This window comes from Enterobacter sp. MEB024 (assembly GCF_030209635.1).
Classification (GTDB): Bacteria; Pseudomonadota; Gammaproteobacteria; order Enterobacterales; family Enterobacteriaceae; genus Enterobacter; species Enterobacter ludwigii.
This window is the reverse complement of record NZ_JARVRQ010000005.1, coordinates 1-56673: the sequence shown is the minus strand read 5'-3', so window position 1 is coordinate 56673 and position 56673 is coordinate 1. Positions and strand designations below refer to the sequence as shown.

Annotated in this window: 58 protein-coding genes (1 of these 58 only partly in view); 25 read left to right on the top strand and 33 right to left on the bottom strand. The window is 55.8% G+C overall.

The features are described from left to right. From QRN24_RS09855 to QRN24_RS09805, 11 genes are all read right to left on the bottom strand, one after another. Window positions 1–258, bottom strand: the 5' portion of a protein-coding gene (locus QRN24_RS09855) for a phage tail protein (protein WP_252068601.1). It extends 210 nt beyond the left edge of the window; 258 of the gene's 468 nt are visible here — the first part of the coding sequence; it begins with the start codon at window positions 256–258; its stop codon lies beyond the left edge, outside the window. Further along, on the bottom strand, window positions 221–466 hold the full coding sequence (gene lysC / locus QRN24_RS09850; protein WP_072126476.1) for an Rz1-like lysis system protein LysC: 246 nt from the start codon (window positions 464–466) through the stop codon (window positions 221–223). The genes QRN24_RS09855 and lysC overlap by 38 nt, the downstream gene beginning before the upstream one ends. After that, complete coding sequence (gene lysB / locus QRN24_RS09845; RefSeq protein ID WP_032670153.1) at window positions 366–779, bottom strand: Rz-like lysis system protein LysB; 414 nt, start codon at window positions 777–779, stop codon at window positions 366–368. Before lysB ends, lysC begins: the two co-directional genes overlap by 101 nt. Further along, complete coding sequence (locus tag QRN24_RS09840) at window positions 776–1285, bottom strand: lysozyme (RefSeq protein WP_020883601.1); 510 nt, start codon at window positions 1283–1285, stop codon at window positions 776–778. Before QRN24_RS09840 ends, lysB begins: the two co-directional genes overlap by 4 nt. Next, entirely contained in the window at window positions 1269–1490 is a 222-nt protein-coding gene (locus tag QRN24_RS09835; protein WP_014171693.1) for a phage holin family protein, read from the bottom strand. Before QRN24_RS09835 ends, QRN24_RS09840 begins: the two co-directional genes overlap by 17 nt. Further along, window positions 1481–1684, bottom strand: coding sequence for a tail protein X (locus QRN24_RS09830; RefSeq protein ID WP_020883600.1), 204 nt, complete (start codon window positions 1682–1684; stop codon window positions 1481–1483). The genes QRN24_RS09835 and QRN24_RS09830 overlap by 10 nt, the downstream gene beginning before the upstream one ends. 123 nt (window positions 1685–1807) lie before the next feature. After that, window positions 1808–2248, bottom strand: coding sequence for a DinI-like family protein (locus QRN24_RS09825; protein ID WP_020883599.1), 441 nt, complete (start codon window positions 2246–2248; stop codon window positions 1808–1810). A gap of 109 nt (window positions 2249–2357) precedes the next feature. Further along, a complete protein-coding gene (locus QRN24_RS09820; protein WP_284942732.1) occupies window positions 2358–4553 on the bottom strand; it encodes a replication endonuclease in 2196 nt (731 codons plus the stop codon). Between the two features lie 7 nt (window positions 4554–4560). Further along, entirely contained in the window at window positions 4561–4782 is a 222-nt protein-coding gene (locus tag QRN24_RS09815; protein ID WP_284942669.1) for a TraR/DksA family transcriptional regulator, read from the bottom strand. Then, window positions 4782–5009 (bottom strand): DUF2732 family protein, encoded by a 228-nt coding sequence (locus QRN24_RS09810; protein ID WP_196087502.1) that lies wholly within the window; start codon window positions 5007–5009, stop codon window positions 4782–4784. The genes QRN24_RS09815 and QRN24_RS09810 overlap by 1 nt, the downstream gene beginning before the upstream one ends. A gap of 66 nt (window positions 5010–5075) precedes the next feature. Then, window positions 5076–5414, bottom strand: coding sequence for a DUF5347 domain-containing protein (locus tag QRN24_RS09805; RefSeq protein ID WP_040018793.1), 339 nt, complete (start codon window positions 5412–5414; stop codon window positions 5076–5078). Between the two features lie 287 nt (window positions 5415–5701). On the opposite strand from QRN24_RS09805, the gene QRN24_RS09800 reads away from it, so the two are divergent. Together QRN24_RS09800 and QRN24_RS09795 are read left to right on the top strand one after the other, a co-directional pair. Beyond that, window positions 5702–6277 carry a phage repressor protein CI gene (locus QRN24_RS09800; protein WP_196087503.1) on the top strand — a complete coding sequence of 192 codons (576 nt, stop codon included), beginning with the start codon at window positions 5702–5704 and terminating at the stop codon, window positions 6275–6277. 271 nt (window positions 6278–6548) lie between these two features. Beyond that, entirely contained in the window at window positions 6549–7718 is a 1170-nt protein-coding gene (locus QRN24_RS09795) for a coiled-coil domain-containing protein (RefSeq protein ID WP_284942668.1), read from the top strand. On the opposite strand, the gene QRN24_RS09790 is transcribed toward QRN24_RS09795, so the two are convergent. Next, entirely contained in the window at window positions 7719–8483 is a 765-nt protein-coding gene (locus QRN24_RS09790; protein WP_284942667.1) for a siderophore-interacting protein, read from the bottom strand. Window positions 8484–8629: 146 nt separating this feature from the next. On the opposite strand from QRN24_RS09790, the gene QRN24_RS09785 reads away from it, so the two are divergent. After that, window positions 8630–9124, top strand: a complete 495-nt coding sequence (locus QRN24_RS09785; RefSeq protein ID WP_047956132.1) for a PadR family transcriptional regulator — start codon at window positions 8630–8632, stop codon at window positions 9122–9124. Here the strand turns inward: QRN24_RS09785 and QRN24_RS09780 are convergent. Together QRN24_RS09780 and QRN24_RS09775 are read right to left on the bottom strand one after the other, a co-directional pair. Beyond that, window positions 9121–10680, bottom strand: coding sequence for a methyl-accepting chemotaxis protein (locus tag QRN24_RS09780; RefSeq protein WP_063934251.1), 1560 nt, complete (start codon window positions 10678–10680; stop codon window positions 9121–9123). The two genes, QRN24_RS09785 and QRN24_RS09780, sit on opposite strands and share 4 nt — an antisense overlap. Before the next feature lie 335 nt (window positions 10681–11015). After that, entirely contained in the window at window positions 11016–12536 is a 1521-nt protein-coding gene (locus tag QRN24_RS09775; RefSeq protein ID WP_025202964.1) for a methyl-accepting chemotaxis protein, read from the bottom strand. Window positions 12537–12972: 436 nt separating this feature from the next. Between QRN24_RS09775 and ygjG the strand changes: the two genes are divergently transcribed. Further along, window positions 12973–14352 (top strand): putrescine aminotransferase, encoded by a 1380-nt coding sequence (gene ygjG, locus QRN24_RS09770; RefSeq protein ID WP_020883590.1) that lies wholly within the window; start codon window positions 12973–12975, stop codon window positions 14350–14352. Between the two features lie 33 nt (window positions 14353–14385). Here ygjG and QRN24_RS09765 read toward each other — a convergent pair whose 3' ends face one another. Next, entirely contained in the window at window positions 14386–14988 is a 603-nt protein-coding gene (locus QRN24_RS09765) for a helix-turn-helix domain-containing protein (protein WP_032679008.1), read from the bottom strand. Window positions 14989–15030: 42 nt separating this feature from the next. Between QRN24_RS09765 and QRN24_RS09760 the strand changes: the two genes are divergently transcribed. Beyond that, the gene (locus QRN24_RS09760) at window positions 15031–15717 is read left to right on the top strand and encodes a B3/B4 domain-containing protein (protein WP_284942666.1); all 687 of its coding nucleotides are present in this window, start codon (window positions 15031–15033) and stop codon (window positions 15715–15717) included. 12 nt (window positions 15718–15729) lie between these two features. Then, window positions 15730–16578, top strand: a complete 849-nt coding sequence (locus tag QRN24_RS09755; RefSeq protein ID WP_252069776.1) for a dihydrodipicolinate synthase family protein — start codon at window positions 15730–15732, stop codon at window positions 16576–16578. Between the two features lie 38 nt (window positions 16579–16616). Here QRN24_RS09755 and lsrG read toward each other — a convergent pair whose 3' ends face one another. Genes lsrG through lsrA form a run of 6 tightly spaced genes read right to left on the bottom strand, consistent with a single transcriptional unit; the run spans window position 16617 to window position 22303 of the window. Beyond that, the gene (lsrG, locus tag QRN24_RS09750) at window positions 16617–16910 is read right to left on the bottom strand and encodes a (4S)-4-hydroxy-5-phosphonooxypentane-2,3-dione isomerase (RefSeq protein WP_020883586.1); all 294 of its coding nucleotides are present in this window, start codon (window positions 16908–16910) and stop codon (window positions 16617–16619) included. Beyond that, the gene (gene lsrF / locus QRN24_RS09745) at window positions 16907–17794 is read right to left on the bottom strand and encodes a 3-hydroxy-5-phosphonooxypentane-2,4-dione thiolase (protein ID WP_014171710.1); all 888 of its coding nucleotides are present in this window, start codon (window positions 17792–17794) and stop codon (window positions 16907–16909) included. Before lsrF ends, lsrG begins: the two co-directional genes overlap by 4 nt. 11 nt (window positions 17795–17805) lie before the next feature. Continuing rightward, window positions 17806–18807 (bottom strand): autoinducer 2 ABC transporter substrate-binding protein LsrB, encoded by a 1002-nt coding sequence (gene lsrB / locus QRN24_RS09740; protein WP_025202959.1) that lies wholly within the window; start codon window positions 18805–18807, stop codon window positions 17806–17808. After that, window positions 18804–19787: an autoinducer 2 ABC transporter permease LsrD gene (gene lsrD / locus QRN24_RS09735; RefSeq protein ID WP_014171712.1), complete on the bottom strand. Its 984-nt coding sequence runs from the start codon at window positions 19785–19787 to the stop codon at window positions 18804–18806. Before lsrD ends, lsrB begins: the two co-directional genes overlap by 4 nt. Next, window positions 19788–20819, bottom strand: coding sequence for an autoinducer 2 ABC transporter permease LsrC (gene lsrC, locus QRN24_RS09730; protein ID WP_284942665.1), 1032 nt, complete (start codon window positions 20817–20819; stop codon window positions 19788–19790). Continuing rightward, window positions 20816–22303 (bottom strand): autoinducer 2 ABC transporter ATP-binding protein LsrA, encoded by a 1488-nt coding sequence (lsrA, locus tag QRN24_RS09725; RefSeq protein ID WP_020883582.1) that lies wholly within the window; start codon window positions 22301–22303, stop codon window positions 20816–20818. Before lsrA ends, lsrC begins: the two co-directional genes overlap by 4 nt. Before the next feature lie 215 nt (window positions 22304–22518). On the opposite strand from lsrA, the gene lsrR reads away from it, so the two are divergent. The 3 genes from lsrR (at window position 22519) to QRN24_RS09710 (ending at window position 27286) form a co-directional block, all read left to right on the top strand. After that, window positions 22519–23490: a transcriptional regulator LsrR gene (lsrR, locus tag QRN24_RS09720; protein ID WP_020883581.1), complete on the top strand. Its 972-nt coding sequence runs from the start codon at window positions 22519–22521 to the stop codon at window positions 23488–23490. Between the two features lie 33 nt (window positions 23491–23523). Further along, entirely contained in the window at window positions 23524–25104 is a 1581-nt protein-coding gene (gene lsrK / locus QRN24_RS09715; RefSeq protein ID WP_284942664.1) for an autoinducer-2 kinase, read from the top strand. A gap of 160 nt (window positions 25105–25264) precedes the next feature. Then, window positions 25265–27286 (top strand): NADPH-dependent 2,4-dienoyl-CoA reductase, encoded by a 2022-nt coding sequence (locus QRN24_RS09710; RefSeq protein WP_284942663.1) that lies wholly within the window; start codon window positions 25265–25267, stop codon window positions 27284–27286. A 61-nt stretch (window positions 27287–27347) separates the two neighbouring features. On the opposite strand, the gene rlmG is transcribed toward QRN24_RS09710, so the two are convergent. After that, window positions 27348–28484: a 23S rRNA (guanine(1835)-N(2))-methyltransferase RlmG gene (gene rlmG / locus QRN24_RS09705; RefSeq protein ID WP_014171718.1), complete on the bottom strand. Its 1137-nt coding sequence runs from the start codon at window positions 28482–28484 to the stop codon at window positions 27348–27350. An 85-nt stretch (window positions 28485–28569) separates the two neighbouring features. On the opposite strand from rlmG, the gene QRN24_RS09700 reads away from it, so the two are divergent. The 4 genes from QRN24_RS09700 (at window position 28570) to sstT (ending at window position 32852) form a co-directional block, all read left to right on the top strand. After that, on the top strand, window positions 28570–29073 hold the full coding sequence (locus QRN24_RS09700) for a YgjP-like metallopeptidase domain-containing protein (protein WP_025202954.1): 504 nt from the start codon (window positions 28570–28572) through the stop codon (window positions 29071–29073). A gap of 70 nt (window positions 29074–29143) precedes the next feature. Beyond that, window positions 29144–30142: a Gfo/Idh/MocA family protein gene (locus tag QRN24_RS09695; RefSeq protein ID WP_014171720.1), complete on the top strand. Its 999-nt coding sequence runs from the start codon at window positions 29144–29146 to the stop codon at window positions 30140–30142. A gap of 264 nt (window positions 30143–30406) precedes the next feature. Next, window positions 30407–31375 (top strand): TerC family protein, encoded by a 969-nt coding sequence (locus QRN24_RS09690; protein WP_025202952.1) that lies wholly within the window; start codon window positions 30407–30409, stop codon window positions 31373–31375. A gap of 235 nt (window positions 31376–31610) precedes the next feature. Then, entirely contained in the window at window positions 31611–32852 is a 1242-nt protein-coding gene (gene sstT, locus QRN24_RS09685; RefSeq protein ID WP_014171722.1) for a serine/threonine transporter SstT, read from the top strand. Window positions 32853–32954: 102 nt separating this feature from the next. On the opposite strand, the gene QRN24_RS09680 is transcribed toward sstT, so the two are convergent. Beyond that, window positions 32955–34442 carry a UxaA family hydrolase gene (locus tag QRN24_RS09680; RefSeq protein WP_014171723.1) on the bottom strand — a complete coding sequence of 496 codons (1488 nt, stop codon included), beginning with the start codon at window positions 34440–34442 and terminating at the stop codon, window positions 32955–32957. Window positions 34443–34459: 17 nt separating this feature from the next. Continuing rightward, window positions 34460–35872 (bottom strand): glucuronate isomerase, encoded by a 1413-nt coding sequence (gene uxaC / locus QRN24_RS09675; RefSeq protein ID WP_244047484.1) that lies wholly within the window; start codon window positions 35870–35872, stop codon window positions 34460–34462. Window positions 35873–36345: 473 nt separating this feature from the next. Between uxaC and QRN24_RS09670 the strand changes: the two genes are divergently transcribed. The 11 genes from QRN24_RS09670 (at window position 36346) to QRN24_RS09620 (ending at window position 43604) form a co-directional block, all read left to right on the top strand. Next, window positions 36346–37644: an MFS transporter gene (locus QRN24_RS09670; RefSeq protein ID WP_014171725.1), complete on the top strand. Its 1299-nt coding sequence runs from the start codon at window positions 36346–36348 to the stop codon at window positions 37642–37644. A 117-nt stretch (window positions 37645–37761) separates the two neighbouring features. Continuing rightward, window positions 37762–38538, top strand: a complete 777-nt coding sequence (gene exuR, locus QRN24_RS09665) for a transcriptional regulator ExuR (protein ID WP_014171726.1) — start codon at window positions 37762–37764, stop codon at window positions 38536–38538. Window positions 38539–38882: 344 nt separating this feature from the next. After that, a complete protein-coding gene (gene yqjA, locus QRN24_RS09660; protein WP_014171727.1) occupies window positions 38883–39545 on the top strand; it encodes a DedA family general envelope maintenance protein YqjA in 663 nt (220 codons plus the stop codon). Window positions 39546–39547: 2 nt separating this feature from the next. Further along, window positions 39548–39931, top strand: coding sequence for an EnvZ/OmpR regulon moderator MzrA (gene mzrA / locus QRN24_RS09655; protein WP_020883575.1), 384 nt, complete (start codon window positions 39548–39550; stop codon window positions 39929–39931). A 143-nt stretch (window positions 39932–40074) separates the two neighbouring features. Next, the gene (locus QRN24_RS09650) at window positions 40075–40443 is read left to right on the top strand and encodes a DUF1090 domain-containing protein (RefSeq protein WP_014171729.1); all 369 of its coding nucleotides are present in this window, start codon (window positions 40075–40077) and stop codon (window positions 40441–40443) included. Between the two features lie 29 nt (window positions 40444–40472). Then, entirely contained in the window at window positions 40473–40778 is a 306-nt protein-coding gene (locus QRN24_RS09645) for an ElaB/YgaM/YqjD family protein (protein ID WP_003862645.1), read from the top strand. Between the two features lies 1 nt (window position 40779). Next, on the top strand, window positions 40780–41178 hold the full coding sequence (locus tag QRN24_RS09640) for a phage holin family protein (RefSeq protein WP_013098867.1): 399 nt from the start codon (window positions 40780–40782) through the stop codon (window positions 41176–41178). Next, window positions 41175–41471: a YqjK-like family protein gene (locus tag QRN24_RS09635; RefSeq protein ID WP_020883574.1), complete on the top strand. Its 297-nt coding sequence runs from the start codon at window positions 41175–41177 to the stop codon at window positions 41469–41471. The genes QRN24_RS09640 and QRN24_RS09635 overlap by 4 nt, the downstream gene beginning before the upstream one ends. Before the next feature lie 209 nt (window positions 41472–41680). Beyond that, on the top strand, window positions 41681–42073 hold the full coding sequence (locus QRN24_RS09630) for a DoxX family protein (protein ID WP_006178691.1): 393 nt from the start codon (window positions 41681–41683) through the stop codon (window positions 42071–42073). 72 nt (window positions 42074–42145) lie between these two features. Further along, the gene (locus tag QRN24_RS09625; RefSeq protein WP_020883573.1) at window positions 42146–43132 is read left to right on the top strand and encodes a glutathione S-transferase family protein; all 987 of its coding nucleotides are present in this window, start codon (window positions 42146–42148) and stop codon (window positions 43130–43132) included. Between the two features lie 106 nt (window positions 43133–43238). After that, window positions 43239–43604 (top strand): DUF805 domain-containing protein, encoded by a 366-nt coding sequence (locus QRN24_RS09620; RefSeq protein WP_014171733.1) that lies wholly within the window; start codon window positions 43239–43241, stop codon window positions 43602–43604. Window positions 43605–43644: 40 nt separating this feature from the next. On the opposite strand, the gene QRN24_RS09615 is transcribed toward QRN24_RS09620, so the two are convergent. Continuing rightward, window positions 43645–44547: a LysR family transcriptional regulator gene (locus QRN24_RS09615; protein ID WP_014171734.1), complete on the bottom strand. Its 903-nt coding sequence runs from the start codon at window positions 44545–44547 to the stop codon at window positions 43645–43647. Window positions 44548–44650: 103 nt separating this feature from the next. Here QRN24_RS09615 and QRN24_RS09610 point away from each other — a divergent pair, with 103 nt between their 5' ends. Beyond that, complete coding sequence (locus QRN24_RS09610) at window positions 44651–45352, top strand: pirin family protein (RefSeq protein ID WP_014171735.1); 702 nt, start codon at window positions 44651–44653, stop codon at window positions 45350–45352. Window positions 45353–45394: 42 nt separating this feature from the next. Here the strand turns inward: QRN24_RS09610 and QRN24_RS09605 are convergent, their stop codons facing one another. The 8 genes from QRN24_RS09605 to tdcA form a co-directional block, all read right to left on the bottom strand. Next, window positions 45395–46696 carry an L-cysteine desulfidase family protein gene (locus tag QRN24_RS09605; protein ID WP_182268768.1) on the bottom strand — a complete coding sequence of 434 codons (1302 nt, stop codon included), beginning with the start codon at window positions 46694–46696 and terminating at the stop codon, window positions 45395–45397. A 20-nt stretch (window positions 46697–46716) separates the two neighbouring features. Continuing rightward, window positions 46717–48048 (bottom strand): SLC5/6 family protein, encoded by a 1332-nt coding sequence (locus QRN24_RS09600; protein WP_025202948.1) that lies wholly within the window; start codon window positions 48046–48048, stop codon window positions 46717–46719. A gap of 262 nt (window positions 48049–48310) precedes the next feature. Beyond that, the gene (locus QRN24_RS09595; protein WP_014171738.1) at window positions 48311–48721 is read right to left on the bottom strand and encodes a Spy/CpxP family protein refolding chaperone; all 411 of its coding nucleotides are present in this window, start codon (window positions 48719–48721) and stop codon (window positions 48311–48313) included. Between the two features lie 151 nt (window positions 48722–48872). Beyond that, entirely contained in the window at window positions 48873–51167 is a 2295-nt protein-coding gene (pflB, locus tag QRN24_RS09590; RefSeq protein ID WP_284942662.1) for a formate C-acetyltransferase, read from the bottom strand. Window positions 51168–51182: 15 nt separating this feature from the next. Continuing rightward, window positions 51183–52391, bottom strand: coding sequence for a propionate kinase (gene tdcD / locus QRN24_RS09585; RefSeq protein WP_284942661.1), 1209 nt, complete (start codon window positions 52389–52391; stop codon window positions 51183–51185). Window positions 52392–52421: 30 nt separating this feature from the next. Next, complete coding sequence (gene tdcC / locus QRN24_RS09580) at window positions 52422–53753, bottom strand: threonine/serine transporter TdcC (protein WP_014171741.1); 1332 nt, start codon at window positions 53751–53753, stop codon at window positions 52422–52424. Between the two features lie 10 nt (window positions 53754–53763). Further along, window positions 53764–54753: a bifunctional threonine ammonia-lyase/L-serine ammonia-lyase TdcB gene (gene tdcB, locus QRN24_RS09575; protein ID WP_020883567.1), complete on the bottom strand. Its 990-nt coding sequence runs from the start codon at window positions 54751–54753 to the stop codon at window positions 53764–53766. A gap of 116 nt (window positions 54754–54869) precedes the next feature. Then, window positions 54870–55790 carry a transcriptional regulator TdcA gene (gene tdcA / locus QRN24_RS09570; protein ID WP_014171743.1) on the bottom strand — a complete coding sequence of 307 codons (921 nt, stop codon included), beginning with the start codon at window positions 55788–55790 and terminating at the stop codon, window positions 54870–54872. Between the last annotated feature and the right edge of the window lie 883 nt (window positions 55791–56673).

Below are 56673 nucleotides of genomic sequence, written 5' to 3'. Positions count from 1 at the left end.
TCGCCCGTCATCGAGGGTAAAAATATCTGGCTGGTTATCACGCAGCCAGGCCAGTACCGGGACGAAGACCCCCTCGCTGTCGCCGGCGAAGCTACTGATATTCGCTTTCAGTTCATACTTTTTTTCAAAGGAGAGCGAGGACGCGAGGCGGGCGTCAATATTTCCGCTCCCCACCGAAATCTGCAGATGATCAGGGTGAGCGTTCAGTTGAGGAACGGCGTCAATTAATGCCTGACGCAGGCTGTTGAGTTTGTGCATCGAGTTTATCCTGACAGTCTTTTATGGTTTCGACCTGCAGCGCGCAGGCGATAAGGGCATGCTCAAGCCGACGAATATCAGCACTGAGATCGCCGTTGGTGATGGGCTCACTTCCCGGCATCGGACAGGCGCTCACCTTCGGGCAGGCGTTGTAAACAATGTGCTGCGGAGGCGCAGGCGGCGCGGGTGTGCAACCTGCGCACAGCATCAGGCAGCTGAGCGTTATACCAGCGGCGTAACTCTTCATTTTCATTTACCCATTTCCCGATAGCCGCTTCGCGTCGTGCCATCTCCTCGCCGACGGCAGCAAGATCCTCGCGGAGCCTGACCTGCGCATCTTCGTTCGACCTGGCAATCCGCTGTGCTTCGGATAACTGCTGAAGCAGCGTGTTGATAGTGTTTTTTTGATCGCGGGCGATCTGGTTGGCTTTAGCAAGAGAGCGGGACAGGTTCACGTTGTCATGACGAAACCACAGCGTGATGGCCAGCAGAACGGCCAGTACCAGCAGGAGAGGTTTCATGGCATCCCCTTCAGGCACCAGGCCTTCTCACGAGCTCGACGGTTTTCCAGTCCGGCATTTTTGACCCCATTGACGTACACCCAGCGGGTAAGCTGATTGCACGCCTGCGGCCACTGTTTACGCTTAATGAATGACACCAGCGTGGAACGGCAGGCAGCCCCTGTTCCAACGTTAAAGGCAAAACTCACCAGCGCATCATAGACACGGGGCGGCATCTCCACCGGTGCGCATACCGCCAGCCGTCTTTCAACGTTCATCACGTCGGCAACAAGGTTCGCTGCCGCCTCACGCTCTGTAATTTCCCGTCCCGGCACGACGCCTGACGTATGGCCAATGCCTGATGTCCATACGCCCGCACTGCAACGATAAGGCGACAGGCGACACCCTTCGAGATCAGCAATGAGCGCCAACCCCTCCGGTGAGGTGTTCAGTAACCGGAAGTCAGGCATCAGCACCGCCAGGGCCAGTACGCCCGCGGCGCTGCAACGCTTAATGATTGAGTTCACGAATACTCTTCTTATCGAGTCCAAGAGAGGTCAGATAGCGATAGGTTTTCCGCTTAAACCAGTAATTCGTCAGCGCGGTAAAAATGGCGCAGAGGCTTCCCACGTATAGCGCGACTTTTTCAGGAGACATCGCCCCGAACCAGGCCAGCGCTACGGCCAGCCAGTAGGCGATAAACGTGGTGATTTTCTCAAGACTCAGTCCCATAGGTTCACTGATTCTTTAGTCGGTGCGCTATCAACCTCTGGCATGTCTATCGGCGTGCCATGAGGTAAGATGACCCCCAACTCCGCGAGGCCAGAATTGGCGTTCAGAACGGTTTCGACCACCCCTGCCGTGCGCCCATAATAACGGGCACAGATGGCATCAAGCGTGTCCCCCTGCATTGCATAGATTTTCATCAGACGCTCCCAACATCCGGATTTCCAGGTACCGTTGAGTTTCCAGCGCTGGCGCCCTTTTTGCTATCGCTGCAGGATGGACAATCGCGGACACAACAGACTGCCCGCGAGATGGCAGAGGGCCTAGCGCCAGCTCTCGTCTTCCCAGACTTCCCGGAGGATATTGTCCAGCGCTTCGCGATCGGCCTCTCTTTCAATCCCCTGCAACTCCACGCCGGTCATGGATCCTTTTTTGACGGTAACCAGCGTTGACGGAAACACGGATCTTATCCTGCGGGTTAATTCATCCTGAAACGCCTCCACGACGGACGGACCAATAAGCTGATCCTTATCCAGGGTAATGTTCACCCGCACGCTGGCCTCTTTTTTGATTCTGTCCGGAACGGGTGATGCCGAGAAAACCACGGTAAACGCGTTGTTCCTGATTAAATTTCCTCTCGCAATCTCAGCGATCAAATTCAGGGCAATTTCACGATCTCTTTCCTGACACGTTCCTTCTGTCGTCAGCCGCGCAATCATCTCGACGCGTTCAATCATGACTTGCTCGTTCAACTCTCTGTCCACACAACCTCCACCACGAGATACTGTATAAACATACAGTAGCATGTATTCATAAAAAGAGTGAAGCAAAAAATCAGAACCATGCGAGGTATGTACATGATATCGATGAAGATTAGCGAATCCCTTTGCTTATCAGATGCGTTAAATACCTTATACGTTCAAGGATTTTCCGGGCCTTTTGCTGATAAGACGGTGCCGCAGGAAATAGCGATCCGTCTGCAGATCCCCGGCACCATTTGTCGTTAAAACGGCTAATGCCCCCCGCCATAAGATGCAGGGCTTCCCCCCGGCTGATCGTTATTCCGGTGGCGAGCCGTATCTCATCAATCACTCTCTCTGCCACTCCGTTCTGCGGATCCTTTTCATAGACAAAGGGAGTCTTTGCAACCGGTCTGGGGAGGGTTATGCGTGCGGCTAACGCGCGTCTCGCACGCCGGCTGAGGGGTTGAGAGACGTCGCTCACCGTACAGTTATTGACAGAACTCCAAGAACGCGCAGCGGTGCCGTTAAGGTCAACGGCCAAATCAACGGCACGCTTCGGCACAATTTTCCACTGCGTGAGGCGGGTCAAAATCGGCGAGCCCGGGCCGAGTGCGGCGTCGTAGACGCCGCGAATACAGACACGTTCTTCGCCGTACTGATTGTATTCGGCACGGGGCTCATACAGCGTGCGCACCTGCAACGCGTCCCGACGGACAAACGGTCCTCCCTGTGCATTGACGTATCCTGCCCAGTCTCCGGCGTCCGCGGCGTCATGCGCTGCCGCAAATTCTACGCTCAGACCGTGCGCGGCCTGCGTATCAGTCAAACGGCGCAGCTCACGGTAGACGGTCACCGGTGCACCACCGATAAACTGAAACTGACGGATATGCCAGCGCGCCGCCCAGGCCGAAACAGCAGATGCGGTCACTTTAAGCAACTCGCCGCTTTCGTGATCAGTCTCGCCATCAAGGGCATAGCCGTCGATATTCTTGGAGATGTATTTAGCGATATAACCGGTGGCGCTGCCCTTTTGCGGATCTATAGCTTCAGCGTGAAAGCGAGCTTTTCTGGCGTTATCGCTTTGCAGTTCAAAAGCGTCTTCCTCCTGTGTGTATTCCTCCATAATGCGGCGAACGCGCTCAACGTTTTCGGGCAGCATGAACATCAGCATGTGCCAGTGAGGCGTACCGTCATGGTGGGGTTCAGCAACGCGGATGCCAAACAGACGAATCGCCAGCCGGTGCAGTTTTGCCCGGATCCGCGCCCACAGTTTTGTCAGGTAGCTTTGTGTATCCGCAGGGCTCGCCCCGTTCCATTTGCCGTTACGATAGCCGGTGTTCAGAGTGGCGTGATATTTCGACGGCGCGGTTAAGGTATAGAACTCGCCCACGTAGCCAAGCTCATGGCAGATATTTTCAAACCCGCGGATGCGGGTCATCAGTTCGCAGCGACGTATCGCGGGATTGGCCACCGAGCCATCGTGCCTGGCAATCAGACTTATTCGGTTGCCCTCTTCATCCTCCAGTTCCAGACCTTTAAGAAATTCACGCGTGCGCCGCTTCTGTTCACGCCAGTCAGTGATGCAGCGTTTACTCGCATAGGCAGACTTCTTTTTGCTGACGTTTCCAAGTGCAATCTGCACATGCTCACGCCAGGCGGCCGCCATGCGACGCAGTCGTCCACGCCACCAGTCTTCGGAAAACATGCGGATCACCGCTGGCGCAATGTCCTCTTTGTTAAAGAGTATCTTCGACACGCGCTCCCAGTGAGGAGGCAGTACATTGAACTGGCGGGTGATTAATCCAGCGCGCTGATACCAGACATGAAGGGTTTGAAATTCGCCGAGGCCAGCGTCATTGATATTCGCCAGCTCGGAACGAATAAAGCCCGCGATGTCAGCGGCCAGCAAATCAATATCGGCGCGGGACATATCCGGGAGACGGTTGAAGCGGGCAATCAGCGTAACCATCCGCGATGCAAGATATTGCGAAAGCGGCGTGTCGAAGTGTCCACCAAAAACGGCGGTGGAGACGTTACGGTCAACACCTGAACAGGCATACCGTGCAGAGACCTGCTGCAGACGTGGTAATACCCTGTTGCAGAACCGAATCAAAAAGGCATTGGCTCGCAGGCTGCCCTGATGGAGTTCAAGAGCATCAACCGTGCGCCAGACGTCAAAACGCACGCAGTCAGGCTGCAGAGCGAGCGCTTTTCTGGCTTGCTGCAGCGCCGCGAACAGACGGTCGCGACGCTGTAATTGGGGGTGAGTCAGGTAGGGGCTGGCAATAGCCGATCGGGGTTCATTCCACGGATAAGCAAATGACATCACCAACTTATCCTCCCCGGAAATGTTTGTTTTTCAGCTCCGTTATCTCCTGGCAAGTGACGCATAAGGCCACTCCAGGTAACGCCTTTCGCCGCGCCTCGGGGATGGGGATGTCGCACTCCTCGCAGGTAAAACGCGAGGGCGATGTGCATCGCTGGCGGGCGCTATTAATATGACGTTCGCGATCTTCAAGCTCACGCTCCTGCGCCAGATCGATAAAATCGGCCATCAGTGCAGCTCCTGGGATTCGCGTTCGTAACGGGCAGCCTCGTGACACAGCAGTTCCGCTGCGTCTTCGCCACACATTCCGGTTTTATAGATGTGACTGGCTAATGCCTCCAGACGCAGGGAGACGGCGAGTGCGCGCACCCTGCGCTCCTCCATCTTCGCCTGCACCAGCAGGCGCTGGAGTTCCTCGCGCCCGTTCAGAAAAGTGCGGTTTTCGCTATTTCGCATCACTCATTCTCCTTAATTCAGGCAATAAAATGCCCGGCGGGTTTACGCCATTACTTTTGGGGTGGATTAAAGCGGCATGGTCAGCCGTTCAGGAAATAAACTCACGACTGCACGGAAATGATTCATGGCTCCGATAAGCGCTCTTTTCTCCTCAGTCGTCAGCTCATTGATACCGCATTCGTGACGGGCGGCGGGTAATTTAGCCAGGAAAAAGATGGCCGCCAGCGCCCTGTTATTCTCCTCAAAACTGGGATCGCGCTTATCACGCATCTCGGCCAAAAACCGCGCCAGCGCTTTCTCGTTATCGCCCCAGTACCTGGCACGCAGTTCGGCCACGTGATTAAGCCCGGAAAGACGTGCCCCCACCTTGAGTGGGACCGTTGCACGTGTCGCTTCTATTGCCATAACGTCCCTCGCGTTGATTCACACTGTGTGAATTACTCACCCGTAACGGGCTGAAAACGGGATTGGCCTACGCGTTACGCCACTTTCCAGCGCAGCGAACTGCGCCAGCCTAACGACAGGGCTGGCACTTTGATGATTGCGATTTCAGAAGCCATGTTGCATGATTCCCATTTTGATAATGTCTGCAATCATTAGCCTCTGTTTGCCAACGTCTGCCGCTGATTGCCCGAATTCGCATTGATACTAATACCCAATTGAGTATTAGTAAATACCCAAAGGAATATATTTTGATTTTAGATTCTCAAGTGAATAATGAAGAGTTACTCGATAGAATCTGTCAGGTATATGGTTTTACCCAAAAAATCCAGCTGGCCCGGCACTTCAATATTGCCGCCAGTTCCCTTCAGAACCGCTACGCGCGCGGCACCATCTCCTACGACTTCGCGGTACAGTGTGCACTGGACACAGGGGCCAGCCTGCGCTGGTTGATGACCGGAGAGGGTGCCCAGTTTGTAGGTAACCCTGCGCCTGGCGATCCCGTTGCTGTTGTCACATTCACTCTCAGTGATGGTCAGCTGGAAGAAAATTCCACTTTGAGTATCGATTCACATCTCTTTAGCAAACCGCTCACTCGCGGTATCGCAGTCCGGTCTGAGGCAAAGCTCCACTTTGTTGAAAAAGGGGCGTCATTAACCGACGGGCTATGGCTGGTTGAGATTGAAGGCACTATCAGTCTTCGTGATTTAACCCTGCTGCCGGGGAAAAAACTCCACGTCGCGGGCGGCAAAGTTCCCTTTGAATGCGGTATCGATGAGATAAAAACACTGGGCCGTGTGGTGGGCATCTACAGCGAGGTGAACTGATGACGGTACATATGGTTCGTATGGCATCTTTCGATTTCGCTATGCAGGGCATTCAGCCTTAGGTATTCCTTCAGGAATGGCAGAACAAGAACCGGGGCCAACGCTCCCCCGCCAGCCTTTCGGCTTCCTGTTCGTGCCACTCTTCTTCACAAACCCTAAAAACTAAAGAAATCCCCCATCGCGCCGATCATCATCCGTGTGTATTATTTCCTGTAGCGTTTACAACAATTAACCTTAACTCAAATACTTAAGCGCCAAAGCGAAAGGCATCATGAGCACACCGATCAAACGGCTAGAAATCATAAAAAATGCGATTGAACTGGAAGACGACGACATCATCCAGAGCCAGCTGACACGGCTGAAAAATGAAGCGTTTGACGATGAGCTACAGGCAATCGTCGCGGCGCTTGAGCAGAAAAACTATACCGTTGCCATGGCGGCGATCGCTGCCTGGCTACAGGGCCAGCGCGCCATGACGCAATGGCGTGACCCGCAGGTGGCGGCCAGCAAGATGGAGCTAAAAGCGCTGGAAGAGCGCCTCAGGGATTTGATTGACCGTCGCAATGCCCGCGTGCAACAGCTCGATGAATTCAACGATCTCTATTTCTCCCGCCTCGGACCGCTGATGCAGCAGATCCTCGCCCTGCGTAAAACGCTGGCGGAGCTGAACCTGCGACGTCAGCAGGCGGAGGCGCGTCGACGTGAGGAAGATTACCGTCGCTGCCAGCGCTATATGGCGCAGGCGGTGGAGGTGCTGGCGATGCTGACCCAGCGCTGGCGCGATCTGCCTGCGGATTCCGTACAGGCCGCCGAGGCGCGTAAGCAACTGCAGCAGCAAAGCAATCTGATTGCTAACCTGCTGGCCGAAGCGCTGGAGCTGGAGAGTGGCTTAACGCGCGAAGAAGAGCCTGCACGTCAGGCGCGCAACGAAGCCAATGAAGAGTACGAGAAATACCGCGAGCAGCATCACGATGCCGAAATGCGTCTGCGTAAAGGCAAGAATCTCTCCGAGGAAGATCAGAACGAACTGAAGCGTCTCTGGCGTCAGGCGAGCAAGCTCTGCCATCCGGACCTGGTCGCTGACGATCTGAAAGAAGAAGCCAACGCGATGATGGTGCAACTCAACCAGGCCAAACAGCGTGGTGACGTTAAAGCCATTCGTTCGCTGGTGGCACGTCTGCAGCAGGGCTTTGAGCCGCTGATGGCCAGCGACAGGCTGAACGATCTGGAACGTATCCGCAAAAAAATGGCGCAGGTTCGCGAGCAGATTGACACGTTAGTGAACGAGCTGGCGGAGCTGGAGAAAGAGGAGTCCTGGCTGCTGGTCTCGTCGCTGAGCAATATGGAAGCCTACTTTGCCCAGCAGGAGAAGGCGCTGCATGACGTTCGCGCCTCGCTCGAACATCAGGTGAGCGAAGCGCAGCTGGAGTCCGCAGCCTGATTATTTAGCGTGCCAGTATGCACTGGCACGCACCAGCTGCTGGTCGATTGCGTCGGTTTCAAACTGACGGCTCAGGTTTTTCACTACCTTCCCTTCCCCGGTCAGCCAGATAAAATAATCTTCCGCAGGCACCGTCAACGCCGCCAGACGCTCGGCCACCGCCTGTTCGCTGTGACCGACAACCCAGGTGATGTTGAACGCGCTCAGATGGGCCAGATAGTCCTGATACGACGCATCACCGACCGTCACCACCGCATGAATGTCCGGGCGAACCGGCAGTGTTGCGATGCTTTCCAGGCGACGACGCAGCGCGGGCATGCCGGATTCATCACACACGTACAGTTGCCAGGCATAATCTTCCGGCACAACCAGCGAACCGCGCGGGCCGCCAATCGTGAGCGTGTCACCCACTTTTGCCTCTGTCGCCCAGTGGCTGGCAACGCCGCCATCGTGTATGAAGAAATCGAGCACCAGCTCATGCCGTTCGGCATCGTACAGAGGTGTATAGTCTCGCGCCTGCGGACGCACACCGTCGCCCCAGTCGATACCTTCATCGGTAACAACCGGTGGTACAAAGGTCGCCCCCGGGGCCGGGAAAAACACTTTTGTGTGGTCGTCGAAACCGCGAGAGCAAAAGCCCTCCAGCGCCTCGCCGCCTAAAACAATGCGCTGGAAACCTGCGCTGACACGCTCAACGCGAAGCACGTCCAGCTTGCGAAAACGGAGATCATTACGAACACGTTGTGGGTAACGGGTGGATGTCATGGTGAGACCCTTCTCAGGTGAATACGATATATCTAAATCAATTTTAAATGATAATGATTGCTAATCAGCAAGAATGCAAGATCTTTTAGATTGCATCTGAATATATCTAAGATATAGTTTAGATATATCAATTTGAAGGGATGAGTATGCGAAACGAACACGACGGCGGCGGACGCCGACCACGCTTTTTTGGTCACGGCGATCTGCGTCTGGTGATACTGGATATCCTGACCCACAACGCGAGCCATGGCTACGAGTTGATCAAGGCGATCGAGAACATGACGCAGGGGAATTACACCCCAAGCCCTGGCGTTATCTACCCGACCCTCGATTACCTTCAGGATCAGACCTATATCACCATCACCGAAGAAGAGAATGGCCGCAAGAGAATTGCGATTACCGCGGCAGGTCAGCAGTGGCTGGATGAAAATCAGGAGCAGCTGGCGCAAATTCAGGCGCGTATCAAAGCGCGCTCTGTCGGCTTCCAGCTGAGAAAAAACCCGCAAATGAAGCGGGCTCTGGATAACTTCAAAGCGGTGCTAGACCTGAAGGTGAACCAGGGCGAACTCAGCGATGCGCAGCTTAAGCAGATCATCGGCGTGATCGACCGCGCAGCGCTGGAGATCTCCCAGCTGGATTAAGCCAGTACGCGATCGCTCACGCGGAAGACGCGGACAAGATCTTTCAGGTGCATCGCCTGTTCGTTCAGGGACGCTGCTGCCGCGACAGACTCCTCCACCAGGGCGGAGTTCTGCTGCGTGGTGGCATCAATCAGGCCGATCGCGCTGTTAATCTGCGAGATCCCTTCCGTCTGCTCATGGCTGGCCTGGCGGATCTCACGCAGAATGACATCCATCTCTTCCACGTTGCCGACCATACCGTTAATCAACTCGCTCGCTTTCTCGACCAGGTTCATCCCGTCCTGCGTCTGGCTGGTAGAACTTTCGATCAGCTGACGAATTTCACTGGCGGATGACGCACTCTTCTGCGCAAGCTGACGCACTTCGCCCGCCACCACCGCAAAACCACGACCGTGCTCGCCCGCACGTGCCGCTTCCACCGCCGCGTTCAGCGCCAGAATGTTGGTCTGGAAAGCGATGGCATCGATCAGGTCGATGATGTCGGACATCCGGTTAGAGGTCTCGTTAATCAGGCGCATTTTGCTGGTGACCTGCTTCATCATCTCGCCGTTGTTTTTGACCACCATGGCGGCGTCCGCCGAGAGGTGAGTTGCTTCTCCGGTGTGTGAGGCGGTGTTTTTTACCGTCGCCGTGATCTGCTCCATCGAGGCGGCGGTCTGTTCAACAGAGCTGGCCTGCTCTTCGGTGCGCGCGGCAAGATCCTGGTTCCCCGCGACAATCTGCGCGGCGGCACTCGAGATATTCTCCGAACCGGTCTGGACCTGCTGCACAATGCCCAGCAGACGCGTTTTCATCTCCATCAGCGCATGCAGCAGCAGGCCGGTTTCGTCTTTACCGTGCGGCGTGATGCTGCCGGTCAGATCGCCTTCAGCAATGGCTTTTGCAAAATCCACCGCCTGGCCCAGCGGACGCGTGATTGAGCGCACGATAAACCAGCCAATCAGGCTGCCGGTCGCGACGCTAAAGAGCGTGATCAGGATCAGCAGCAGGCGATTCGATTTGAAATCGCCCTCGACCTGCACTCCTGCGCTTTGCATTTCCTGGTTCTGAATCGCGATCAACGCCTGCACGTTGGCTTTATAGGCCTGCTGTAGCTTCAGGGTGTTGGTCATCATCTCCTGAATAGCGCCCGCCCTATCGTTATTCTGCACCGCCTGCAAAATGCGATAACGCGAGTCCAGATACTGCTGACGCACGCCGCGTATCTCAGCAAGAACCCGCTGTGATTCAGGATCCTGCAGCGCAGTATTCAGCTCGCCGAGGATCACCGTAATCTGTTCGCTGATCGCTTTAAGACGCTGCTGTGACTGCGCTGTATACGTTCCCTGTTCATCCAGTAACATCAGCTGCTGAGTGCCAATAAATTCCTGGAAGTTGTCGATTAACTGGTTCGCTTTTACCGTGGTCGGATAATCACGGGTAATGATGGATTGCATTCCGTTGTTCGCCCGGTTCAGGCTTAGCAAGGATAAACTCGCACTGACCACCATCAGGACAATAAAGAATCCAAACGCCAGAAATAATTTCGTGCCGATCTTTACGTCATGTAAGAACATATTTTCTCCATCGATGTGATTATTTCTCAGACGATCACCGTTATCGGTAACGAGACCGCTAACTTTATGACTTTGATCGTTTTTTTATTTCATAACCACGACAATGGATAGGTGTAGGCTATTAATATCCGAAAATCGATCGTTACGTCACCCTCTGATGAGGCATTTTCAAAATAGCATCGGGGAAAACGGACTTAGGCTGGGGTAAATATCTGATGTGCTTTCTTTAGTTACTTAATATAAAGTTAACAATAAAAGACATTAATAATTACATTCAGAAAAAATAAAGCCGCTTATTCCTGATGAAATAAACGGCTTTCTGGAACCTTACTGGCTCAATGGAGCACGGTTACCGCATCCTTAAGACGCCCGGCGCGATGCTTCACCATTGCGGATATGTGGGCACTTTCCTCAACCAGATCGGCATTTTTCTGCGTGATGCTGTCCAGCTCGGCCACCGCACGGGTGAGCTCTGACAAGCCGGTAGCCTGTTCAGAGGTGGAGTGGCTGATCTGCGCGATAAGCTGCGTCACGTTTTTCACCTGCTCGACGATATCATCCATTGTACGACCGGCGGCATGAACCTGATCAGAGCCGGACTGCACCTTGCTGGCGCTGGCATCAATCAGCTTGCGAATATCGTTGGCTGCACTGGCGCTACGGCTGGCGAGATGGCGCACTTCGCCGGCGACAACCGCGAAGCCTTTCCCCTGCTCACCGGCTCTTGCCGCCTCCACCGCCGCATTCAGCGCCAGAATATTGGTCTGAAACGCGATGTCGTTAATAAGGGAGGTAATCGAGCCAATCCGCTGCGTGCTATCCGCGATGTCATCCATGGTTTTCACCACCGTCTGCATCGCGTTTCCGCCTTTGGTCGCCGCGCTGCTGGCGGCCACTGACAGCTTGTCCACTTCGGCGGCGGTTTCTGAATTACTCTGCACGGAGGCGGCCATCTGGTTCATTGTCGCCACGGTCTGCTGCACATTGGCCACGGTCTGACGCGTCCGATCGTTCAGATCTTCATTCCCCTTTGCCAGCCTGTCGCTGCCATCACGCACGCTCACCACCTGGCTTGAAACATCGTTAATCAACCAGCGGCACATCAGCCCCAGTTGCCCTACCGCACGCAGGGTCAACCCCAGCTCGTCGCTGCGGTTCAGGTGCTGCACGCTGTTGCGCTCGCCGGTGGCGACTTTCAGCGCCTGACGCGCCACGTTTTCGATCGGACGAACAATCTGCTGCTCGAACAGCAGCGTGCCCAGCAACATGACTACCGCGGCGGCAGCCAGCGGGTACGCACCCGCTGAGGTGGCCACCAGCGTGGCAGCCAGCACCGCAAACAGCCCCGCCATCACGCTGCGCACGCGCCAGCGCAGCGGCATTGCCGGAAGTTTCCCCAGCCAGCCTTTCCTTACCACCAGTCCTTTATGAATACGTTTCTTGCAGCGCCCGTCATTCAGAGCCCGATAGAGCGGCTCCACGCCAGCAATCTCTTCTGCCGTGGCTTTGGTGCGAATCGACATATAGCCCGTCACCTGCCCGTGACGCACCATCGGCACCGCATTGGCGCGCACCCAGTAGTGGTCGCCATTTTTACGTCGGTTTTTGACAATGCCGCTCCACGGCTCGCCCTTTTGCAGGGTGTACCACATATCGGCAAACGCCGCTTTTGGCATATCGGGGTGGCGCACCAGATTGTGCGGCTGGCCCATCAGCTCATCAAGCTGATAGCCACTCACCTGCACAAAGGTGTCGTTGGCGTGGGTCAGGTAACTGTGAATATCGGTGGTCGACATTAAGGTGGTGTCATCGTCCAGAGGATATTCATTCTGGGTGACAAAGGTTGGAGCGGACATCGTGAGCATCCCTTGCAGGTTATTTGAATGTTAATTTTGTGGATTAATGTTTTTTCGGCGGTAAAGAATTTATCTTTAGTTGTTAAAGTTGATAGAGATCGCAGATTTCACTTAAACCGCACTTTTTGTGAGATTTTATAATTCATTGATTTCAAATACTTTCGTAGAGAAATTACCTGCAGAGTATGACGCGTTAACGCCCACTTAAGTCGCAGCGTCTGCACTCTATAAGTGCAATGGCCTCTTGTTCGCACCTCCCCAGGCCTTTTCCGCCGTACCGCTAAATCCCGTATCGGTTATATCGGCATGATTAAATTTTGCGCAACATAATGTTAACCTGGTGTTTATCCTGATTTTCGTTAAGGCATCTGAAGTGGCGTAATCCCTGCAATACTTAATCCAGTATCATGTGATACGCGATCCCCGGGAGCACATTTTGAACAGGTTACCTTCCAGCGCCTCGGCTCTTGCCTGTACCGCGCACGCACTGAATCTCATTGAGAAGCGAACGCTTGATCATGAGGAGATGAAACAACTTAACCGAGAGGTCATCGATTACTTTAAAGAGCATGTCAATCCAGGGTTTTTGGAGTATCGCAAATCTGTTACCGCCGGCGGGGATTACGGAGCCGTAGAGTGGCAAGCGGGAAGTCTTAATACGCTTGTCGACACCCAGGGACAGGAGTTTATAGATTGCCTGGGTGGTTTTGGAATTTTCAACGTGGGGCACCGTAATCCAGTTGTGGTTTCCGCCGTACAGAATCAACTTGCGAAACAACCTCTCCATAGCCAGGAACTGCTCGATCCACTTCGCGCTATGCTCGCGAAAACGCTCGCGGCCTTAACGCCCGGCAAACTGAAGTACAGCTTCTTTAGCAACAGCGGCACGGAATCGGTCGAAGCGGCGATTAAACTCGCCAAAGCGTACCAGTCGCCGCGCGGCAAATTCACGTTTATCGCCACCAGCGGCGCGTTCCACGGAAAATCCCTGGGCGCACTGTCAGCTACCGCCAAATCCACTTTCCGCAAACCGTTTATGCCGCTGCTGCCGGGCTTCCGCCACGTGCCGTTTGGTGACATTAGCGCTATGCGCACCATGCTGAGCGAATGCCGTAAAACCGGCGACGACGTGGCAGCGGTGATCCTGGAGCCTATTCAGGGTGAGGGCGGCGTGATCCTGCCCCCGCAGGGCTATCTGCCTGCCGTGCGTCAGTTGTGCGATGAATTTGGCGCACTGCTGATCCTCGACGAAGTCCAAACCGGGATGGGGCGTACGGGCAAGATGTTTGCCTGCGAGCATGAGAACGTCCAGCCGGACATTCTCTGTCTGGCAAAAGCGCTGGGCGGCGGCGTGATGCCGATTGGCGCGACGGTGGCGACCGAAGAGGTCTTCTCGGTGCTGTTCGACAACCCGTTCCTGCACACCACTACGTTTGGCGGTAACCCGCTGGCCTGCGCGGCCGCGCTGGCGACCATCAACGTGCTGCTGGATCAAAACCTGCCTGCACAGGCGGAACAGAAAGGCGATATGCTGCTGGACGGTTTCCGCCAGCTGGGCCGGGAATATCCGGATCTGGTGCAGGATGCGCGGGGTAAAGGGTTGCTGATGGCCATTGAGTTTGTCGACAACGAAATCGGCTACAGCTTCGCGAGCGAGATGTTCCGCCAGCGTGTCCTGGTTGCCGGAACGCTCAACAACTCGAAGACCATTCGCATTGAACCGCCGCTGACGCTAACGGTTGAACAGTGTGAGCAGGTGCTGAAAGCGGCGCGTAAAGCGCTGGCAGCCCTGCGGGTAAGTGTGGAAGAAGCGTGATATCCACTCCCCCTCCTGACGGAGGGGGTATTTTTAGCGGTGAAACTCCGCCACCGTCATGGTAAACCGCAACACATTTTCGCCCTCATTCGCGTAGCCGTGTGCCGCTTCCGTTTTCGCCACCGCCGAAGCGCCTGCCGCCACCTGCGTCACCGTCTCTTCCACCGTCAGGGTCAATCCTCCCTCAGTGACATGCAGCAGCTCAAACGTTCCCGCCGGGTGCCCCGGCGAGGTGAAACGCTCCCCCGGATGCATCACCCACTGCCAGAGTTCAATCATATCCGGGCCAGACGTGCCCGCGAGCAGCCGGGCATATCCGCCCTGTGGGCCCTGCCACAGAACCGGGATCGCCGCTGCTTCTATGACGTGCACCCGCGGCTCGCTGGAGACGTTAACGATATCCGCCACCGAAACGCCCAGCGCGGCAGCCAGCTTGCAGAGAATGGCAATGCTGGGATTCGCCGCCCCTTTTTCAATCTCCACCAGCATGCCTTTGCTAACGCTGGCGCGGCGTGAAAGCTCATCCAGCGACAGTTTTTTCTCTTTGCGCCAGTTGCGAATGCGGGTGGCGACGGCCAGGCTTACCTGGGCGATATCGGCACCCGAATCGGTCATTATATTGACTTTATCAGTCATTGGTCACTACCATAGTATAAAACAGTCAATACAGGATTATTTATGTCTCTCGTTACGCCGTCAATAGACCCGCGTCTTACCGGGATTGCCCCCGGCTTTCGGGCGCTGAGCATTCTGGTTGAAGCCGCCCCGATAACCCAGCCGGACGTGGCCTCTGCCGCGCTGGCACAGGCCTGCCAGCAGGTCCTCACTAATGATGTCGCCTGGGCGGAAGCGCACCTCAGCGCCTGGGATGACGTGTTCAGGGCATTTGGTGCGAAACCGAAACGCACACCCTGCTCGGCATCGGCCCTGCGTAAGCGAGTGCTGAAAGAGGGCGCACTGCCCCCGCTCGATCCAGTGGTCGATATTTACAATGCCATCAGCATTCGTTACGCCATTCCCGTCGGGGGTGAGAACCTTGCCGCTTATGCAGGCGCACCGCGTCTGACGCTTGCCGAAGGTAATGAACCGTTTGATACCCTGAAAGAAGGCCAGCCGGTTATCGAATACCCGGATGCGGGCGAAGTTATCTGGCGCGATGATATTGGCGTCACCTGCCGTCGCTGGAACTGGCGCCAGGGCGTGCGTACACGTCTCGATAGCCAGGCGCAACACATGTGGTTTATTCTCGAAAGTCTGCCGTCGATGCCGTTATCGGCGTTGCAGGAGGCTGGCGATGAGTTAGTCAGCAACCTGCAGCGGCTGATGCCGGGCTCCACTGCTCACCTTCAACTGATTGAACTCTAAAAGGATAAGCGGATGTTTCACGGGTTAAGCGCATTCCCTCTGACGCCATTGCGAGAGGGGAAATTTGATGAGCAGGCGTTTGTGCAGTTGCTGCGCCCGCTGGTGGATGCTGGTGTCGATTCGCTGGGGATCCTCGGTTCGACGGGCAGTTACGCGTATCTGACGCCTGAAGAGCGCACGCATATCACCCGCTGTGCCGTGGCGCATGCCGACAACATTCCGGTGAGCGTAAGTATTGGCGCGCTTCGCCTCGACGATATTCTCCGTCTGGCGGATGAGGCGCAAAGCGCCGGCGCCCGCGGGGTGTTACTGGCCCCCGTGTCGTACCAGCGCCTGACGGCAGAGGAAGTGTTTACCTTGTATGAGACGGTGACCCACCGGATCTCTGTTCCGCTGTGCATTTACGACAACCCGGCCACCACCGGGTTCGAGTTTAACGACGATTTGCTGTATGCCGTGGCGGCGCTACCGAACGTCAAATCCGTCAAGCTCGGGCGCATACCGGACGATATCGCCCACATGCGCGCCCGTCTTCCTGAAAGCGTCACCCTGGGCATCAGTGGCGACTGGCGGGCGGCGTCAGCCCTGCAGGCCGGGTTTGATGTCTGGTATTCGGTTATCGCAGGGCTCTATCCGCAGACGGCGCTGGCAATTGCCCGAGCCAAAGACACCGCCCCCTCTGATCGGCTGGCGCCGCTGTGGGCGCTGTTCCGCCAGTACGGCAGTTTGCGGGTGATGGCCGCAGCAGCAGAAATGTCAGGGAAAGTGGCCGCGCCTGCACTGCCGTTCCCGCTTGCGTCGCTGAGCGGGAAACCGCGCGAAACGCTGGCGGCGATCCTGGCGGAACTGGCCCTCGCCTGAGCATCGCCGGGCTAGCGTAAGCGCTACCCGGCGGTCTGTTACGCCGGCAATAACCCGACAAAACTGCGTTTTTTGCGCGGCTCTGACATCAGGTCCTCAAGCTTATCCACGCAGGCCAGATAGTGCGGGGTTTTCTTGTGCGCCAGCACCGCCTCTTCATCCTTGTAGGCCTCGTAGATAAAGAACCGGGTTTTCACGCGCGGATCCTGTAAAACATCAAAGCGCAGATTGCCCGGCTCCTGAATCGCCCCTTCGTGGTTAGCGCGAAACACCTCCAGAAACTCATCGACACGCTCGGGTTTGATGTTGATTTCCACTAATGTCACGTTCATTTTGCTTCTCCCTGTTTCTCTTCCTGCCAGAACTGGAACGCGTCCCGCGCGCTCATGTTCTCATGTACCACTTTTTTCACCGCTTTCAGCATGGCCAGCGGGGCGCTGGACTGGAAGATATTGCGGCCCATGTCCACCCCGGACGCCCCCTGGTCAATCGCCCGCCAGCACATCTCCAGCGCATCGTGCTCCGGCAGCTTTTTGCCTCCGGCAATCACGATCGGCACCGGGCAGCTGGCGGTTACTTTTTCAAACCCTTCGTCGACATAATAGGTTTTGACGAACTGCGCCCCCATCTCGGCTGCGATACGGCTGGCAAGCGAGAAATACCGCGCGTCGCGCGCCATCTCTTTGCCAACGCCCGTTACCGCCAGGGTCGGCATGCCATAGCGCGCACCGGCATCCACCAGTTTGATGATGTTGTTGATCGACTGATGTTCAAACTCACTGCCGATGTACACCTGCGCCGCCACCGCGCAGACGTTCAGGCGCAGCGCATCTTCCATCGCCACCGCCACGCACTCGTTGGAAAGTTCCCCTAAAATCGAATTGCCGCCGGAGGCGCGCAACACGACGGGTTTATTGGTGGCGACAGGCACCTGGCTGCGCAAAATACCGCGGGTGCACATCAGCACGTCGGTTTCCCCAAACAGCGGGGCGATAGAGAGATCGATACGCTCAAGGCCGGTCGTCGGTCCCTGGAAATAGCCGTGATCAAAGGCCAGCATCACCGTGCGGTTGCTTTTTGGGTTGAAGATGCGCGCCAGCCTGGACTGCATTCCCCAGTCCAGCGAGCCGCACCCCTTCAGGGTAAACGGCACGTTCTGCTGCGGTGTGCCGATGCCAAAATCTTTGCCGTCTTTGATGTCGTCTAAATCAGCCATTTGCTCCCCCGTCAGAAATCGTATTTGTTGATGTTCTCTTTGGTAAACACCACCCGCTCCGGCAGCAGCACAATGCCGTTGCCCTTCGCTTCATACTGGTAGCCCTGCACGCTGTTCGGCTCGACCTTCAGCGTACCGATATCTTTCACGTCCACGCTGTCGCCAACGTTAAGATCGCCTTTTTTCAACAACCGATCGGCGACATTGACCGCAATTTTGCCCTGTTGCACCACATCCCACAGGCCGAAGGCTTTCACCGTGCCGCGCTCTACGTACGGGCGCATCACGTTAGGCGTGCTGAAGCCGACAATCGCCACCCCTTCTCGCTTCAGGTTTTCCGCCGCCTGCGCCGCCGCCGGCAGGGCGTTGGCATCCGGGGCGATGATCGCATCCAGATCCGGATACGCTTTTAAGATCCCCTCGGCGGTTTGTAGCGATTTGGTGGCATCGTTATAGCCAAACTGCGTGGTCACGACCTGCCACTGCGGATGATCTTTCTCGATTTTGGCCTTCGCCTCTTTCACCCACTGGTTCTGGTCGGTAACGGTCGGGCTGGAGTAAAAGAACGCCACTTTGGCATTCGGTTTGGTGACCTGTTTACCGGCCATGTCGACCAGCAGGCCGCCGAGCTGCGCCGGGGTGCCCTGGTTGATGTAGATGCTGCGGCATTCCGGTTTGGTGTCGGAGTCCCAGGTCAGTACTTTGACGCCACGCTGCATCGCACGCTTCAGCGCCGGGCAGAGGCCATCCGGCGACACCGCCGAAACGATAATGGCGTTATAGCCCTGGTTAACGAAGTTATTGATAAGCTGCACCTGGCCTGAGACGCTGGGCTCGGTCGGGCCGTCGTAGGTGACGTCCACGCCGAGATCTTTACCCGCCTCTTTCGCGCCATTGCCGCCGCTGGTAAAGAAGCCAACGCCCACCAGCTTGGGGATAAAGGCGATGCGATCCGCGGCCTGTGCCGACGCGAAGCTGAGTGCCATCGCCAGGACTATCAGTTTTGTTTTCATCTTACGCTCCGGGTATGTTTTGTGAGGAGAGAGCGCACCCATTCACGGTGCAAACTCAGTGAACGTCCCATCACCACCACAACCAACAGCGCCCCTGACAGCGCGCTCGACACCTGGTTGGGGATGCCGACCATCTGTAAACCCTGCTGCAGATACCCCACCAGCAACGCCGCCAGGGCCGTACCGATTACCGACCCCGAACCGCCATAGATATTGGCGCCGCCGAGGACCGCTGCGGTCAGTGCAGGCATCAGTAAATCGCGTCCCAAATCCGAACGCGCCGAACCGAAATAGGAGACCATCACCAGCGCAGCAATGGCCGAAGCAACGCCCACCAGGCCATACAGGGCGTAGGGCATCCCGTTGACCGAGAGCGCCGCATAGCGCGCCGCGCGCGGGTTCTGCCCAATCAAAAACAGATGGCGGCCAAAGCGTCCGCGATGGGTAATCAGCCAGAAGAAGACGGTAATCACGGCGAACAGCACCAGCGGGATTGGCAACCCCAGGAACGTGAGATTAGCGAACGCGGTAAAGCTGTCCGGGAAGCCACCGATGCCTTCGTAACCGGTCGCCCCCGCCATGCCGGAGAGCAGCAGTGCGCCACCGCCGTAGAGATAGAGCGTGCCGAGGGTGATAACCAGTGGGCTGATGCCGGTGTAGTGGATCAGCGCAGCGTTGACCAGACCGCACAGCAGGCCGAGCAGCAGCGTCAACGGTATGGCCAGCGCCATCGGCCAGCCCGCCTGCATCATCACCCCCAGCGCGATGGCACACAGGCCGATGGTCGAACCGAGGGAAATATCAATGCCGCCGCTGATGATCACCAGGGTGAGCGGCAGCGCCACAATGCCAATGCAGATAAAATCACTGGTGCTGAACAGCAGCATGTTGATATCGAGCATGCGCGGATTGATGGCCCCAAAGAGCAGGATTTCCAGCACCAGTAATATCAGCAGCGCGCTTTCCCAGTTAAGCTTCATTTACGCCACCTCTTTTTTGTGTTTCGTAAACGGGGTGACATGCTTCCCCCCTTTGTTACCGGGCTGGAAGCGGCTGTACTTAAGTGCGCGCTGATGCCGGGCCAGCGCCTGCCGTAAACGCCCGTCGAGCACCAGCACACCGAGCAGCACCAGCCCGGCGATAAAGTCATTCCACCACGCGGGCAGCCTGAACAGCACCAGCACGGTGTCGATTTGAGTCAGGAAAAAAGCCCCCAGGAAGGCGCCAATAAGCGTCCCGGTACCGCCCAGCAGAGAGATCCCCCCGAGTACGCAGGCGGCAATGGCTTTCATCTCCAGCCCGCTGCCGGTCTGGTTAGGTACAAAGCCAATCTGCGAAGCGAACACAATCCCCGCACACGCGGCCAGCATGCCGTTCAGCGTGAAAGCGATCATTCGCGTGCGGTTCACCGCCACGCCCAGCTGGCGTGCGGCGGTAAGGTTGTCGCCCACGGCGTAGAAATCGCGTCCGAAGGCGGTGCGCGACAACGTCCATGCGCCGACCGCGGCTAAAAACACCACGCCCATTCCGAGCGGTGAAATCCCCATAGCGGCAGGTTCAGAGAGCGATTTCAGGCTCGGCGGTAGCCCTTCAATCCACTTTCCTCCCGTCCACAGCAGCATCGCTCCGCGATAGAGGCCCAGCGTGCCGAGGGTGGCCACAATTGCCGGAATACGCAGCCCCACCACCAGAAAACCGTTAAATGCTCCCGCCAGTGCGCCAATCGACAGCGCAAAGAGGATCGATACCGGCAGGGTGTAGCCGCTGTTCAGGGCCACCCCCACGGCAATGGCAGACAGCCCGACGGTAGAGCCGACGGAAACATCAATATTGCGGGTCAACATCACCAGCGCGGCGCCGAGCGCCAGCAGGATCAAGATTTGCGAACTGGCGAAGATCATCCCCAGCGTTTGCAGGCTGAAATAGGCCGGATTGAGCCCCACCAGCACCGCGAACAACGCCAGAATGGCGATGAACGCGCTCAGTTCGCGATTTTTCAGTAAGGTCTTCATGACTGCCCTCCGAATGCCAGCGCCATCATTCTGTCGAGACTGACCGCGTGCCGGGACAACTCGCCGCTCAGCACGCCCTGGTGCATCACCAGCACGCGATCGGCAAGCCCGGGGAACTCATCCAGATCGCTTGAGATCATCAGCACCGCCACGTTCTGCGCCGCCACGCTTTTGATGAGCTGATAGATATCGGCCCGCGCCGACACATCCACTCCGCGTGTCGGTTCATCGACGATCAACAGCAGCGGGTTCGCCTCCAGACAGCGCGCCAGCAACACCTTCTGCTGGTTGCCGCCGGAAAGCGTGCGCACGGTTTGATCCGCATGGTTAAGCTTGATCCCCAGCGCCCGGTGATAGCGCTCCACCACCGCCGACTCCCGTTTGCGCTGCTGCCAGACCGAGGGCTCATTCAGCGCCACGGTGTTCCAGCGAATCGGCGCATCCAGGAACAAGCCGGAAACCTGTCGGTCCTCTGGCAGGTAGACCAGCCCTTTCTCCAGCCGTGCCGCCACGGGTTCGCCGGTTATTTCCTGATTTTCCAGCCAGACTCGCCCACCGCGCACCGGGCGCAGCCCATACAGCGTTTCCGCAAATTCGGTGCGCCCGGAGCCGACCAGCCCGGCGAGGCCAACTATTTCCCCGGCATAGATTTCCATGCTGAGATCGATAAATCCCTCACCGGTAAGCTCTTCCACCCGCAGCACCGGGAAATCCTGCGGCTGCGTGCGGCGATTGCCCGGCAGCGCCAGCCACAGTTTTTGTGCATCACTTAATCCTTTTTCGCGGCTCACCGGCGTCATGGCGGCAATCAGGGCGTTATCGTCAAACTGTGCAGTTTCACCGCTGAGCACGATCGCGCCGTCGCGCATTACCGAGACGTGGCTCGCCAGCTGGCGGATCTCCGGTAATTTGTGCGAGATAAAAACAATGCCGACGCCCAGCGCCTGCAACGCGCGGATCTGGCGGAACAGCCGTTCGGTTTCCCCCGGGGTGAGCGACGCCGTGGGTTCATCAAGGATCAGGATCTTCGCGTTACGCATCAGGCCGCGCAGGATCTCCACCATCTGTTGATCCGCCACTTCAAGGGTGCTGGCGGTGGCATCAAGATTGAGCTGACACTGCAGCTGCTGGAGTTTCTCCGCCAGCCGTTCCCCCATACCGGCCTCACGCGGCAGGCGGAAAAGGATGTTTTCCCGCACCGTCAGGTTGGGGAAAAGCAGGGGTTCCTGCGGCACCAGATAAATCCCCAGCCTGTGGGCCTGCGCGGGCGAAAGCCGCGCAAACGCGTGGCCGTCAACCGAAAGTTCACCGCTGTCCGGCGTTTCCACCCCGGCGATGATTTTCATCAGCGTTGATTTTCCCGCGCCGTTACCGCCCATCAGCGCATGCACCTGACCCGCAAGCAGCGTGAAATGAATACCTTTCAGGACCGGTACGCCGGAGAACTGCTTGCTGATATCACGTGCTTCGATAAGTGGCGTCATTATCGCTCCGCTATTGAACAAATGATTTTTAGATTTAATAATGTTCAAAAGCGTAGACGGTGAACTATATTTAGAACCGTGCAGGGATCACAAATTTATCGATTAAGATCCACACAGACACAAATCAATCTAAAAGATCTGTTTTGTCGCGTGGTTCACACTTTCTTTCTGCGCGATCACGAACATATGATCTAAATTTTTATAAGAGTTCAATTATGAGCGATAAACGCACTGCGGAAGAAGGTCGTTTTGCCGGGCTGGCACTGGCGGAAGAAGAGCTGGTTGCCCGCGTCGCCTGGTGCTACTACCACGACGGATTAACCCAGAATGACATCGGCGAGCGGCTCGGACTGCCGCGCCTGAAGATCTCGCGTCTGCTGGAGAAAGGACGCCAGTCCGGGGTGATCCGCGTGCAGATCAACTCCCGCTATGAGGGGTGTCTGGCGCTGGAAACCGAGCTGCAGCAACGCTTCGGGCTCAAGCTGGTTCGCGTGTTGCCGGCCCTGAATACCCCGCCCATGAATGTCCGGCTGGGCATTGGCGCGGCGCAATCGCTGATGGGCGTGCTGGAGCCCGGCCAGCTGCTGGCGGTGGGATTTGGTGAAACCACCATGAGCAGCCTGCAGCACTTAAGCGGTTTTATCAGCTCGCAGCAGATCCGCCTGGTGACGCTCTCCGGCGGCGTTGGGCCGTATATGACGGGCATCGGTCAGCTTGATGCCGCCTGCAGCGTCAGCATGATCCCCGCCCCGCTTCGCGTTTCCTCCGCCGAAGTGGCCGGGATCCTAAAACGCGAATCCAGCGTGCGGGACGTGATCCTCGCCGCCGCCGCGGCCGATGTGGCGGTGGTAGGCATTGGTTCGGTGAACCAGCGCCGGGACGCCACCATATTGCGCTCCGGCTATATCAGCGAAGGTGAACAGCTGATGTACGCCCGTAAAGGGGCGGTGGGCGATATCCTCGGCTATTTCCTGAACGCCGAAGGGGAATGCGTGCACGAGCTGGAGATCCACCGGGAATTACTGGGCGTCACGCTCGATGAACTGGCGCAGTTGCCCACCATCGTTGGCGTGGCCGGAGGTGAAGAGAAAGCCGATGCGATTTATGCCGCACTCAAAGGCCGCCGTATTAATGGCCTGGTGACGGAGGAGACGACAGCCCGCGCGGTGCTGGCTCTGGCGAGCTAAGAGCCTGTCCTGCGCCTGACACGAGGCATGCTCATGAGTTACCTTTTAGCGTTAGATGCAGGGACAGGCAGCGTTCGCGCCGTAATTTTCGATTTGCAGGGCAACCAGGTTGCCGTTGGCCAGGCCGAGTGGAAACACCTGAGCGTGGAGAATGTGCCGGGCTCGATGGAGTTTGATCTCGACATTAACTGGCGACTCACCTGCCAGTGTATTCATCAGGCGCTGGAGCGCGCCCGCCTGAGCGCAGCGGATATCCAGTCCGTGGCCTGCTGCTCAATGCGCGAGGGGATCGTGCTGTATGACCGCAACGGCGACGCCATCTGGGCGTGCGCCAACGTCGATGCCCGCGCCAGCCGCGAGGTAGCCGAACTCAAAGAGATCCACGACTACCGTTTTGAATCCGAAGTGTATGACGTCTCCGGCCAGACCCTGGCCCTGAGCGCCATGCCGCGCCTGCTGTGGCTGGCGCACCATCGTCCGGACATCTACCGCAAAGCCGCCACGATCACCATGATAAGCGACTGGCTGGCGGCAAAACTGTCCGGCGAGCTGGCCGTTGATCCGTCCAATGCCGGGACTACCGGTATGCTGGATCTCTTCTCCCGCGACTGGCGTCCGGCGCTGCTCGACATGGCCGGGCTGCGTGCCGATATCCTCTCTCCGGTGAAGGAGACCGGTACCGTGCTCGGTGCGATCACCAAAGATGCCGCACAGCAGAGCGGCCTGCGCGAAGGCACGCCGGTGGTGATGGGCGGTGGCGACGTGCAGCTTGGCTGTCTTGGGTTAGGCGTCGTGCGGGCCGGGCAAACGGCCGTGCTGGGCGGTACCTTCTGGCAGCAGGTGGTCAACCTGCCGCAGGTACGCACCGACCCGGAGATGAACATCCGCGTGAATCCGCATGTGATCCCCGGCATGGCGCAGGCGGAGTCGATCAGCTTCTTTACCGGCCTGACCATGCGCTGGTTCCGTGACGCCTTCTGCGCGGAAGAGAAACTCATCGCGGAGCGGATGGGAATGGACACTTACTCCCTGCTTGAGGAGATGGCCAGCCGCGTGCCTGCCGGTTCACACGGTGTGATGCCGATCTTCTCAGATGCTATGCACTTCAAGCAGTGGTATCACGCCGCGCCGTCGTTTATTAACCTCTCCATCGACCCGGAAAAATGCAACAAAGCCACGCTGTTCCGTGCGCTGGAAGAGAACGCGGCGATTGTCTCGGCGTGTAACCTGACGCAGATCTCACGGTTCTCAGGGGTAACGTTCGACGGTCTGGTGTTTGCAGGCGGTGGCTCGAAAGGTGCGTTGTGGAGCCAGATTTTAAGCGACGTGACCGGTCTGCCGGTGCGCGTCCCGCAAGTGAAAGAGGCGACAGCGCTGGGCTGTGCGATTACTGCCGGAACGGGAGCCGGGCTGTTTTCGGATATGGCGGCGACAGGCGAACGGCTGGTGAAATGGAGCCGCGAGTTCACGCCGAACCCGGCGCACCGGGAGCTGTACGACGGTATGATGCAGAAGTGGCAGGCCGTTTATGCCGACCAGCTTGGGCTGGTGGACAGCGGACTGACGACATCGATGTGGCAGGCACCGGGTTTAGTGCGTGCCCCCTCTCCCTGAGAGCTATAACGCCCCCTCTCCCTCAGGGAGAGGGGGTCAGGCCACACCAATATTTGAATCCCATCACAATCGCCGCATTCCCCTTTTCCCTTTTACTCATCGCTGGCTAAATTAGTAACTCATCCGACCACATAACAATAATTTTACACTGGAAGAGACTATGAGCCACTACCCGTCGTTATTTACCCCCCTCGATCTGGGGTTCACCACCCTTAAAAACCGCGTGCTGATGGGCTCAATGCATACCGGGCTTGAAGAACATCCGGACGGGGCCGAACGTCTGGCGGCCTTCTATGCCGAGCGTGCACGTCACGGGGTGGCGCTGATTGTTACCGGCGGGGTGGCCCCTGCGCCTTCTGGCGTGGGGATGGAAGGCGGTGCGGTGCTGAACGACGCCAACCAGTTGCCGCATCATCGCGTGGTCACTGACGCCGTTCACCGGGAAGGCGGGAAAATTGCCCTGCAGATCCTGCACACCGGGCGTTACAGCTATCAACCGAATCTGGTCGCACCGTCGGCCATTCAGGCCCCGATTAACCGCTTTACGCCCCATGCCCTCAGCCACGATGAGATCCTGACGCTGATTGACGACTTCGCCCGCTGTGCGGCACTGGCGCGTGAAGCGGGCTATGACGGTGTTGAGGTGATGGGCTCGGAAGGCTACCTGATCAACGAATTCCTCGCGGCCCGCACTAACCAGCGCGACGATGAGTGGGGTGGCGATCACGCGCGCCGCATGCGCTTTGCAGTGGAAGTGGTGCGTGCCGTGCGTGAACGTGCCGGGGCGGATTTTATTATTATCTACCGCCTGTCGATGCTCGACCTGGTGGAAGGCGGCGGGACGTTCGACGAAACCGTGCAGCTGGCGCAGGCGATTGAAGCCGCCGGCGCGACCATCATCAATACCGGCATCGGCTGGCACGAGGCGCGTATTCCGACCATCGCCACGCCGGTGCCACGCGCGGCGTTCAGCTGGGTCACGCGCAAGCTGAAAGGGAAAGTGTCTGTCCCGCTGGTGACCACTAACCGCATTAACGACCCGCAAGTGGCGGAAAATGTGATCGCCGCCGGTGATGCCGACATGGTCTCCATGGCGCGTCCGTTCCTTGCAGATGCCGAGCTGCTTTCCAAAGCGCAGAGCGGGCGTGCAGATGAGATTAACACCTGCATCGGCTGTAATCAGGCCTGTCTGGATCAGATTTTTGTTGGCAAGGTCACTTCGTGTCTGGTCAACCCCCGCGCCTGCCACGAAACCAAAATGCCGATTTTCCCGGCGGTGCATAAAAAACGCCTGGCCGTGGTCGGTGCCGGCCCGGCGGGTCTGGCGTTTGCGGTGAATGCCGCCTCGCGCGGCCACAGCGTGACGTTATTCGATGCCGCCGCTGAGATTGGCGGGCAGTTCAATATCGCCAAACAGATCCCGGGCAAAGAAGAATTTTACGAAACCCTGCGCTATTACCGCCGAATGATCGACCTGACGGGCGTGGATCTGCGCCTCAACCAGTTTGTAAACCCGGTGGATGTAATGGATTACGATGAGGTGATCCTGGCAAGCGGGATCGCACCACGCAGGCCTGCGATCGAGGGCATCGATCATCCGAAAGTCCTGAGCTATCTGGACGTTTTGCGTGACAAAGCGCTGGTGGGGGCAAAAGTGGCGATCATCGGCTGCGGCGGGATCGGGTTCGATACCGCGATGTACTTAAGTCAGCCCGGCGAACCCACCAGCCAGAACATTGCCGACTTCTGCGTGGAATGGGGTATCGACACCAGCCTTAACCAGTCCGGCGGCTTGCGGCCGGAAGGACCCCAGCTGCCGAAAAGCCCGCGTCAGATCGTCATGCTGCAGCGTAAAGCCAGCAAACCCGGTGAAGGCCTGGGCAAAACCACGGGCTGGATCCATCGCGCAACCCTGCTCTCTCGCGGGGTGAAGATGATACCGTCGGTGAGCTATCAGAAGATCGATGACGCGGGGCTGCACGTGCTGATCGGCGGTGAGCCGCAGCTGCTGCAGGTGGATCATGTGATTTTGTGTGCGGGTCAGGAGCCGAAGCGCGATCTGGTGGATCCGCTACGTGAGGCGGGAAAAACGGTACACCTGATCGGCGGATGCGACGTGGCGATGGAGCTGGATGCACGACGCGCCATTGCGCAGGGGACAACGCTGGCCTTGAGTCTCTGAGTGACGCAACGCTCACCGGGCCTGCACGCGAGGCAGGCCGGTGTAAACTCAGCGCCCCGCGTTAGCGGCGGCGACCCAGCTTGACGGATTTCAGCACCACGAACTTGTTGTTGGTGGCAACCGTGGTGCAGTTACCGAAGATCTTCTTCAGCTTGTGGAAGTAGTCCAGGTGACGGTTCGCCACGATATACAGCTCGCCGTTAATTTTCAGGCAGCGGCGTGCATGGTGGAACATCTCCCAGGCGACGTTATCCGTCAGGGCGTGTTTCTGGTGGAACGGGGGATTACAGAACACGGCATTAAAGCGGAACGGCTCAACGCCCGACAGCGCGTTATTAATCATAAACTCGCAGCGATCCAGCGCGTCCGGCATGTTGGTTTCAACGTTCAGACGACTGGAGGCCACCGCCATCGGCGACTCATCACTAAATACAACGCTCGCGTCAGGGTTCTTCGCCAGCAGCGTCAGGCCAATCACACCGTTACCGCAGCCCAGATCGACGATTTCGCCTTCCAGGTTATCCGGCAGATTTTCAATAAAGAAACGCGCCCCGATATCAAGGCCGGTGCGGGAGAAGACGTTCGCGTGGTTGTGGATTGTCCAGTCAGTGCCTTCCAGCGTCCAGCTCAGGGTTTCTGGCGCGTCGGCCAGTTCGGGGGCACTAAAAGTACAGTTAATGAGACGCGCTTTTTTCCAGGCCAGCGTCGTGGTGGTTGGGCCGAGCACTTTCTCGAACAGTTCCAGCGTTGAGGTATGGATATCACGCGCCTTGGCCCCCGCGATAATACGCGTTTGTGGGGTTACGACGTTGCGCAGTGCGCGCAATTGTTGTTCCAGCAGCGCCATTGTTTTCGGCACTTTGATCAGCACCACGCCCGGCGCCTGCGGGTAGTCCGCGGTGCTGTCGAGGAACTTAACGCTGGATTCGTCGATGTCGTTGTGGCGCAGGTTTTCCCGCGTCGCCAGCTCGCTCAAGTAGGAATCACCGATGCTGTAAGGCGTGTGTTCTGCCAGAGCACAGCCCAGCGCGCCAAACGCGTCATTCAGGATCAAAACCGGGCCGCTGATTTCAGTGTCATCCAACTGTTGCAGCAGATATTCATCCGCCGCTTCCCACGCCTGAAGCGGGTTAACGTCGTCCGTTTCCGGGAAACGTTTTAGGTTGAGTGAACGGAAACCGTTGTCTAAGTGGCTCATCGGCCCTCCTGAATGGTAAAATTTCGGCGTTATCCCTGAAAAGGGTGCGTGAGTATACCCGTTTTATTGTCAAATTGGGGCGTTGATGAACCAACTAACTTATCTCCAGGGCTACCCGGAGAACTTACTTTCTCAGGTTCGCAGCTTAATTGCCGAGCAAAAGCTGGGCGCGGTGCTGGAAAAACGCTATCCGGGTACGCATGACTTCGCGACCGATAAGGCGCTCTGGCAGTATACCCAGGATCTGAAAAACACCTATCTGAAGAGCGCGCCACCCATCAATAAGGTGATGTACGACAACAAGATCCATGTGCTGAAAAACGCGCTCGGCCTGCACACTGCCGTTTCCCGAGTTCAGGGCGGCAAGCTCAAAGCGAAAGCGGAGATCCGCGTTGCTACCGTGTTTCGTCACGCGCCGGAAGCGTTCTTGCGGATGATCGTGGTGCATGAGCTGGCACACCTGAAGGAAAAAGAGCACGACAAGGCCTTCTACTCCCTGTGCTGCCATATGGAGCCGCAGTACCACCAGCTGGAGTTCGATACCCGTTTATGGCTTACGCATTTATCGTTAAAGAGTAATGCGCAGTAGCGCACTGGTTTTGCAATAATCACGTGCTACAGTGGCTAAAGGTTCCCTGCTACGGAGTACGTAAACGTTTATGATACGTTTCGCAGTTATTGGCACGAACTGGATCACCCGCCAGTTCGTCGACGCCGCCCATGAAACCGGCAAATTTAAGCTCACCGCAGTCTATTCCCGCAGCCTGGAGCAGGCGCAGAGTTTCGCGAACGACTATCTGGTTGAACATCTGTTCACGTCGCTCGATGAGATGGCGCAAAGTGACGCCATTGACGCGGTCTACATCGCCAGCCCAAACTCCCTGCACTTTCCGCAAACGTCGCTGTTTCTCAGCCATAAAAAACATGTGATTTGCGAGAAGCCGCTGGCCTCGAACATTCAGGAAGTGGAAGCCGCGATTCAGCTTGCCCGCGACAATCAGGTGGTGCTGTTCGAAGCGTTCAAAACCGCCAGCCTGCCAAACTTCCTGCTGTTACAGCAGTCTCTGCCGAAGATTGGCAAAGTGCGTAAAGCGTTTATTAATTACTGCCAGTACTCGTCGCGCTATCAGCGTTATCTGGACGGTGAAAACCCGAACACCTTTAACCCGGCCTTCTCTAACGGCTCGATTATGGACATCGGTTTTTACTGTCTGGCCTCTGCCGTGGCGCTGTGGGGCGAGCCGCACGGCGTCACCGCCACGGCCAGCCTGCTGGAAAGCGGTGTGGATGCGCACGGCATCGTGGTGCTGGATTACGGTGATTTCAGCGTTACGCTGCAGCACTCCAAGGTGAGCGATTCCGTTCTGCCCAGCGAAATTCAGGGCGAAGCGGGCTCACTGGTTATCGAGAAGATTTCCGAGTGTCAGAAGCTGAGCATTGTCCCACGTGGCGGCAAAGCGCAGGAGCTGACGCAGCCTCAGCATATTAACACTATGCTCTATGAGGCAGAGGTCTTCGCCCGTCTGGTAGAAGACAATGAAGTGAATCACCCTGGGCTGGCGGTCAGCCGCACCACGGCGAAACTCCAAACCGAGATCCGCCGTCAAACCGGCGTAGTCTTCCCTGCAGATGGCGTGGGCGCAGAAGCTATCGCGTAAAGCTGTGTAATGAAACGGTGCAGACCATTGACGAAATCACTGGTCTGACATATTTTGTTACCTGCAAAGGGGAGTAACTTCCTTGCCGGTGGATCGTCATTACGATGCGTGCAAAACCGCATCCGGTCGCCGGGCAATCAAAAAAGCCTGTCTTTTTGGTTGTAAGTGAGACCTTGCCGGAAGGCGAGGTCTATGCATAAAAAGCTAACGGCTATCGTCTTCTGACCATGGCCGTTTTTGTTTTTTATGTGTAAGGAAAATAGTATGCATTCTGTCGGCACTCCCATGTTGTGGGGCGGATTCGCGGTTGTCGTGCTCATCATGCTGGCGATCGACCTCTTTTTGCAGGGGCGTCGCGGCGCACATGGCATGACGATGAAACAGGCTGCGGCCTGGTCACTGGTGTGGGTCACCCTCTCCCTGCTCTTCTGTGCTGCCTTCTGGTGGTACCTGGCCTCAACGGAAGGCCGCGCGGTTGCCGATCCTCAGGCGCTCGCGTTCCTCACCGGCTATCTGATTGAAAAAGCCCTGGCGGTCGATAACGTCTTCGTCTGGCTGATGCTGTTTAGCTACTTTGCCGTGCCTGCGGCCCTGCAGCGTCGCGTGCTGGTGTACGGCGTGCTGGGTGCGATTATCCTGCGTACGATTATGATCTTCGCCGGAAGCTGGCTGATTACGCAGTTCGAATGGCTGCTGTATGTCTTCGGCGCATTCCTGCTGTTCACCGGGATCAAAATGGCGCTGGCAAAAGAAGATGGCTCCGCCATTGGCGACCGTCCGCTGGTGAAGTGGATCCGTGGTCATCTGCGCATGACCGACAAGATCGAGAGCGAGCACTTCTTCGTGCGTAAGAACGGCCTGCTTTTTGCCACGCCGCTGCTGCTGGTGCTGATTCTGGTTGAGCTGAGCGATGTGATTTTCGCGGTAGACAGCATTCCGGCTATCTTCGCGGTCACCACTGACCCGTTCATTGTGCTGACATCTAACCTGTTCGCCATCCTCGGTCTGCGTGCCATGTACTTCCTGCTGGCAGGCGCGGCTGAGCGCTTCTCAATGCTGAAATATGGTCTGTCGGTGATCCTGGTGTTTATCGGTATCAAGATGCTGATTGTCGATTTCTACCACATCCCTATCGCTATCTCGCTCGGTGTGGTGTTTGGCATTCTGATCGTGACGTTGCTTATCAATACCTGGGTTAATCGTCAGCACGATAAGAAGCAACAGGTGGAGTAATTACGGTCCTTCCTGCTGCCTTTACGCTGGCCCTCTTTCCCCCAAGGAGAGGGTCAGCACACTTTTGTAAATGAATAGTTAAAAACTATGACGCAACACGTAAAATGCAGCATTTTACGCTTCCCTCCGCATCCGGTTTCCCTATACTCAACCAGGCAAACATTTTCTTACATCCGGACATAAATGTGACTTAGAGCACATAAAGGATGGAACGCAATTTCACTTAGGAATTTTTATGAGCACACAATCAACTGGTCTCTTTGCGCGCCTGGCGCAAGGCAGTCTCGTTAAACAAATTCTGGTAGGGCTGGTACTGGGGATTCTGCTGGCAATGGTGTCAAAACCGGCTGCGGAAGCGACGGGGCTGCTTGGCACCATTTTCGTTGGCGCACTGAAAGCCGTGGCACCGGTGCTGGTGCTGATGCTGGTCATGGCGTCAATTGCCAATCATCAACACGGACAAAAAACCAACATTCGCCCTATCTTGTTCCTGTATCTGCTGGGCACCTTCTCTGCAGCCTTAACAGCCGTCGTTTTCAGCTTCCTGTTCCCGTCCTCGCTGCACCTGACCAGCGCTGCGGGTGATATCACCCCGCCATCCGGTATTGTGGAAGTGCTGCGCGGCCTGCTGATGAGCATGGTCTCTAACCCGATTACGGCACTGATGAACGCTAACTACATCGGCATCCTGGTCTGGGCGATCGGTCTTGGTTTTGCCCTGCGTCACGGCAACGAAACAACGAAAAACCTGGTCAACGACGTGTCGAACGCCGTGACCTTTATGGTCAAAATCGTGATTCGCTTTGCGCCAATCGGCATCTTCGGTCTGGTCTCTTCCACGCTGGCGACCACCGGCTTTGGCGCACTGCTGGGCTATGCGCAGTTGCTGGTGGTACTGATTGGTTGCATGCTGCTGGTTGCGCTGGTAATTAACCCGCTGCTGGTGTTCTGGCAGATCCGCCGTAACCCGTATCCGCTGGTGTTAACCTGCCTGCGCGAGAGCGGTGTGTATGCGTTCTTCACCCGCAGTTCTGCGGCAAACATTCCGGTTAACATGGCGCTGGCGGAGAAGCTGAATCTGGATCGCGACACCTACTCGGTTTCCATCCCGCTGGGTGCGACCGTGAATATGGCGGGTGCGGCAATTACCATTACCGTGCTGACGCTGGCGGCTGTGCATACGCTGGGCATTCCGGTCGATCTGCCCACGGCGCTGTTGCTGAGCGTGGTGGCGTCGCTGTGTGCGTGTGGTGCATCGGGTGTGGCGGGTGGTTCGCTGCTGCTGATCCCACTGGCGTGCAATATGTTCGGTATCCCGAATGAGATTGCCATGCAGGTAGTGGCCGTCGGCTTTATCATCGGTGTATTGCAGGACTCCTGCGAAACCGCGCTGAACTCCTCAACGGACGTGCTGTTCACCGCAGCGGCATGCCAGGCGGAAGACGCGCGTTTAGCGAAGAACGCGTTACGCGGGTAAACAAAAGCCCGGTGACAAAACGTAAAGCAAAACGGCAACCGAAGGTTGCCGTTTTAGTATTTGACCCTCTCCACAGGGGTGAGGGCATCACCCGCACCACACTTACAGCGTCACGCCACTCTTGAAGATCGCCAGTTCGCGGAAGTCATTCTTCTCGTTACAGGTCTGTCTGCCGTTGGCAAACTCCACAATGGTATCCACGAATTCCGTCAGCAACTGCGGCATCCCTTTGCCGTGGATTAACTGGCCTGCATCAAAGTCGATCCAGTGTTTTTTCTTCGCTGCCAGCTCGCTGTTGGTCGCGATTTTGACCGTCGGCACAAAGCCACCGTACGGTGTCCCGCGCCCGGTGCTGAACAGCACCATGTGGCAGCCGGCGCCGGCCAGCGCGCTGGTCGCAACCGCATCGTTACCCGGTGCGCTGAGCAAATTCAGACCGTGCGTTTTAAGACGTTCACCGTAGCGCAGGACATCAACCACCGGGCTGGCGCCCGCTTTTTGCGTGCAGCCGAGAGACTTCTCTTCAAGCGTGGTGATCCCGCCCGCTTTGTTACCCGGAGACGGGTTTTCATAAATCGGCTGGTTGTGGGCGATAAAGTACTGTTTGAAGTCGTTCACCATGGTGACGGTCTTCTCAAACGTCTCTTCGTCGCGACAGTGGCTCATCAGAATACGTTCAGCACCGAACATTTCCGGCACTTCTGTCAGCACCGTCGTACCGCCGTTGGCGATCACATAATCTGAAAAGCGGCCCAGCATCGGGTTCGCGGTGATCCCGGACAGGCCATCAGACCCGCCGCACTCCAGGCCGAACTTCAGCTCGCTCAGCTTGCCCGGCTCACGCCTGTCGTGACGCATCACCTCATACAGCTGGTGAAGGTGCTCAATGCCCGCTTCCACTTCATCATCCTGGTGCTGACACACCATAAAGTGCACGCGCTCGGGGTCAAACTCACCCAGCGTGTCGCGAAACGCATCCACCTGATTGTTCTCGCAGCCCAGGCCAATCACCAGCACCGCGCCCGCGTTCGGGTGGCGGACCATGTTTTGCAGCATGGTGCGGGTGTTGATGTGGTCGTCGCCAAGCTGAGAACAGCCGTAGGTGTGGCTGAACAGGTGCACACCGTCCGTACCTTCGGCGTCGTGGGTCTCTTTCAGGAAACGCGTCTGGATTTGACGCGCGATCCCATTCACGCAGCCGACGGTGGGAAGGATCCACAGCTCGTTGCGGATCCCCACTTCACCGTTCGCCCGGCGGTAGATCTGTACCTCGCGATCCGCCGCCTGCGCTTCTTCTGCCGCTAAATCAGGTTGATAGCTGTACTCGTCCAGATCGCTCAGATTGGTGCGGGTGTTGTGGGAATGAATATGCTCACCCGGCGCAATATCCGCCAGCGCATGACCAATCGGGAGACCGTATTTAACAACGTTGTCTCCTTGGGCGATCGGCTTCACGGCAAACTTATGCCCGCGAGTCACCGCCTGACGCAGGGTTACCGTCTGGTTATCAACGGTGACAACTTCACCTTCGGCCAGATCCGCCAGCGCGACGGCAACGTTATCCAGCGAATGGATTTTGATGTATTGCATATCAACCTCAAACGGCCTTAGTTCAGTTCAATGGCGAAGTAGTCGCGCGCATTGTTAAAGCAGATGTTTCTCACCATTTCGCCCAGCAGCTGAATATCGGCAGGGGCCTCACCCGCGGTCACCCAGCGGCCAATCATCTGGCACAGAATGCGGCGGAAATATTCGTGGCGCGTGTAAGAAAGGAAGCTACGGCTGTCGGTCAACATGCCCACAAAGCGGCTTAACAGACCCAGCTGTGCCAGCTGCGTCATTTGACGCTCCATCCCGTCTTTCTGGTCATTGAACCACCAGCCGGAACCGAACTGCATCTTGCCTGGCATACCTTCACCCTGGAAGTTACCGATCATGGTACCCAGCACTTCGTTATCGCGCGGGTTCAGGCAGTAGAGGATGGTTTTTGGCAGCAGATTTTGCTCGTTCTGTTTGCTCAGCAGCTTAGAAAGTTCTTCCGCAAGCGGGCGATCGTTGATGGAGTCGAAGCCCACGTCCGCGCCCAGCAGTGTAAACTGACGCTGGTTGTTATTGCGCAGGGCACCAATGTGGTATTGCTGCACCCAACCGCGACGAGCATATTCCGCACCGAGGAAGACCAGCACCGCCGTTTTGAACTGTGCCACTTCGTGCTCGCTCAGGGATTCACCGGACAGGCGACGTGCCAGAATGCTATCAAGCTCGGCTTCATTCGATTCCGCAAACATCACCACATCCAGCGCGTGGTCAGAGACTTTACAGCCGTGTGCCGCGAAGTGGTCCAGACGTTTGATCAGCGCGCTCTGCAGGTCTGCAAAACGACGAATGTCGGTGTCAGACACTTCCGCCAGCTTCGCCATGTAATCATTGAACGTTGCCTGTTCGATATTAAAGGCTTTATCCGGACGCCAGCTTGGCAGCACTTTAATATCAAACGAGGTATCGCGGGCGACCACCGCGTGATGTTCCAGGGAGTCAATCGGATCGTCAGTGGTCCCCACCATCTTCACGTTCATCTGCTTCATGATGCCGCGGGCGGAGAAGGTATCCTGCGCCAGTAATTCATTGCACCGATCCCAGATTTCATCGGCGGTAGCCGGGGAGAGCAGCTTTCCGGTGATGCCGAACGGACGGCGCAACTCAAGGTGCGTCCAGTGATATAACGGGTTGCCGATGGTGTGCGGAACGGTCGCCGCCCAGGCGTCAAACTTCTCGCGGTCGCTTGCATCACCGGTACACAGGCGCTCCGCCACGCCGTTGGTGCGCATCGCACGCCATTTGTAGTGGTCACCTTTCAGCCAGATGTCATACAGGTTTTTGAAACGGTAATTTTCGGCAACCTGCTGCGGCGGTAAATGGCAGTGGTAGTCGAAAATTGGCTGGTCTTTGGCGTAGTCATGGTACAGGCGGCGAGCAAATTCGGTATCTAACAGAAAATCTTCGGTCATAAACGGTGTCATTATCGTCTTCCTCGTAACGAGAGCGTCAGAAAGCTTATGCTCAGATGCTGCAAAGTTATCACACCAATTTCCAGAGACAGAACATTTTTTCGTGAGTTAGATCAATAAACGCAGACAAATTAATTACCTCAAATGAGGTAAACCCTTCGCCAGGCCGCGCCAGAACTGGCTTTATCCGTAACACATAATGTCCCTACAAATAATCATGCATTTGTGATGTCACTCACCTTTTAAAGTTGTATGACAAGTTATCTTTTCGCCGTCGCAAACACTAAGCCGACGGAATGCATTCCCGGTGTGAAAACATCGGTTTTAACGGTACGGATACCGACTTATGAACGCTTACTTATGGCAAGGTTCGGGCCGTTCCGGGACATCTCCCGGTTAAGCCCCTCCCGTTACACAACCGCTCCCGGACACGGTCGAGAGGTTGCCGTGCAAGGCACGGAATTAACATAACGATGAGGTTTTAGATGCGTAAAATTAAAGGGTTACGTTGGTATATGATCGCACTGGTGACGTTAGGCACCGTGCTGGGCTACCTGACACGTAACACCGTGGCAGCCGCAGCCCCGACGTTGATGGAAGAGCTGCATATCTCCACTCAGCAATATTCCTACATCATTGCTGCTTATTCCGCGGCTTACACCATCATGCAGCCTGTTGCAGGTTATGTTCTGGATATTCTCGGGACCAAAATCGGCTACGCCTTCTTCGCCATCGCCTGGGCTATTTTCTGCGGCGCCACGGCGCTGGCGGGTAGCTGGGGTGGTCTGGCGCTGGCACGTGGTGCGGTAGGGGCGGCGGAAGCGGCAATGATCCCGGCCGGGCTGAAAGCCAGCTCTGAGTGGTTCCCGGCGAAAGAGCGTTCTATTGCCGTCGGCTATTTCAACGTCGGTTCTTCCATCGGTGCGATGATTGCACCACCGCTGGTGGTGTGGGCAATCGTGATGCACAGCTGGCAGATGGCGTTCATTATCTCTGGTGTACTGAGCTTTGCGTGGGCCATGGCGTGGCTGATTTTCTATAAACACCCGCGCGATCAGAAAAAACTGTCTGAAGACGAACGCGAATACATCATTGGGGGTCAGGAAGCTCAGCATCAGACCAACAACGGCAAAAAAATGACGGTCTGGCAGATTCTGGGTACCCGTCAGTTCTGGGGTATCGCCCTGCCGCGCTTCCTCGCCGAACCCGCCTGGGGGACCTTCAACGCCTGGATCCCGCTGTTCATGTTTAAGGTCTACGGCTTTAACCTGAAAGAGATTGCGATGTTCGCGTGGATGCCAATGCTGTTTGCCGATCTGGGCTGTATCGTTGGCGGTTATCTGCCACCGCTGTTCCAGCGCTGGTTTGGCGTGAACCTGATCGTTTCCCGTAAAATGGTCGTGACGATGGGCGCAGTGCTGATGATTGGCCCGGGCATGATCGGCCTTTTCACCAGCCCGTATGTGGCAATCGCCCTGCTGTGCGTCGGTGGTTTTGCTCACCAGTCACTGTCCGGCGCGCTGATTACACTCTCTTCTGACGTCTTCGGGCGTAACGAAGTGGCTACCGCTAACGGCCTGACCGGTATGGCTGCCTGGACGGCGAGCACCCTGTTTGCTCTGGTGGTGGGTGCGCTGGCGGACACCATCGGCTTCAGCCCGCTGTTTGCCGTACTGGCTATCTTCGACCTGATGGGTGCAGTGGTTATCTGGACGGTGCTGAAAAGTAAGTCGGCAGAAGAGGTGCTAAAAGAGTCCCTGGGGGGACCGGCAACGCAAAGTTAGCGCCCCTCCTGATGTCACAGAAGCCGCCTCCGGGCGGCTTTTTTCATGGCAAAATCTGGAGACTGGCACGCAAAAGTGGTATAACAAATAATCCGCCGTACCCTGCCTGGAGCGCATATGGAAATCACCGAACCACGTCGTTTATATCAACAACTTGCTGCCGAGCTGAAAGATCGCATCGAGCAAGGTGTCTACCTTGTCGGTGATAAACTCCCCGCTGAGCGCTTTATCGCTGATGAAAAAAGCGTAAGCCGCACCGTGGTGCGTGAAGCGATTATCATGCTGGAAGTGGAAGGCTACGTTGAAGTTCGCAAAGGCTCCGGCATTCACGTGATTTCTAATCAGCCGAAACACTCCCCGGTCGCCGACGAAAGTCTCGAATTCGCCAGCTACGGTCCGTTTGAACTGCTCCAGGCGCGCCAGCTTATCGAAAGCAATATTGCGGAATTTGCAGCGACTCAGGTGACCAAGCAGGACATCATGAAGCTGATGGAAATCCAGGAAAACGCGCGCAAGGAAAAATGTTTCCGTGATTCAGAGTGGGACCTGCAGTTCCACGTTCAGGTCGCGCTGGCAACGCAAAACACGGCGCTGGCGGCAATCGTGGAAAAAATGTGGACTCAGCGCGTTCACAACCCGTACTGGAAAAAACTGCACGATCACATCGATTCCCGCACCGTGGATAACTGGTGCGACGATCACGATCAGATCCTTAAAGCGCTGATTCGCAAAGATCCCCATGCGGCAAAACTGGCCATGTGGCAGCACCTGGAAAACACCAAGCAGATGCTGTTCAATGAAACCAGCGATGACTTCGAATTTAACGCTGACCGCTATCTTTTTGCCGATAATCCTGTCGTTCATCTCGATACGGCAGCCAGTGCGGCAAAATAGTTTACCTTTTCGCTGGCAGGCGCTTCGCTGCGCCTTCTGGCAGAGGTGGGTAAGCAAAACATATATAGTGTCAGCCTTTGTAAATCCCCTCGCTCCCCTCCATGGCTTACGCCAAAATCATCACACCCCTGCAAATTCTGTGACGCAGAACCTTGGGCTTTGTTACAATTGGATTCAATTCGTTATTTTGTAAGTTAGTGCTTGCTAACCAGCCAATTAACAGGGAACAGTGTTGGCCACACCTCAATGTGTCCGCGAGCGACCATAATGAAATCACAACAATGTCGCCGTGCTGTTTGTCCCGGATAACAGGCGTGACGTTAACCGATTTCCAGGAACACTGAATGGAACTTTTGACCCAACTACTGCATGCCCTCTGGGCGCAGGATTTTGAAACGCTGGCCAACCCTTCCATGATTGGCATGCTCTACTTCGTCTTATTTATGATTCTGTTCCTTGAGAACGGTTTACTGCCTGCCGCCTTTTTACCTGGCGACAGCTTACTGGTGCTCGTCGGCGTGCTGTGTGCCAAAGGGGCAATGGCCTTTCCGCAAACCATTTTATTACTGACCATCGCCGCCAGCCTTGGCTGCTGGGTGAGCTATATCCAGGGACGATGGCTGGGCAATACGCGTCTGGTGCAGAACTGGCTCTCCCACCTTCCTGCGCATTATCACCAGCGGGCGCACCATCTTTTCCATAAGCACGGGCTTTCCGCGCTCCTGATTGGCCGCTTCATCGCCTTTGTACGCACCCTGCTGCCTACCATTGCGGGTCTTTCCGGGTTAAGCAGCACCCGCTTCCAGTTCTTCAACTGGATGAGTGGCCTGCTGTGGGTTCTGATCCTGACCACGCTGGGCTATGCGCTGGGCAAAACGCCGGTCTTCATGAAATATGAAGATCAGCTCATGTCCTGCCTGATGCTGTTACCGGTGGTTCTGCTGGTCTTTGGTCTGGTCGGTTCGCTGGTGGTGCTGTGGAAGAAGAAATACGGGGCCAGAGGTTAACGATGGTTATCTCACCGCTTGCCGTGCGCCGTTTTGCCGTGGCCATGATTGCCCTGGGCTTGCTCAGCCTCATGTTCCTGGCCTGGACGACGCTTTCGCATCAGGAATCGACACTGGCCATTCGCCCGGTGAGTCAGGGTGTCAGCGTGCCTGACGGTTTTTCGGTGTGGCATCATCTTGATGCCAACGGCATCCGCTTTAAGAGCATCACCCCGCAGGACGATGTTTTACTGATTAAGTTTGATTCCCGTGCGCAGAGTGCCGCCGCGAAAGTGGTGCTCGACCGTACGCTGCCGCACGGTTATATCATTGCCCAGCAGGAAGATGACAACCAGCCTGCAGCCTGGCTGTCACTGATTCGCGATTCGTCGCATAGATTTGGATAATTACCAGGATTCCGAATCTTTTCACTCACTTTGGTGAATCCCCCGTTTACTTACTATGCTTAAGTACGCGGAGCACCCCATGAATGTACTCCGCTTGACTCTGGATAGCGGCTCACGCCGCAACACAATGGAAGGTTTCGATAATGAAATTCCGCATTACTCTGGCTCTGGCCCTTTTTTCTTTAAGCACAGCGTCCTTCGCCAACTCTCTCTGTCAGGAGAAAGAACAGGATATTCAGCGTGAGATCAGTTATGCCGAAAAGCATAACAATCAGCATCGTGTTGAGGGTCTCAAAAAAGCGCTGAGCGAAGTGAAAGCGAACTGTTCTGACAGCAAGCTACGTGCCGATCACCAGAAAAAAATCGCTGAACAGAAGGACGAGATAGCCGAGCGCCGTCACGACCTGCAGGAAGCGAAAGAGAAAGGGGATGCGGAAAAAATTGCTAAGCGCGAGAAGAAGTTGAAAGAAGCGCAGGACGACCTGAAAGCGCTGGAAGCTCGCGATTATTGAGTTAACGGAAATCTCAACAGGAGAGAATCATGTCAAAAGATACGACGTCTGAAAATCTGCGCGCTGAACTGAAATCCCTGGCCGATACCCTGGAAGAGGTGCTGAACTCCTCTGCAGATAAGTCAAAAGAAGAGGTCAGCAAACTGCGCAGCAAAGCTGAGCAGGCGCTGAAAGAGAGCCGTTATCGCCTGGGTGAAACCGGTGATGCACTGGCGAAACAGACCCGCGAAGCGGCAGCTCGCGCGGACGAATATGTTCGCGATAATCCGTGGACGGGTGTAGGGATTGGTGCCGCGGTAGGTGTGGTACTGGGTGTCCTGCTGACGCGTCGTTAATATGGAAGATCCTCGTCACGCACAAGGGCCTGCTAACAACGTCCTCGGCATCGGCCAGCGTATTCTGACGACGCTGGTCGGGATTGCCGAAACGCGCGTCCGACTGGCAGTGGTTGAACTGGAAGAGGAGAAAGCGAACCTTTTCCAGATGCTGCTGATGCTCGGGCTTACCATGCTCTTCGCCGCGTTTGGTCTGATGAGCCTGATGGTGTTAATCATCTGGGCCATTGACCCGCAATATCGACTCAACGCGATGATTGCCACCACCGTTGTTCTGCTGGTTGCGGCATTGATTGGCGGCATATGGACGATGCGTAAAGCACGCAAATCCACTTTCCTGCGCCATACGCGCCAGGAACTGGCCAACGATCGCGCCCTGCTGGAGGATGACAAGCCGTGAGCGATAAAGCCGAACGTCAGAAGCGAAAAGCATTCCTGCTCAGTCAGATCCAGCAGCAACGGCTGGATTTGTCTGCCAGTCGTCGCGACTGGGTTGACGCGACGCGTCGTTTTGACCGGGGCTGGAATACCTTCCTGAGCCTGCGCTCATGGGCGCTGGTCGGAAGCAGCGTGATGGCTATCTGGACGGTTCGTCATCCAAATATGCTGATCCGCTGGGCCCGCCGCGGCTTTGGTGCCTGGAGCGCCTGGCGTCTGGTGAAAGCGACGATTCGTCAACAACAGCTGCGTTAGTTCTTATGCCGGGTAGCGTTTCGCTTACCCGGCACACTTTCCCCCTTCCCCGTTACTCAATATCTTTGAAGAAGATTGACAGTTTTCCTTGCTAACAATTCCCATCTGCCCCGTTTACACTCCTCTCCATCGACAGCAAAGACGCGGTATCTACCCGAATTTGCACACAAATAAAGTTCAGCCGCTGATGTGGTTTCCTGGAGAGTAAAATGAAAAAATTAGAAGATGTTGGTGTTCTGGTAGCGCGTATTCTGATGCCGGTTCTGTTTATCACCGCAGGCTGGGGCAAAATCACCGGTTATGCGGGCACGCAGCAATACATGGAAGCCATGGGTGTTCCCGGGTTCCTGCTGCCACTGACTATTCTCCTTGAGTTCGGCGGCGGCCTGGCGGTACTGTTCGGCTTCCTGACCCGCACCACGGCACTGTTTACCGCAGGCTTCACCCTGCTGACGGCGTTCATCTTCCACAGCAACTTTGCGGAAGGCGTGAACTCTCTGATGTTCATGAAAAACCTGACCATCGCGGGTGGCTTCCTGCTGCTGGCCATCACTGGCCCAGGCGCATACAGCATCGACCGCGTTCTGAATAAGAAGTGGTAAGCACGCTATACTGAATGAACACAAAGCGAGGAGATATCTCCTCGCTTTTGCTTATTGACGGAGGAGTAAAAAATGGGACAACTCGTAGACGGCGTCTGGCAGGATGTCTGGTATGACACCAAATCCACCGGGGGACGCTTCAAGCGCTCTGTTTCGGCCTTCCGTAACTGGCTAACCGCCGATGGCGCACCGGGCCCAAGCGGCGAAGGCGGCTTTGCGGCTGAGAAAGACCGTTATCATCTCTATGTTTCTCTGGCCTGCCCGTGGGCGCACCGCACGCTGATTGTGCGCAAGCTGAAAGGACTCGAATCCTTAATTCCGGTTTCGGTGGTCAACCCCCTGATGCTGGAAAACGGCTGGACGTTTGACAGTGATTTCCCGGCCGCCACCGGTGATGACCTCTACCACCACGATTTTCTCTATCAGCTCTATCTGCGCGCCGATCCGCACTACACCGGACGCGTGACCGTACCCGTGCTGTGGGACAAGAAAAACCAGACCATTGTCAGCAATGAGTCCGCAGAGATCATCCGCATGTTCAACACCGCGTTTGATGCCCACGGGGCCCGCGCCGGGGATTACTATCCGGTTGAGCTGCGCGATAAGATTGATGAGCTGAACAGCTGGATTTACGACAACGTGAATAACGGTGTCTACAAGGCCGGCTTTGCCACCAGCCAGGAAGCGTATGACGACGCAGTGGGAAAAGTATTTGAATCGCTGGAGCGTCTTGAGCAGATCCTCGGCCAGCATCGCTACCTGACGGGTGACCGCCTGACGGAAGCAGACATTCGTCTGTGGACAACGCTGGTTCGCTTTGATCCTGTGTATGTCACCCACTTCAAGTGTGATAAACACCGCATCAGCGATTACCTGAACCTGTACGGTTTCCTGCGCGATATTTATCAGATGCCGGGCATTGCTGAAACGGTCGATTTCAACCATATCCGCACCCACTATTTTCGCAGCCATAAGACCATCAACCCGACGGGTATTATCTCGGTGGGTCCGTGGCAGGACCTGGATGAACCGCACGGTCGCGACGTGCGTTTCGGATAAATATCAAGGGCATCAATTGATGCCCTTTTTTAATTCACAATCTCCATCTATCCTTACCTCGATCGCTTAAAAAACAAGTGATTGACTGACTAATGAGGCAAGGAAAATGGACTGGTATTTAAAAGTACTGCGCAACTACATTGGATTTGGTGGCCGCGCTCGCCGTAAAGAGTACTGGATGTTCGTTCTGGTGAACTTCATCCTCATCATGGTGCTGGGCATTATCGATAAAATTCTCGGCTGGGAACGAGCCGGCGGTGAAGGTGTTCTCACCACGATTTACGGCCTGCTGGTCCTGCTTCCCTCATGGGCCGTACTGTTCCGACGGCTACACGATACCGATCGTTCAGCCTGGTGGTTACTGCTGCTGCTGATCCCGATTGTGGGCTGGCTGGTCATTCTGGTCTTCAACTGCCAGGCCGGCACGCCGGGCGAAAACCGCTTCGGGCCCGATCCAAAACTCAACGCATAAAACAAAGCCCGGTGGCGTTTCGCGTACCGGGCTCGATTTTTTATTTGTTGTGATGGGCAAAGAGCTTGGGTATTTCGCGCAGGCACCACGATTTGGCCTCACCCATGCTGTCGCGCCGCCACGCCATAATGATGTCCACTTCGCTGGTGTACTCCGGGCTGACCACGCGTAGCCGCCCTTCTGCAATATCTTTTTCGACAAACGGATACGGCATCGTTGCCACACCCAGGCCTGCCAGCAACGCCTGGCGTTTGTCTTCAAGCGACGTGACGGTCAGACGCGGTTGTTTATCCAGCAACTGCACCGTTAACACCGGACGCTCGCGGGCGGTATCTGCGACCGCGACCCCGCGGTATTTCACCCGCGTCACTTCCGAGAGCGGCTCCGGCTCCTGGTGAATCGGGTGATCGGGTGCGGCGACATAGACGTTCATCACGCTGTAGAGCTTGCGGGAATTGATTTCAGATGAGGAACGGAAGTGCATATCCGGGGCAATGACGATATCCGCCCTGCCCGTCTCCAGTCGCTCCCAGGCCCCGGCCAGCACCTCGGTGATGATCGATAACTGGGTATTTGCTTTATCGGCCAGCCGGTTCACCAGCGGGAACAGCGCCTCGGTGGGCACCAGCGCTTCCGTCACCAGCGTCAGATGAGTTTCCCAGCCGCGCGCCAGCGCTTCGGCGTCCGTCGTCAGCTTGTCCGCCGCTTCCAGCAGGACGCGACCACGCTCCAGCAGCATCCGTCCGACGTTAGTGAATTTTGTTCGATGACCGGAGCGGTCAAAGAGCACCACGTCCAGCTCTTCCTCCAGCTTCTGCATGGTATAGCTGAGCGCAGACGGAACGCGCCCCAGTTCATCTGCCGCCGCGGCAAAACTGCCACGCCGGTCAATTGCGTCCATGACGCGAAGCGCCTCAAGCGTCAATGCTCTCTCTTTAGCCATCTCGTTCTCATTCAGGAAATTTGAACATACCGGGCAGAATATCTGGCTAACAATGAAGCGTCCATACCTTTACCATTGTTTAGTGTAAAGAGAGGTCAAGTTTATGATTACGACAAGAACAGCTAAACAGTGCGGACAAGCCGATTTCGGTTGGCTGCAGGCCCGCTACACCTTTTCCTTTGGACACTACTTTGACCCTAAACTGCTCGGTTACGCTTCATTGCGCGTATTGAATCAGGAAGTGCTCGCCCCAGGCGCGTCCTTCCAGCCGCGTACGTACCCGAAAGTCGATATCCTGAACCTGATCCTGGAAGGCGAAGCAGAATACCGCGACAGCGAGGGCAATCATGTCCAGGCGAAGGCCGGCGAAGCATTATTAATCTCCACGCAGCCGGGCATCAGTTACAGCGAGCATAACCTCAGCAAAGATAAAACGCTGACCCGTATGCAGCTGTGGCTGGATGCCTGCCCTGAGCGGGAAAACCCGCTGGTACAGAAGTTAGATTTGACGGGCGACAGGCAGCAGCTGATAGCCTCCCCGGACGGCAGTCAAGGCAGCCTGCAGTTGCGCCAGCAGGTGTGGTTGCACCATATCGAACTGAAGAAAGGGGAACAGGCGAGCTTCCAGCTTCATGGTCCGCGCGCCTATCTGCAATCGATTCACGGTACGGTGCATGCGGTGACGCATACGGAAGAGAAAGAAGCGCTCACCTGCGGTGACGGGGCGTTTATTCGCGACGAAGCGAATATCACGCTGGTTGCTGATTCGCCGCTGCGCGCGCTGTTAATTGATTTACCGGTTTAACACCCGATAATCCTCTCTCCCCGGCGGGGAGAGAGGAAACCGTTACACTTTACGTGCCATAATCTCAATAATCTGCCGGTCCGTCGCCTGCATGGCGCGGCACGCCAGCGAACACAGGTTCGCGATCGACTGCTCCACATCGTGCGCCACAATCCCTTCATTGCCCGTTACCGCAGAATCATCCAGCGCCATCATCACCGCTTTCCAGGCACTGCCGACGCTGGTTGAGACCTTCATGGCACAACTGTTGGACGCGCCATCGCAGATCATCCCGCTGACATCGCCAATCATGCTGCTGATTGCCATTGAGAGCGTCTGATAGCTTCCGCCCATCAGCCAGGCCATGCCTGCCGCCGCCCCCATCGCCGCCGTGGTAGCCGCACACAGCGCCGACAGGCGCGGAAGCTGGGCGTGGATATAAATAGCCGAAAGGTGTGAAAGCATCAGCGCCCGGGCAAGACGTTCATCATCCGCCTGGACATGTTCCGCCACCACCACAACCGGCATGGTGGCCGTGATCCCCTGGTTGCCCGATCCGGAATTGCTCATCGCCGGCAGCGTCGCCCCGCCCATTCGGGCGTCCGAGGCCGCGCTGGTGCGAATGACAATATCCGAGCCCAGGTCCTGCGCTATCCATCCGCGAGCGCGCTGCTTATTGAGCGTCGCGCCAATGTGCAGCCCCCATTTTCCGCTTAAACCTTCACGGGAGAGCGCATCATTTAATTGTCCGGCAGCCAGGATAAAGCGGATCGCGTCAAACGGCACCTGCTCCACAAACTCAAGGATCTGCGATAGCGTGGCGTTTGAAAGTACCGCCAGCGGATCGTCGTTCCTCTCATCGGGTTGAGAATCAAGCGTAAAGCGGGTTTCGCCCTGACAGACAATCTCCACCACCCGCGTATGCCCACCGGCGATGGTCACCATCGCCGAGGCCTGTCCGGCGTGAACGCAGGCGCGGGAGTAGAGGATGTCATCGCACGGCTCCTGCAGCTTGACCTGCACTTGGTCAGCGTCCAGCAGCGCTTTGGCACGCACCAGCGCATCGGCAGTGGCATCTTTCAGTACCTCCAGCCCGGCGTGCGCGTTGCCGCCAATGGCCCCCAGTGCCGCCGCAATCGGCAACCCGACCATCCCGGTGCCAGGTACCGTCACACCAAGGCCATTTTTCATCAGATTCGGTGAAACCCACGCCTCAATCTGTGTGACGTCACCCTGCAGAAGCTCCGCAGCCATCGCACAAGCCAGCGCCAGAGAGATCGGCTCGGTACACCCCAGTGCAGGTTTAACTTCCTCCTGCACCGCCCGAATAAATTGATTCCATAAAGATTGAGTTTGCTCTGACATCGTTACGACCTTGTTTGCCCTTAAGAAAACGCGAGGAAAGGAGAAACACACAGCAGCAGACCGGTGATGATAATGATCACCAGCGACACGCCTTTATATTTGTGCAACGCCGGCACTTTGTAGACCAGCCACGCCGGAATCAAACACCCCACCATGCCGAAGATGGGGCTGCAAATAGAGGTGAAGCTCAGTACCGGCGCGTTTAACACAATCGCGCTCCATGCCAGCAGAATGGCAAACAGCATGATGCCGCGCTGTACGGTGTTTTCGTTGATTTTCTCTGCCGGCATTTTGCGGCGCAGAATATTCATCACAATGCCCTGCGTCGCTTCACGAAAGCCCAGGTACACGCCGAAGAACGCGGTCATGACGGCAAAAATATTCAGGATAACGCTGACAATTTTGACCCAGCCGGCACCGTCGCCACTGATAAACTGCGCGGCAATTGCCAGTGCGGAAATATTCTGTTCGTAGGCTTTGACCGCCTCATCATGCCCCATTGCCAGGGTGAACGAGACCGCATAGAAAAAGACCGTCACGAAGAGGATCGCGAAGGCGATGTTCATCGCCCGCAGCGCTTTATGGCGCGCCACTTCAACCGATTTTTCGCGTGAACGATAGGAGATCACCATCGGGCTTAATGTCTGAATAAACAGAATCGACGTTAAGGTAAACGGCAACGTGATAATCGCGTTTTTAATGAGTAGCCCCACGGGTGGCAGCATGCCCACGTTGGCTAAATGCCAGAGGCCAATCATCGACAACCCGAGCGCCGCCACCACAAATAACTTGGTCAGCACCATCAGGCTGGAGACTTTAAACAGCAGTTTCTCGCCACGGGAGGAGATCGCCACCAGGATGCAGATCAGGAACAGACCGTAGAACGGATTTTCAGAGAGCAGCCCCTCCGTCACGCCGAAGGTGTGTAAATAGGAAGCGCTGTCGTTGGTGATGGCGGTGGAGTAGACGAACATCCAGATAACCAGCATCACGAAATAGAGCGCACCTAATAAGATGCCCCAGTTCTTACCGAGGTAGCCGCTGATGACGCTTGGATAATCTTTGCACTCCGGCGATTCTGCCAGCGTGTTAATAAACAGCCGCTGAAACAGGTACATGGCCGGATAGCCAATCACTGACGAAAGCAGAAACACCCACAGTCCCATCAGCCCCACCTGTACCGGGAGAAAAACAATCCCCGCGCCGATGGCCATTCCGATACTCATGATGACCCAGCCCGTATCGGTGCTGTCGAATTTAATGGCCTCCTGCCACTCGCTTTCACTCATCCCTGCCCGCTTTGCCGCGGGTGAATCGTTCACAATCACACTGCTGTTTGTTGCCGTATCCATAAGGCACTCGCTTATTTTGTAGGGTAACCAGTTGTTTTTATGGGATTCTGACCACCAGCGATAATGAGCCAGACTGCTGCAGGTGTGTGTTATTGGAATGGACAAATCATACGTGGAGAGCGGGAGAAAAAAGTCACAATATTTATAAGGCTTTTCGCAAGCGAGAGAAAAAAATACTCTTAGATGAGGAATAATGGAGGTGATTTTCTAAAAGTGACGCCGATCAAGAAATAAAAAACCCGCGACATGCGCGGGTGTGTCATCAGTTAGCCAGCGCGTTCGCCATATCGGTTTTCACCTGTTTACGCTGCTCCGCTGTCAGAACCTGGCTGACATCAAAGTAGTATTTGACGCGGTAATAGCGGGTCTGCTCTTCAATTTTGCTGAATGCGGCAAGCTGGTTTTTCACCGTGCTTTCATCCCATTTCCCGGTCTGGAACATCTCGATCAGCGCACCGTCTTTCACGCCGGTCATCGGGATCTTGCTGACATTTTGTTCCAGCGTCTGATGCAGCGCGTCGATCTTCTTAATCTGATCGTTGCTCAGCTTGAGGTGTTGCACCAGCGGATCCTGCGCCGGAGAGGGGGCAGCTTCAACGTCAGCGGCCTGTGCGGCAAAACTGCACGCCACCAGCGAGGCAGCAACCAGGGTGATACGGGTCATTTTCATCATCTTACTGTCCTTACATACTGTTTCAGGGAAAAAGCAGGCGCATTGTTTTTCAGAAGCGGATGAAGATGTGTGAGTAATTATATAAACATTTTTGTATGTTCCGCGGACAAAAAAGCCCCCTTAACCAAAGGGGGCCTGTTTCAGACGACGATCACAGTGCCTGGGTAAACGTCCTTGAGATCACGTCCTGCTGCTGCTCGCGCGTCAGCGCATTAAAGCGCACCGCATACCCTGAGACGCGAATGGTCAGGTTGGGATAGTTCTCCGGGTGCTCAATCGCCTCCATCAGCATCTCCCGGTTCATGACGTTAACGTTGAGGTGCTGTCCCCCCTCGATGGCCGCTTCGTGGTGGAAATACCCGTCCAGCAGCCCGACAAGGTTGGTTTTGCGCACTCTCTCATCCTTGCCCAGCGCCTGAGGCACGATGGAGAAGGTGTAAGAGATCCCGTCTTTCGCATAGGTAAACGGCAGCTTAGCGACGGAGGTTAACGAGGCCACCGCCCCTTTCCTGTCTCGTCCGTGCATCGGGTTCGCGCCCGGTGCGAATGGCGTACCGCCGCGGCGTCCGTCCGGCGTATTGCCGGTTTTCTGGCCGTAGACCACATTCGACGTAATGGTCAGGATCGACTGGGTCGGCACCGCGTTGCGGTAGGTCGGCAGCGCCTGAATTTTCTTCATAAAGCGTTCCACCAGGTCACAGGCAATGCTGTCCACGCGGTCATCATTGTTACCGTACTGCGGGTAGTCCCCTTCAATCACAAAATCGACCGCCAGGCCGGTATGGTCGCGTACGGGTTTTACCGTGGCGTATTTGATGGCGGACAGCGAGTCCGCCGCCACCGACAGCCCGGCGATACCGCAGGCCATGGTGCGGTAAACGTCCCGATCGTGCAGCGCCATCAGTGAGGCTTCGTAGCTGTACTTATCGTGCATGTAATGAATGAGATTCAGCGCGCTAATGTACTGCACCGCCAGCCAGTCCATAAAGTGATCCAGACTCGCCATCACGGTGTCGTAATCCAGCACCTCATCCAGCAGCGGCGCGGTTTTCGGCCCGACCTGGATCTTCAGCTTCTCATCCACCCCGCCGTTGATCGCATACAGCAGCGTTTTCGCCAGGTTAGCGCGGGCGCCAAAGAACTGCATTTGCTTGCCGATCACCATCGGGCTGACGCAGCAGGCAATGGCGTAGTCGTCGCTGTTGAAATCCACGCGCATCAGGTCGTCGTTCTCATACTGCAGAGACGAGGTGTCGATCGACATCTGTGCAGCGTACTTCTTGAATGCGACGGGCAGTTGTTCGGACCACAGGATCGTCAGGTTTGGCTCCGGTGCAGGTCCCATCGTGTGCAGGGTATGCAGGTAACGGAAGCTGTTTTTGGTGACCAGCGTGCGGCCATCCAGCCCCATTCCGCCAATCACTTCGGTGGCCCAGACAGGATCGCCGGAGAAGAGCGTGTCGAACTCCGGAGTACGCAGGAAGCGCACCATGCGGATCTTCATGATGAAATGATCGATCAGTTCCTGCGCCTGGATCTCACTCAGGCGACCCGCCTGCATATCGCGTTCGATATAAATATCCAGGAACGAGGCCGTGCGACCCAGCGACATCGCCCCGCCGTTCTGGGATTTCACCGCGGCCAGATAGGCAAAGTAAACCCACTGTACCGCTTCCTGCGCATTCATCGCCGGGCGAGAAATATCGAAGCCATAGTTCGCTGCCATCTGCTGGATCTGCAGCAGTGCGCGTTTGTGTTCCGCCAGCTCTTCACGCAGGCGGATCGTCGCCTCCAGATCTTCACCCCGTTCGAGTTTGCCCTGCAGATCCGCGAACTGGCGCTCACGCTCGTGCACCAGATAGCGGATGCCGTACAGCGCCACGCGGCGGTAATCGCCGATGATGCGCCCGCGTCCGTAGCCGTCCGGTAGCCCGGTCAGCACGCCTGATTTACGACAGCGCATCATCTCGGGGGAGTAAACGTCAAAGACACCCTGATTATGGGTTTTGCGCAGTTCGGTAAAGAGATATACGAACTGCGGATCCATCTCACGGCCATAGGCTTCGAATGAACTGCGGATCATATTGATCCCGCCGTACGGATGCAGCGCGCGTTTGAGCGGCTTATCGGTTTGCAGGCCGACGATCGTCTCCAGCTGCTGGTCAATATAGCCCGGTCCGTGGGCCGTGATGGTGGTGGCAATGTTGGTGTCAAAATCCACCGGCGCATGGGTGGCATTTTCCTGACGAATACCCACCATTACCTTCTCCCAGAGCGCCGTCGTTGCTGGCGTCGCCTGCGCGAGGAAAGTTTCGTCGCCTTCATAAGGGGTATAGTTATGCTGAATAAAATCGCGCACGTTGACGGTGTCTTTCCATTCTTCACCGCGAAACCCGGCCCATGCGTCGCTGTAAGGGGCAACGCGCGTATCGATTGCTACTTTCATGAATTTCTCGCTCTGTCAGGCATAAGCCGCAGCCGGAGTGACCTTCCCAAGACGGAGGGCATCCAGCGCGATCATTTTTTCTTCGTTGGTTGGGATCACCGCGCAGACCACGCGGGACGAATCGGTGGTGATCACGCGCTCACCTGCGCTACCCGGCAGGGCGTTTTTGGCTTCATCGAGGGTGATGCCAAAGACGGCCAGATGTTCCGCCACCAGCGTGCGGATCAGTCTGGAGTTCTCACCAATCCCGCCGGTGAACACCACACCGTCCAGGCGGTGTAACGACGCCGCGTGCCCGGCAATATGCCGTGCGATACGGTGAACAAAGGTCTGGATCGCCAGCTGTGCCCGCTGATGTCCCTCATGCCAGGCCTTTTCGAGGGCTCGCACATCGGAGGATATTCCCGAGATCCCCAGCAGGCCGGACTCTTTATTGACGACGCGTTCCAGATCCTCAAATGACTGTCCGGTCTGTTGGGCTATCCAGGCCATGGCGCCGAAATCAACGTCGCCACAGCGGGTCCCCATGATCAGACCTTCCAGCGGCGTCATGCCCATGGAGGTATCCACGCTCTCACCATTGCGTACCGCGCAGATGGATGCCCCGTTGCCGAGATGGGCAATCACCAGCCCGCTGTCCTCAGGCGAAATCCCGAGCAAGGCATGCGCCTGCCCGGCAACGTAGCGGTGGGACGTACCGTGGAAGCCATAGCGCCGCACGCCAAGCTCTTCAAAATAGCGATACGGCAGCCCGTACAGATAGGCCTGCGGGGCCAGCGTCTGGTGGAAGCTGGTGTCAAACACCGCCACCTGCTGTATGCCCGGAAACAGGCGTTCGGCTGCCTCGACGCCGCTTAAGTTGGCGTAGTTATGCAGCGGCGCCAGCGAGGAAACCTGGCGGATCTGCTCAATAACCTGTTCCGTGATAAGGGTCGACTCGCTGAAGAGGTCGCCGCCGTGCGCAATACGATGGCCAATCAGGGCCACGCTGCTCATCAGGTCACGCTTCTCCAGCTCCAGGGCGATGGCTGCCAGCGCCCCTTCGTAGTCATGGTGAGCCAGTCTGGCTGGCTCACCCCCGTTCACGGAAATAAAGGCTTTTTCAGTGTTAATCCCGTCTGCAATGCCCGTCATCAGGGCATCACAGCTGCTGGCATCGAGTACTGAAAACTTAACAGAGGACGATCCGCAGTTAATAACCAATACAACCGGAAACTCAATCATGGTGTTACTCCGCTCTTCCTGAGCCAGGGTTTAGAACAGTTTGTAGACGATGTTCAGGATGGTCAGCAGGCCCACAACCGTGACGAAGATGTTCTCGGGTCTGCCCTTATATTTCGCCATTGCCGGCGCTTTACGAATGGCATACATCGGCAACAGACACAGCAGAGAGGCGATGATTGGCGCCCCCATGGCTTCGATAAGGTCGAGAATGTTCGGGTTAGCATAGGCAACGACCCAGGTCGACCCCATGATGAACACCATGCTGATGGTGTTCAGTTTGCCCACGGAGACTTTCTTCTTATCGCCTTTATAACCGAACTTCAGGATCAGGCCGTTCAGCCCTTCCAGCGTGCCCAGATAGTGGCCGAAGAAGGATTTGAAGATAGCGACCAGCGCAATGATGGAGGCACCGTATTCCAGCACCGTGGCAAACGTTGATTTAGTGCCTGACATGGTCGCAAAGTGGTTCGCCAGGTAAGAGAGCACGGGAATATTCTGCGCTTTGGCATCGGCCATGTTCTGCGGCGAGAGCGTGAACAGGCAGCTAAAGGCGAAGAACATCACCACCGCAACCATCAGCAAGCTGGCGCGACCGATGATTTTGGAACATTTCTGCTCGGTAAACGCTTTACCGAACTCGGGTTCGTACTCTTCACGTTTAGAGACCACAAACGAGGAGACGATGGGCGAGAAGTTGAAGGAGAAGACCATGATGGAGATCCCCAGCCAGACCGTCACCAGAATGCCGTCATGCCCGGTAAACGCAATATCGCTCAGATTGACCTGGTCAATCACCGACGAGTTCCAGTAAGGGATCAGCGACAGGGAAATCAGCACCAGGCTGGCGATAAACGGGAACACCAGGAAGCTCATCACCTTCACCATCAGGTCTTTACCAAACCAGATAACAAAGGCCATCAGCAGCAGCAGGAACAGCGCCACCACGCCGCGGTTAAGCGCGGGCAGCTGGAGCTGGTTTTCCCAGAAGGTCATAAAGGTGTTCGTAATGGTGACGCCGTAAATCCACAGCAGCGGGCAAATGGCGAAGAAGTAGAGGAACGTGATCACCACCCCACCGGTCTTACCAAAATGCTCTTCCACCGTTTCGGTGATGTTGCCAGATACGTTACTGCCGGACAGACACAGGCGCGCCAGCGCCCGGTGGCAATAAAACGCAATCGGGAAAGCGAGAACCAGCATCAGCAGGATAGGAATCAAGCCGCCGAAGCCTGCGCGAATCGGGAAGAACAGCACACCTGCGCCAATGGCGGTTCCAAACAGGCCAAGCGTCCAGGTGGTATCAGACTTACGCCAGGAGGACGTTTTTGTCTGGCCAACGATAATGCTTTCTGTGTTGCTCATAGGTCATCCTTTATGCGTCAACGAAGCCGGTAATTTGGGATACGCGGGAGAGATCGATATTGCCGCCGGAAATAATGCAGACGGTTTTACGACCCTGAATATAGTGATCAAGCTTGCCGCTTAATAACGCCGCACAGGCCAGTGCGCCAGCACCTTCTGTAACCACTTTATTTCGCTGAATGAGGGCAATCATGCTGTTACGAATTTCGTCTTCGCTGACCAGCACAATGTCATCGACTAATTCACGAACAATCTCGAAGGTTAATTTACCCGGGCGAGACACATCACATCCGTCGGCTAGTGTACCGGTAACGCGGTGGTTAATGATTTCTCCTGCCTGATACGATGCGGCCATTCCATGTACGTTTTCAGACTGCACGCCGATAATATTAATGGTCGGGTTGATGGATTTAATGGCCGTTGCAATCCCGGCAATTAAACCGCCACCGCCGATGGGTACAATCACGTTATCCACATCATACAAATCTTCGAGAATTTCCAGACCAATGGTGCCCTGGCCGGCAATCACTTTCGGATCGTCATACGGTGGGATAAAAATGCGCCCTTCCAGCTCCACGATTTCGCTGACTTTGGCGATGGTGTCGTTGAAGTTTTCGCCGTGCAGCACCACTTCAGCCGAGTAGTCACGGGTGGCGGCGACTTTAGATTTCGGCGCGCCCATCGGCATGACCACTTTGCCGTCGATACCGAGCATTGCACAGGAGAGCGACACGCCCTGCGCGTGGTTGCCTGCAGAACAGGCGACCACGCCTTTACGTTTTTCAGCTTCGGTCAGCGAACTTAATTTATTAAACGCACCGCGGATCTTGAAGGAGCCAGTACGCTGCATATTTTCAAACTTCAGGAATATCTCACCTTTACAGCGTTCGCTGAGATAATTTGAGCGCGGCATGCCGGTTTTATATATTTTGCCTGCCAGTCGTTTTCTGGCGTCCTGAATATCTTCAATGGTCACCGGGAGATCGTAGGTAATATGCATAATATCCTCGTTATAATAATTCATTTTCTTCAGGCAAAGTCAGGGTATCAGAGCACGGATAAAATAAGCTCTGGGTGTTTTTAAAAAGGTTAACGTGTTATCAGAGGGTTATTTAATCATCGTCGTCTTTCACTGGTCAGTGACGCGTATTGTTTTGCCAGTTCGACTAATACTGACGCCGATTTCTTAATTCTGTAATTTTTTGACCACACGGCGGCATAACGCGCTATGGGTAATTCATCTTCCACCGGCAGTACAATAAACTGGTCGGAACCGAATGGCGCAATCATGTCGCGGGGAATAACCGTCAGGTAATCGGCATTCAGGACAAGGTTGTAAATGGTCACGACGGAATCGGTCTGGACGATGTTTTCAATGCTGATGTGATTGTCTTGCAGGGTGGTCAGAAGTTCTTTGTAGTAGCCCATATCGGTTTGCGGCATCACCCACTGTTCATCCGTGAGTGATGCCAGTGTAGTCGAGCCGGTGCACGTTCGTGATTTGTTGGCTACCAGGACAAACTCAGACTCAAACAGCGGCTCGACATGAAGATCCTGCAGCAGCATTTCATCACTTAAGGTGCCGATGGCAAAATCCAGCCGACCGTCGCGAATGGCCGGCAGGAAAGAGGACAGCTGAGCTTCGTACATCGAGACACGCGCTTTCGGGAACACTTCCTTGAATTTTTTGATCATTTCGGACAGGAAGGTGAAGCCAATGAGCGACGGGTAACCAAAGGAGACATCCATGACGGTACTGAAACTGAGGCTGTTAATCTCGCTCACCATGTTTTTCATCTCACGGGTGATCGACTCAGAGTACGAGAGTAATACCTGGCCTGCCGCAGTCAGTTTAACGCCGGTGTTTTTGCGCACCATGACTTCAACGCCAAAGTAAGATTCGATATCGCTGATAATTTTGCTGACGGCAGGTTGCGTCAGGCCCAGTTGTCTTGCAGCAGAACCAATGGAGCCACTTTTAATGACTTCCTGAAATACCACGAGGTGCTGTGTTTTCGGTAGAATAATAGTGTTCATAATATTCTGCGCTTATTTCCCTATGACGGGGTGGATTCTACTCAATATGGCTGACGGGGGTATGTGCTGTTACTCACAATTTGCTTTTTCACACCCTTAATCAGCATAACAATAATCCATTAAAACACTTTATTATCAATGAGTTACATTAAAATAAATACGCCATAACGCTGATATTGATCAACAAAAAGAGCAGTAATAAATTTATTTTATGGCGATAACACAGGTAAATTTTTCGGCGCTAAAAAAATCGATAAAGACTATCTTTCAGGCAATTAAAGATTAATAAATAACCGTAATTTGTTTAAAACATTCTTTCAATTTATCAAATTTGTCTGGGGTGATATTGCTGACTTTCGGGAAACAGTGGAATGCATCACACATTCATGAGCTAAATGTTTTTGAATTCAATATACATATATCAAATAAGAAAACATTCACGATCATAAAAGCAACATTCATAACAACTTAACAATACTGCAGAATCAGGATTCTTTAGCGTGAAATTTTGTAATTACGATCGCCAGCAGATGTGAAAAAGAGACTGAAGGGGTGAAAGCAGTGAAATGTGCTTAATGTCGCAAATATGATAATTGATGTCGTGTGAGCGATGCATCGGGTGGCCCTTGCTTGCAATTTCTAAGGCCGATAAAAGAAAAACCCCGCCGAAGCGGGGTTGTGTAAAAAGTTGAAGCTGGCCGATAAGCCGCGTTCTTTTATAGAAAGCGGAGTGGACAGTCATTCATCTCGTTTAGCGCAGACAGCAAAAACCCCGCCGAAGCGGGGTTGTGTAAAAAGTTGAAGCTGACCGATAAGCCGCGTTCTTTTATAGAAAGCGGAGTGGACAGTCATTCATCTCATTTAGTGCAGATAGCAAAAACCC

Excerpts from the sequence above, each read along its gene's own strand:
- QRN24_RS09650 (WP_014171729.1), top strand. The coding sequence starts at position 40,075 with ATGAAATTCCGCATTACTCTGGCTCTGGCCCTTTTTTCTTTAAGCACA.
- QRN24_RS09810 (WP_196087502.1), bottom strand. The coding sequence starts at position 5,009 with ATGCGAAATAGCGAAAACCGCACTTTTCTGAACGGGCGCGAGGAACTC.
- tdcC (WP_014171741.1), bottom strand. The coding sequence starts at position 53,753 with ATGAGCAACACAGAAAGCATTATCGTTGGCCAGACAAAAACGTCCTCC.
- tdcD (WP_284942661.1), bottom strand. The coding sequence starts at position 52,391 with ATGATTGAGTTTCCGGTTGTATTGGTTATTAACTGCGGATCGTCCTCT.
- QRN24_RS09605 (WP_182268768.1), bottom strand. The coding sequence starts at position 46,696 with ATGTCAGAGCAAACTCAATCTTTATGGAATCAATTTATTCGGGCGGTG.
- QRN24_RS09830 (WP_020883600.1), bottom strand. The coding sequence starts at position 1,684 with ATGAAAATCTATGCAATGCAGGGGGACACGCTTGATGCCATCTGTGCC.
- exuR (WP_014171726.1), top strand. The coding sequence starts at position 37,762 with ATGGAAATCACCGAACCACGTCGTTTATATCAACAACTTGCTGCCGAG.
- rlmG (WP_014171718.1), bottom strand. The coding sequence starts at position 28,484 with ATGAGCCACTTAGACAACGGTTTCCGTTCACTCAACCTAAAACGTTTC.
- QRN24_RS09790 (WP_284942667.1), bottom strand. The coding sequence starts at position 8,483 with ATGACATCCACCCGTTACCCACAACGTGTTCGTAATGATCTCCGTTTT.
- QRN24_RS09645 (WP_003862645.1), top strand. The coding sequence starts at position 40,473 with ATGTCAAAAGATACGACGTCTGAAAATCTGCGCGCTGAACTGAAATCC.
- QRN24_RS09700 (WP_025202954.1), top strand. The coding sequence starts at position 28,570 with ATGAACCAACTAACTTATCTCCAGGGCTACCCGGAGAACTTACTTTCT.
- QRN24_RS09760 (WP_284942666.1), top strand. The coding sequence starts at position 15,031 with ATGTCTCTCGTTACGCCGTCAATAGACCCGCGTCTTACCGGGATTGCC.
- QRN24_RS09710 (WP_284942663.1), top strand. The coding sequence starts at position 25,265 with ATGAGCCACTACCCGTCGTTATTTACCCCCCTCGATCTGGGGTTCACC.
- QRN24_RS09690 (WP_025202952.1), top strand. The coding sequence starts at position 30,407 with ATGCATTCTGTCGGCACTCCCATGTTGTGGGGCGGATTCGCGGTTGTC.
- lsrD (WP_014171712.1), bottom strand. The coding sequence starts at position 19,787 with ATGAAGCTTAACTGGGAAAGCGCGCTGCTGATATTACTGGTGCTGGAA.
- lsrB (WP_025202959.1), bottom strand. The coding sequence starts at position 18,807 with ATGAAAACAAAACTGATAGTCCTGGCGATGGCACTCAGCTTCGCGTCG.
- lsrF (WP_014171710.1), bottom strand. The coding sequence starts at position 17,794 with ATGGCTGATTTAGACGACATCAAAGACGGCAAAGATTTTGGCATCGGC.
- QRN24_RS09680 (WP_014171723.1), bottom strand. The coding sequence starts at position 34,442 with ATGCAATACATCAAAATCCATTCGCTGGATAACGTTGCCGTCGCGCTG.
- mzrA (WP_020883575.1), top strand. The coding sequence starts at position 39,548 with ATGGTTATCTCACCGCTTGCCGTGCGCCGTTTTGCCGTGGCCATGATT.
- lsrG (WP_020883586.1), bottom strand. The coding sequence starts at position 16,910 with ATGAACGTGACATTAGTGGAAATCAACATCAAACCCGAGCGTGTCGAT.
- tdcB (WP_020883567.1), bottom strand. The coding sequence starts at position 54,753 with ATGCATATTACCTACGATCTCCCGGTGACCATTGAAGATATTCAGGAC.
- QRN24_RS09815 (WP_284942669.1), bottom strand. The coding sequence starts at position 4,782 with ATGGCCGATTTTATCGATCTGGCGCAGGAGCGTGAGCTTGAAGATCGC.
- QRN24_RS09755 (WP_252069776.1), top strand. The coding sequence starts at position 15,730 with ATGTTTCACGGGTTAAGCGCATTCCCTCTGACGCCATTGCGAGAGGGG.
- QRN24_RS09630 (WP_006178691.1), top strand. The coding sequence starts at position 41,681 with ATGAAAAAATTAGAAGATGTTGGTGTTCTGGTAGCGCGTATTCTGATG.
- QRN24_RS09785 (WP_047956132.1), top strand. The coding sequence starts at position 8,630 with ATGCGAAACGAACACGACGGCGGCGGACGCCGACCACGCTTTTTTGGT.
- QRN24_RS09780 (WP_063934251.1), bottom strand. The coding sequence starts at position 10,680 with ATGTTCTTACATGACGTAAAGATCGGCACGAAATTATTTCTGGCGTTT.
- QRN24_RS09625 (WP_020883573.1), top strand. The coding sequence starts at position 42,146 with ATGGGACAACTCGTAGACGGCGTCTGGCAGGATGTCTGGTATGACACC.
- lsrK (WP_284942664.1), top strand. The coding sequence starts at position 23,524 with ATGAGTTACCTTTTAGCGTTAGATGCAGGGACAGGCAGCGTTCGCGCC.
- QRN24_RS09610 (WP_014171735.1), top strand. The coding sequence starts at position 44,651 with ATGATTACGACAAGAACAGCTAAACAGTGCGGACAAGCCGATTTCGGT.
- QRN24_RS09805 (WP_040018793.1), bottom strand. The coding sequence starts at position 5,414 with ATGGCAATAGAAGCGACACGTGCAACGGTCCCACTCAAGGTGGGGGCA.
- QRN24_RS09615 (WP_014171734.1), bottom strand. The coding sequence starts at position 44,547 with ATGGCTAAAGAGAGAGCATTGACGCTTGAGGCGCTTCGCGTCATGGAC.
- QRN24_RS09695 (WP_014171720.1), top strand. The coding sequence starts at position 29,144 with ATGATACGTTTCGCAGTTATTGGCACGAACTGGATCACCCGCCAGTTC.
- lsrA (WP_020883582.1), bottom strand. The coding sequence starts at position 22,303 with ATGACGCCACTTATCGAAGCACGTGATATCAGCAAGCAGTTCTCCGGC.
- lsrC (WP_284942665.1), bottom strand. The coding sequence starts at position 20,819 with ATGAAGACCTTACTGAAAAATCGCGAACTGAGCGCGTTCATCGCCATT.
- QRN24_RS09670 (WP_014171725.1), top strand. The coding sequence starts at position 36,346 with ATGCGTAAAATTAAAGGGTTACGTTGGTATATGATCGCACTGGTGACG.
- QRN24_RS09835 (WP_014171693.1), bottom strand. The coding sequence starts at position 1,490 with ATGGGACTGAGTCTTGAGAAAATCACCACGTTTATCGCCTACTGGCTG.
- lysC (WP_072126476.1), bottom strand. The coding sequence starts at position 466 with ATGCTGTGCGCAGGTTGCACACCCGCGCCGCCTGCGCCTCCGCAGCAC.
- QRN24_RS09600 (WP_025202948.1), bottom strand. The coding sequence starts at position 48,048 with ATGGATACGGCAACAAACAGCAGTGTGATTGTGAACGATTCACCCGCG.
- QRN24_RS09620 (WP_014171733.1), top strand. The coding sequence starts at position 43,239 with ATGGACTGGTATTTAAAAGTACTGCGCAACTACATTGGATTTGGTGGC.
- QRN24_RS09820 (WP_284942732.1), bottom strand. The coding sequence starts at position 4,553 with ATGTCATTTGCTTATCCGTGGAATGAACCCCGATCGGCTATTGCCAGC.
- QRN24_RS09795 (WP_284942668.1), top strand. The coding sequence starts at position 6,549 with ATGAGCACACCGATCAAACGGCTAGAAATCATAAAAAATGCGATTGAA.
- QRN24_RS09640 (WP_013098867.1), top strand. The coding sequence starts at position 40,780 with ATGGAAGATCCTCGTCACGCACAAGGGCCTGCTAACAACGTCCTCGGC.
- lsrR (WP_020883581.1), top strand. The coding sequence starts at position 22,519 with ATGAGCGATAAACGCACTGCGGAAGAAGGTCGTTTTGCCGGGCTGGCA.
- QRN24_RS09765 (WP_032679008.1), bottom strand. The coding sequence starts at position 14,988 with ATGACTGATAAAGTCAATATAATGACCGATTCGGGTGCCGATATCGCC.
- QRN24_RS09775 (WP_025202964.1), bottom strand. The coding sequence starts at position 12,536 with ATGTCCGCTCCAACCTTTGTCACCCAGAATGAATATCCTCTGGACGAT.
- yqjA (WP_014171727.1), top strand. The coding sequence starts at position 38,883 with ATGGAACTTTTGACCCAACTACTGCATGCCCTCTGGGCGCAGGATTTT.
- QRN24_RS09595 (WP_014171738.1), bottom strand. The coding sequence starts at position 48,721 with ATGATGAAAATGACCCGTATCACCCTGGTTGCTGCCTCGCTGGTGGCG.
- sstT (WP_014171722.1), top strand. The coding sequence starts at position 31,611 with ATGAGCACACAATCAACTGGTCTCTTTGCGCGCCTGGCGCAAGGCAGT.
- pflB (WP_284942662.1), bottom strand. The coding sequence starts at position 51,167 with ATGAAAGTAGCAATCGATACGCGCGTTGCCCCTTACAGCGACGCATGG.
- lysB (WP_032670153.1), bottom strand. The coding sequence starts at position 779 with ATGAAACCTCTCCTGCTGGTACTGGCCGTTCTGCTGGCCATCACGCTG.
- tdcA (WP_014171743.1), bottom strand. The coding sequence starts at position 55,790 with ATGAACACTATTATTCTACCGAAAACACAGCACCTCGTGGTATTTCAG.
- uxaC (WP_244047484.1), bottom strand. The coding sequence starts at position 35,872 with ATGACACCGTTTATGACCGAAGATTTTCTGTTAGATACCGAATTTGCT.